The sequence below is a fragment of the Bacillus sp. FSL K6-0923 genome (assembly GCF_038630825.1).
GTDB lineage: Bacteria > Bacillota > Bacilli > Bacillales > Bacillaceae > Bacillus > Bacillus pumilus.
This window is the reverse complement of sequence record NZ_CP152044.1, coordinates 1-57,671: the sequence shown is the minus strand read 5'-3', so window position 1 is coordinate 57,671 and position 57,671 is coordinate 1. Positions and strand designations below refer to the sequence as shown.

The window sequence follows — 57,671 nt, the reverse complement described above, 5'->3', positions numbered from 1 at the left end:
ATGAGTTTGTTCTTTCATATCTCCATTTACAAAGTCTCCAGCTGCCGTTAATGGAATCTGTCCGGAGCTGTAAAACATGTTATTGACAATAATCCCTTGAGAGTAAGGTCCAATGGCTGCTGGTGCGTGTTTGGTTTGAACAACTTTTGTCATATCAATCTCTCCCATTCAACTACATGTTTTCAATTCTTAAGCTTTCGAATGAAAAAACTCGTGGAAATTGCCTTCATTGATCTCAATGATCTTCTGCTTCATATCAATGGTTGAAAGCTTTAAAAGCGATACATATTCATCAACGAGACGTTCATCTACGCCTTCATCTTCTAAAAGAACACCGATCCCTGCAACATTTGCATTAAATTCCTCAAGCAAATTCACCATGCCGTTAATGGTTCCGCCAGCTTTCATAAAGTCATCAATGATCAGGACATTGGATCCTTTATCTAAGCTCCGCTTTGCAAGTGACATGGTTTGAATTCGATTAGACGAACCTGACGCGTAGTTAATACTTACAGTTGATCCTTCAGTTACTTTATTATCTTTTCTAACGATCACAACCGGCACATTTAAATAACCCGCAACCGAATAGGCAATAGGAATACCTTTTGTTGCAACAGTCATGACGACATCAATCGCACGGTCTGCAAAGATGGTCGCAAATAGCTTACCGATTTTCGCAAGGATTGATGGATTACCTAAAACATCGGTTAAATATAAATAACCGCCAGGAAGTACACGTTCAGGAGTCGATAGAGCTTCTCCGATATCGTTTACCACGTCGTCTGCTTCTTTTAGGTGAATCTTTGGAATATATTTCACTCCGCCAGCAGCACCAGGTACAGTAAGCAACGTGCCTATTCCCTGCTGTTCGAAGGTCTGTTTGATAATCGTTAAGTCTTCACTAATGGAGGACTTCGCAGATTGATATCTTTCTGCAAAAAAAGTTAACGGTACTAGTACGTGCGGGTGGGCTAACAAATAATTTGTTAAGTCCACCAATCTGCCGCTTCGACGAAACTTCATGAACTTACCCCCAGAACCCGAATAATTTATGATAAATATAACTTAATATACGGATTTAATCAAGGGCATTTTGTTCGCCGATCATGCGGACAGCGTATACTTGATCACAAAATCCTCTCAGTCCGTTATATATTCTTTGTACCTTCGATTCATATTGAATCAAGCCAAATACTGTAGGGCCGCTTCCACTCATTAAAACAGCGTCAGCACCGAAACGCTTCATCTGCCTTTTGATCATATCTACTTCTGGATACATCTTTAATGTCACAGATTCTAGAACGTTTCCGAGTGAGCCGCACATCTCTTTATAATCTTTCGCTTCAATCGCTTCAATCATACGCTTTACATTCGGGTGGTCTACTTTGCTTGCGTCATATTGTCTATAGACTTCAGCTGTAGATACCCCAATCACCGGCTTCGCTAAAATCACCCAGCAATGCGGCGGTGTCGCAATATGCTTCAGCTTTTCCCCACGTCCTGTCGCTAGTGCTGTGCCTCCGTGTACACAAAAAGACACATCTGAGCCGATCTCCGCTCCAAGCTCAGCTAGTTCATCTAACGTGAGGTTCAACTTCCACAAGCGATTTAAGCCGCGAAGTGCTGCCGCTGCATCACTGCTGCCTCCAGCTAACCCTGCTGCGACTGGAATTGTTTTTGTGATGACAATGGATACCCCTTTTCGAATACCGAACCTTGTTTTAAGTAATTTAGCCGCCTGATAAGCCAAATTACGCTGATCATCTGGCACGAATCGATTATGAGATGATACACGGATTTCATCCTTGTCCAGCTCCGTCAACTCTAGTCGATCTGCAAGGTCTATTGTTGTCATCACCATCTCCACTTCGTGATATCCATCCGGTCTCTTTCCGTGAACATCAAGTGAGAGATTAATTTTTGCCGGTGCTTTTTCTAAAATACGCAAACATTTCACCTACTTCTCCATCTAAACATAAGTATCAATATTGTATCACATTTGATGGATCTGATGAATATAGGCTTTTACGCCGAGCACACTGACTTTTTCATCAAAAAAAGCCAGAGACACCCGAGGTATCCCTGACCGTTTTTCTATCGTTGATTCTCATCCTGAGCCATGTGCTGTTGAGCTAATTCAATGGCACGTTTGACCATATTACCTGCGTCACGCGCACGAATTTCTCCCCAGCCTCCATTTTTGACGGTATCATAAAATCCAAGATCCTTCGCCAGCTCGTATTTGAACTCATCTGACATAATGCCTCGGCGTCTACCCAAACGAAACAGCCCCTTTAGTCGAGAATTCGAATCAGTGCCACTGCTTGTGTGGCTTTCTTATTTTGTATCGAATCCTTTCTTTTACCCCTTTCAAAAAATGGACAGACTCCCATTCACATTCAGAAAAAAAGGCAAAACAAAAAGCAGTAAACAAAAAGTTTACTGCCCATTAATAGGCGACTGAGCTAGCGGTATCATCGAACGTTAATTCGACCGTCTCAGTCAGTATATCTGCATAACTATAAGAAACTCTTTCAAACGAATTCTCATCTTGATCTAATTGAATCACAAATACAGAAGGGTACGTTTCAGCTAAAATGCCCGAACGCTCAATTGTTTTACGGCGGCCCCCGTTAGCCTTTAACGTCAAACGTTTACCTAAGTTACCATCAAGCGATCTTTTGATGTCGGACAAAGTCTTCGCCATTGCATCCACCTCACTGAGATAATTATACAACAACGGCCCGTTTTTGTCAAATAAAAATTAAATTATATCAACGAACACGAGCCATTGTCAACAAAATAATTTTGACAAACTTCTACCTTTTCTTCTCCCTATTTTTCTCAATTTCCGGTGAATTATGTATCCTTTTGCAATTTCTTTTTGAACATAAAAAAAACCAGACTGAAATCAGTCGGGTTATGTCGATTCATGATCTCTTTTATATGGCATACCTACCCTTAGAACGCCCTTCGTCTCGATGCCTCCCAGTCCTTTTTCTCTTGTTAATGTATTTCGGAGCACATCCCACACGTTGATTCGATCTACAAATGGAGTGAAGCTGATCTTCGCAACGATATAGACGGGATCGAGCGCATGGATATTCACACGGGAAGGAGAGCTCGCAAAATTGGCACCTGCTTGGATCAATGATTCGAAATGAGATTGACAGGCACCAGCAAAGATCACAAGCTGATCTAAATGAGGGATCTTCCGTCTGGCTTTTTGAACCGTTTCAACGAAATGACGAGAATGACGATAGGCACCGATATCATGTACGCTGCCCTTTTGCTTGGAATACGCATCATGTCCTGTGATAACCAATATATCTGGTCGATATTGATCAATTAACGAGTCAATCATGCTTGGCATTTTCTTCTCATGGCAATGCACACCGTATACAGGTACACCAATTCGTTCATATACATCCAAGCATTTCTTTAAGTATGAAGCATCTCCATCTAAATGAAGGACCTTTCCAGGCATGTGAAAATACTGCTCCTGATGCTGATATTGTCCAGAAGTATAATACTCTTGTTTTTCCCGCAGCAGCTGATAGTCCTGTCTTAGTAAGTCGAGCGATTCATTGATTTTTCGTTCGTCATTTTTCTCTCTAGTCAGCTGTTCCTCTTTTTGAACCTTGACGAGATCTGACAACTTGGCATCAGCAATCAGCCTCACTTCATTCCCATGCAATATGGCGGTGGCTTCGTGCTGATCGGTCTCATCAATTCGAATGATTCGAAACAAAATATCCATTTGATAGGATGCCCTTGTCACCATATCTCCTATTTGAAATTGCATGCTTTTCACTCCACAATCAGGCTCATATCCTGTTGGTATCGTCTTGCGCTAAATATGTTCGTCTTTCATATGTGCTGTTCTTTCTAGCCTATGCCCGAACAAGCGAAGTGGTGAAAAACAAAAAAAGCCCTTAAGACAGGGCTTCTTGTAAAACATTCGACAAACGGGCAAATTCCTCAATGGATAATGACTCGCCGCGGCGCTTTCCATCAATGTCTGCTGTTTGAAGTGCTTCTTCAATAATTGCTTTATGTTGCTTTCCATCAGGTAAGTTGTTCATGAGATTATTCATCAATGTTTTTCGGCGCTGACCAAAGCTCGCACGAATCAACTGAAAGAAAAACTCATCATTTTCTACTGAGACGGCAGGCGTTTCACGAACGGTCAGCTTGATCACAGCCGAATCAACATTTGGCTGTGGAACGAAAACCGTTTTAGGCACAACCATCACTGTTTTCGCTTCCGTATAGTATTGAACTGCAATAGAAAGCGAATTGTATTCCTTTGATGAAGGGACAGCGGCCATACGATCTGCAACTTCTTTTTGAAGCATGACCACAATCCCTTTCAATGGAAGGTTTTCTTCAAGCAGTTTCATAATAATCGGTGTCGTCACGTAATATGGTAGGTTGGCGACAACCATCACTTCTTTACAGTCAGCAAAATTTTCCTCGATGACCTTTCCCACATCTGCCTTTAATACGTCTTGATGAATGATCGTAACATTATCATATGGAGAAAGTGTATCGTTTAAAATGGGCAATAAACGCTGATCGATTTCAAAAGCGGTGACCTTCTTTGCACGTTTAGCGAGCTGCTCGGTCAATGCACCGATACCAGGCCCGATCTCAATCACGCCGGTCTCATCCGTCACCTCTGCATGATCGACAATACGATCGAGTATATTTGTATCAATTAAAAAGTTCTGCCCTAAGCTCTTTTTAAAGGAGAAACCGTATTTCTTCAGTATTTCCTTCGTTCTGATGGGTGTCGCTATATCTTTATTCATCGGCTTCCTCCTGCATGACGGTCTTTAAGGCCGCAATAAAATCATGTTTGGTTATTTGGAACATGTGAAGGCGCTTATGCAGCTGCTTCGCATTGGTATATCCTATATTTAAAAGCACACCTAGTCGTTCACGGCGGCGTTTCGATGATTCGCCTCCGATAAGGCCTGCGTCAAATAAATCATCTAATGTAATGTCACTTTCCGTTACTTCCATTTCCTCATGGACATGGGCAAGGCATTCTCGAATACTGTCCAAGGAAGCATGCTCGACACCAATTCCTTTGTCCCGCTTCGCCTTCGCAAGATGTTTTGGCAAAAATGCGTGCTTACAGCCAGGAACCGCTTCTGCGATGGTTTTACGGATCTTCTCCCCAGGGAAATCAGGATCAGTTAAAATAATGACCCCTCTCGTCTCCTGAGCAAGACGTACTTGTTGAATAACTGTATCGCCAATGGCTGATCCGTTTGTTTCGATCGTATCTGCATCAACTGCCATCTTCACTCTCGCAGTGTCGTCACGACCTTCCACCACAATGATTTCTTTGATTTTCATGTATTCCTCCGCTTGCAAAAACAAAAAACATTTTTTGGTTAAAAAACGAAACCTTTCATGTTGTTTTTGCGTCTAATTAATTAGAAAACAGTGCTTCTATTATAACCAAAAAAACAGAGGGTGCGCAAAGCCCTCTGTTCATATAAATGATTTGATGTGTTTATTTGAGTACTCTAATTTTCACTCGTTTATTTCCCCATTGATAAGCTGCCGACTTATTCGGGACGAACACATCAATTTTATTCCCTTTTATAGCAGATCCAGTGTCTGATGCAACGGCATATCCATAGCCTTCCACATACACTTTAGAGCCTAGCGGAATGACACTCGGATCAACTGCTATGACCTTTGCACCTGGATTTGATTTTAAATTATAGCCTGTTGACGTTCTGCCCGTACATCCAGCACAGCCCGCTGTATAGGCTGTCGACGCCACATAAAATTCTTTTCCTGACGATTCATTGCTTCTTGAAACGGCAGGTGTCGCTTTAGGCTCTTTTTGGGACTCTTGTGTACCAACGGCCACTAAACGATCCTTGCTATCTTTTTCAGTCACTTCTTTAATTAATTCTTTAGACACCACTTTGCCGTTTTCTTTCACAATGGCATAGTGCTTCTTCAATTTACCTTCTTCACCTTTTTTAAGCACCTTCTCTTTTCCTTTTTCAAGAGAACGATCCTTTTTATGTTTGGTATCAAAAGCAATTTTCTCTTCCACTACATCGGTGACTTTTTCCACCCGAGTGATCTGAATATCTGCGCTTTTTTTAGTTATATGACTATGTAACGCAGGTTTGATCTTATCGTGCTTCTTGAGCTTCAGCTCTTGCTGCTTTAAAAAGTCAGCGACCGTAGTCGAAGTGGTCCACACTTTTTTCTCTTTTCCTCCATCATTTACGCTGACCTCGAAGGCCTGCTGAACCACAAGATCCATATCTTTTTTAATCTTGTCATTCTTTCCTGGAGTTACTTGATCGTGCTTCCCAATATCTATCTTCTCATTCTTCAATAATGCTCCAACCGTCTGATCTGTTGTCCATATCGTTTTCTCTTTCCCATCTAGGGTCAGATGAACCGGTATAGCCGCATCATACACAATGTTCATGTTGTCTTCAATCTTTGTATTTAGACTTGGAGAGATATGATCCTCCGCCTTGGTCTTTATTCCAAGGTCTGAAAGCAGCTGTGCTACTGTCTCTTCATGTGTACGAATTGTCTTCTCTTTACCATTGATTGAAATGGTAATAGACTGCTTAGTGAGCTCATGCGCACCGTAAGCCGTCCCAGTTCCAGCTAAAAGCAAGCAAACAACTAGTAATAAAACCTTGCCTTTTCCTAGCTTTACAGAAAACAGATTTTTCATTTTTTGTACGATGAAAAACGCCTCCTTCTCCTCGGAGAGATTATATAGAGTATCTCAAAACCTGTCAACCCTTCCACCCACTGTACAAAAATGCTCGATTGTACCCCTATTATGGGAGTTTAATGGAAGGAAGGGAAGAAAGACTTATCGACAACTTATCCTATGAAGAGGCGTAAACGTGTAGAACATTTTCGTTATGTTTCACAAATGGACAAGCTTAAACAAGGATTGACATCATATACTGTCAGTTTATACCGAAAACTTTTTTTGCATTTTTTGTGGTCAATTCAGCAAGCTCTTCAAAGCTTATTTCTCGTAACTCCGCAATCTGTTCTGCGATATATTTCACATAACTCGGCTCGTTACGTTTCCCTCTAAATGGCGCTGGCGTTAAGTATGGGCAGTCTGTTTCAATTAAAAGCCGGTCACTTGGTATGTCCTTAACAACTTCCTTCGGTTTTTTTGCATTTTTAAAAGTCACGGGTCCACCGAATGAAATATAAAAGTTCATATCCATACACGCTTTTGCGATTTCTAGGCTGCCAGTAAAGCAATGCATAATCCCACCAACTTCAGCCGCTCCCTCTTCCTTTAAGGTCGTCACGACATCTTCCGTTGCGTCACGATTATGAATAATGATCGGAAGATTCACTTCCTTCGCAAGAGCAATTTGACGTCTAAAGACTTCTTTTTGCACATCTTTAGGCGACTTGTCCCAATAGTAATCCAGACCCATTTCTCCAATTGCAACGACTTTTTCATGTTGAGATAATTCTTTGATCCACAGCAAATCCTCATCTGTCATATCAATGGCATCGACTGGGTGCCAGCCAACGGCTGCATAGATGAAATCATACTCTTCAATTAATTCCATTGCTCTCGTAATTGTCGGGCGATCAAACCCTACCACCACGATTTTTTCGACTTTTTCACTCTTTGCTCTTTCGATCACCTGCTCTAAGTCTTCATTATATTGTTCCGCATTTAAGTGGGCATGTGTATCAAATAACATCGTTGATTGCTCCTTTCGACAATTCTTCCAAAAAACAAAAGGTGTTCGACGAAATGTTACACGTGGAACACCTTTGTTGATTTATAAAATTTTTGTTCCATTTGCTAGAGATTGATCCACTTCAAGAACCTGCAATTTCCCGCCAGTTTCTCCAGTTAAAATCATTCCCTGGGAAATTTCCCCTCTGAGTTTAACTGGTGTGAGATTCGCTACACAGACGAGCTTCTTCCCTACTAATTCCTCAGGTTGATAATGCTTGGCTATCCCTGAAACAATTTGTCTCTTTTCAAATCCAAAATCAAGCTGCAACTTTAGGAGACGATCTGCTTTTTTCACTGGGGCTGCTTCCAGCACCTGTGCAACTCGAAGATCAACTTTTGAGAAATCATCAAATGCAATTTCTGCTCCCAGCTCAGGTAATTCTGTTTCTTCTATTTCTATTTTCTCTTCTTCTATCTTTGGTGCACTTCCCTGCATTTTCTCTTTAATATATGCTACTTCTTCTTCAACCTCTAAACGCGGGAACAAAGGCTCTCCTTTTTGTACCGTCGCTTGTTGAATCGCACCGAAAGATAGAATGCTATCCCAGCTTTTAAGCTTCTCTTCTTCAATGCCAAGCTGGAAGAAGATTTTCTCAGGTGTTTTCGTTAGGAAAGGCGTTAAGAGCACTGCTGTGATGCGCAATGATTCTGCTAAATGATACATAACAGAATGCAGCTCTTTTCGTTTTGTTTCGTCCTTTGCCAGCACCCATGGAGCTGTCTGATCAATGTATTTATTGGTTCTGCTGATTAATGTCCAAACATTTGAGAGAGCCACCGAGAATTCAAGGTTTTCCATCGCTTCTTCATAGGCTTTGACTGTTTGCTCAGCTACTGCTTTAAGCTCCTCATCAAACTCATTAACTGGACCCTTATAGCTGCTTAATGTCCCGTCAAAATATTTTTGTACCATCGCAACTGTACGGTTAAGCAAGTTACCTAAATCATTGGCAAGATCATAGTTTACACGTTCCACGAATCCTTCTGGTGTAAACACACCATCCGCACCAAATGGTACTTCACGAAGGAGGTAATAACGAAGGGCATCAAGACCGTAGCGATCAATTAATGTGACCGGATCTACTACGTTCCCTTTTGATTTAGACATCTTGCCATCTTTCATCAACAGCCAGCCGTGTGCGAAAATTTGTTTCGGCAGCGGCAGATCAAGTGCCATCAGCATAATTGGCCAATAAATCGTATGGAAACGAACAATTTCTTTCCCTACGAGATGCACGTTGGCAGGCCAATATTTTTTATATTTTTCATCCTGATCTGTTCCGTAACCAATCGCAGTTAAATAGTTGAACAACGCATCAATCCATACATAAATGACGTGCTTTGGATTGTTTGGAACTTTAATTCCCCAATCAAAGGTTGTTCTTGATACAGCCAGATCCTCTAAACCTGGTTTAATGAAGTTATTGATCATTTCATTCTTTCTTGATTCAGGCTGAATGAACGTTGGATTCTTTTCGTAATAGTCTAGTAAACGATCCGCATACTTACTCATACGGAAGAAATATGATTCCTCTTTAATTAATTCAACAGGATGTCCGCTGTCAGGGCTTTTCCCGCCAGTGACTTCTCCCTTTTCATTCCGCTCAACATCCACAAGCTGTGTTTCCGTATAGAATGTCTCATCCGGAATACTGTACCAGCCTTCATATTGATCTAAATAAATATCGCCTTGATCAAGCAGCTTTTGAAATACTTGCTCAATGATTTTCGTATGTCTTTTTTCTGTTGTACGGATGAAATCATCATTGGAAATGTCGAGTTTCTTCCATAGTGATTGAATGTCTGCTACGACCGGATCTAAATACTCGATCGGCGTGATGTTTTGTTCTTCAGCTTTTTGCTGAATTTTTTGTCCGTGCTCATCAGTACCCGTTAAATACATCACATCATAGCCTTGAAGACGTTTATAACGAGCCATAGCATCCCCTGCTACTGTCGTATAAGCATGTCCAATATGTAATTTTCCGCTCGGATAGTAAATAGGTGTTGTCAGATAGAACGTTTTTTTCTTTTCCGGCATGTTGGAACCTCCTGCGTGTGTAAATGTCAAAAACTCCCGCCCAATGGACGAGAGCGGTTATTATCATTACATGAAAATGTGTTAGATCCATTTATTAAATTTTGCACTTGTGCTTTCTCTATGATACCATCTTAGCCTTTAAGATCAAGCATATATACATAGAACAAGATGAAATGATCGAAAAAGATGAGTTTTTCGAAAAAAACGACAAACCTGTCGACATTTTGTCGAATATTGGCGTAAGAAATCTATTTCCAGATTTACAATTGTCTAATTTAGGGCAAAAGTCTTGTTAATCTGAACTCGTCATTTCTCATATTTTCATAGAAAAAAACCGCAAAATCCTTATAAACCAGTAGTTTCAAGGTCTTTTGACTTTAAGAGTCATTTTTTACAAACAATAGTAAACAAAATGATTGACGATTTATGGAAACCTTGTTATGCTATGAATGTAAGGAATTTGTCGAATAATGACGAAGATAATATTATATTAAGAATAAGAACTCTTTGGGAGGAGAATGAAGATGAAATCTACAGGTATTGTACGTAAAGTTGACGAATTAGGACGCGTGGTGATTCCAATCGAACTTCGCCGTACTCTAGGAATCGCTGAAAAAGACGCTTTGGAAATTTATGTTGATGATGAAAAAATTATCCTAAAAAAATATAAACCAAACATGACTTGCCAAGTTACAGGTGAAGTATCAGACGATAACCTTAAACTTGCTAATGGTAAATTAGTTCTTAGCCGTGAAGGTGCAGAGCAAATCATTAACGAAATCCAAAACCAACTTCAATCACAAAAATAAGTTTGATATAAAAAAGGTTCTTGCACCGTTTGCAAGAACCTTTCTTTATTGTTCAATATGATAAGCATCGTATATGGTGCGTTTTGGTACACCACGTTCGACGGCTGTACGCTTAATGGCTTCCTTCGACGTTAATCCTTGTTCTATGTAATGGATCACGTGTTCTTTTTCTGATAAGGGCTTCCACCAGGCTTCTTCATTTAGCTCTTCTTCATCTTGATCGTTCCCTTGTACGACAAGACAGAATTCACCTCGGATTTGATTCTCTGCCGCCCATGTCAGCACAGACTCTAAATCTCCACGAACAAACTCTTCAAATTTTTTCGTCAGTTCTCTCGTAATGGCAATTTTCCGGTTGCCCCACACTTCCTTCATCAAAGTCAGCGTTTCTTTTAACCGATGGGGCGCTTCATAGAAAATGATTGTTTCTTGACGCTTCTTCAAAGTTTCAAGCTGTTTTTTCTTTTCTTTTTTTTGTCGGTCGAGAAATCCATAAAAGAAAAATGGCTGCGGTGTAATCCCTGATGCAATGAGTGCTGTAAGTGCAGCATTTGCTCCAGGTAATGGAACGACATAACCGCCGATATTCGTAAAGTCTCGGACCACTTCAGCACCTGGATCAGAAATTGTCGGTAAACCAGCATCGCTCACGAGTGCGATGTTTTTTCCTTCTTTTAACCATTCGATCAACTTGTGACCGCTGCTGTCTTTGTTATGCTCATGATAACTCGTTAATGGCGTATCAATTTCATAAACATGGCAGAGTTTTTTCGTTTGTCTTGTATCCTCTGCGGCAATATAGTCTACATCTTTTAATGTTTGTATGGCTCGAAACGTCATATCTTCTAAATTGCCAATTGGGGTTGGGACGAGATATAGAATGCCCATATCTGATTGACCATCAAAGCTTTTCTGTGTTTTCATGTGCCGCCTCCTTTTCAATACGCATTTCTTCTATATAAAGATCTTTCTTTTTCCGTGTCCACGTTTTGAAACGATATTCTTGCTGCATGGCTTCTCTTTTGGTTGCAAAACATTCATGATAATACAGTTCAACAGGCCGTCTGGCTCTTGTATACTTTGCTCCCTTTCCACTATTGTGGGTCGTCAGTCTTTTTTGTAAATCATTTGTATAACCTGCATATAGACTGCCGTCTGCACATTTCAACACATAGAAATAATGATTATGCTTCTCCATACAGTATCGTCCTGATTTCCTCAGTATACTCTTGATCATCTCCATAAACAAAAAGAGGCGGGAGAATTTTCAGATCTGGTTTTCCATCTTTTATCCCCTCTACTAAGATGGTATTGGCTTCTTTCCCCTGTTTGGGATAAACAAATTGAATTCGTTTTGGCTCAATTCGGTACTTCTTCATCAATTCCACAATCTCAAGCAGTCGTCCCGGCCGATGAACCATCGCCAGCTTCCCTCCTTGCTTCAGCAGCGTGGAAGAAACACGAATGACATCTTCTAATGTACAATGGATTTCATGCCGAGCAATGGCCAAGTATTCATTCTCATTGATTTCTTCTTTAGAAGGCGTCTTAAAATATGGTGGATTACATGTGATGACATCTACTTTGTGATTGCCGTAGCGTGCTGGCATATCATTTAGATCACCATGAATCAGTTCTATCTGCTTTTCAAGTTGATTATACGCCACACTTCTTTTTGCCATATCAAACAACCGTTCTTGAATTTCGACCCCAGTAATGGAGGCCTTAGATCGAGTCGAAAGCAGCAATGGCACAATGCCATTTCCCGTGCAAAGATCAATGATCTCTCCTTTTTGGATGGGCACATACGCAAATTTTGCTAATAACACTGCGTCCAATGAAAAGGCGAAAACCGTTTTACTTTGAATAATTTTCATATCTTCGGCGAGCAAATAATCTAATCGTTCATCTTCTCTTAACGAAACCATGATGTATCCTTTCTTTTCCTGTGAAAAAGGCTTCCGATTCAGCGGAAGCCTTTTCTCATTTTTTATTTAAAAATGACAGACAGAACAAACAGTCCCCCTCTTTACGTATGCTCCCATAATGTACATTGCAAATATGGAAGCCCTCCTGATATAACCGAGCCAGGTTATCATGACCTTCTCCTATATCAGAATGACCTGGTTTCTGAGCAGAATCATTCTCTGTCTCAGACGATTTGTCCCGATCGGACTGATCCAGACGTTCACGCAAGTGCTGATTCTCCATCTGAAGCTGATGATTTTCTTCAATCACTTCACCGATATGATTTTTCAAATCACCTAACTGGCGATAAAGAGAACCGATTTGTTCTTCTAAATTGATCACCGTATCAAATAGTTCCTTTTTATCCAAGGTGGCACACCTCGTTACTCAGTTGTTTGTGCAGATACAACGCCTTCTTGTAATAATTCTTCCCAAGTATATTCTACCACTTTTTCTTGCCCGGTTAATTCAACTTGCAAAATTCGTTCTAAAATGTTGAGCCCTACTACCTTTGCAGAGCCACTAGATGTCTGAATCGTTTCACCGATATCCGGCAATTGTTCTTTCGCTGTTTCATACTCATCATTCTCATATTTCAAGCAGCACATCAAACGACCGCAAAGCCCTGAAATCTTTGTGGGATTTAGCGACAAGTTTTGATCTTTTGCCATCTTAATGGATACTGGTTCAAAATCTCCTAAGAATGTCGAACAGCAAAGCATTCTCCCGCAAGGTCCTATGCCACCCAGCATTTTTGCCTCGTCTCTTACACCAATCTGGCGAAGTTCAATTCTCGTTTTGAAGATCGATGCAAGATCCTTCACTAGCTCACGGAAATCTACTCTTCCATCCGCTGTGAAGTAGAAAATGACCTTATTTCGGTCAAATGTAAATTCAACATCAACCAGCTTCATTTCAAGACCGTGTTCACTTACCTTCTGAAGACATGTATCAAAGGCTGTCATCGCTGCTTCTTTGTTTTCCTCAACGATGAGCCGGTCTCGTTCGTCTGCTACACGAATTACCTTACGCAGAGGAAGAACGACATCGTGTTCATCTACTTTTTTATTAGCGATGACCACTTGTCCGTACTCAACCCCTCTGACCGTCTCTACAATGACACAACTATCATTTTCTATATGAAATCCATTAGGATCGAAATAATAGATTTTGCCCGCTTTTTTAAAGCGAACACCAATTACGTTGTACAAGCTTATCCCTCCTGCAACATCAACACCAATTGCTCCATCAGCCCTTGGGCATTCACGTTGGATTGAAGTCTTTTTTTCGCTTCTAATACAGCAAGGATCTGGTTCGTCACCATCTGCTGTGTGGAATGCAGCGCGTGCTGCTTCATTGTCTGGAATAAGTCTTGATAAATGACTTTATCTTCATTTCCTATTTGAATCGACAATACATCACGATATATAAATAAAAGCATATCCAGACCTGTTTCTTGAAGGTCTTTCTCTTTGAAAAAAGGCATCCATTGATCCTGTATATAAAAAAATGCATGTTCTTTTCGCTGGTGTAAGACTTCATACAATTTTATCACTTTCGCTCTAGACTCTGCAAACTGATCATTTCGACTTAATTCGAGTGCTTCTGCTAAATTGTTGGTTAAATTCGACAAAAGCCTTGCAAGATGCTGAGGTACGCCTTCTTGTAATAGCTGCTGCTCCAAGGATTGTGGCTGCAGCGGCTGAAAACTGAGCATCTGACATCTTGAAATAATCGTATCCAGCATTTTATGCGATTGCTCCGTGATTAAAATTGCCATCGTTTCCCGGTTAGGCTCCTCTAGGAACTTCAATAAACTGTTCGCGGCATTGACCGTCATTTTGTCCGCATGAAGAATGATATACATTTTTCGGTGAGATTCCACACCTGCTTTTGTAAATTCCTCTTGCAATGCCTGTACTTGCGCTTTCTTAATTGATTGACCATCAGGCTGCACGAGATGTAAATCGGGATGGTTTCCTGATTCAATCCTCTTGCAGTTTTGACAGGATTCACACGGTTTCACTCCTGATTTCAAGCAAAAAAAGCTCTTTGCCAAAAGCATCGCAGCATCCTGCTTACCGGTACCTTTTTTTCCTTCAAATAAGTAAGCATGCGCAAGTCGGTCTTTATCAATACTATTAAAAATCAGCCGCATGACGCGCGGCTGCAAATCATTCATGTCATCCCAGCTAATTGCCATGTTATCACTCTCTATGTGTAAAGGTTAATCAATAAACCTTTTATTTCTCCAATACGTTCAAGCAAATCAATAGATGGCTTCTCTTGGTCCATCATATCCTCTGTTAATTCAATCAGCTTTTCATCTAATGCTTTGACTAAAGCGAGTGTACGCGTGTTGCCATAAATGTCAAAGCTTCTTGATGTTTCTATATTTAATCCATTATCGACTGTCTCTTTCACAAAGCGCTTCACAAGACCTTTAAACCTAGCCAAGTCCTTTAAGTTTCGTGACTTTGTCAGCTTTTTACCGAACACTTCGATATCACTTAGCATAACCGTCAGCTGCTCTAAGCGCATTTTGCCGCTTTGCGTCTCCATCGATGCTTTAAAGGAGGCAGATGTTTGGCTTCCTTTAATGCCTTGGAGTTCACGCTTTTCTAAAAGCAGCCGCATATCTTGATTAATTTTCACAGCAACCCATCCTTAGAATTGATGAAATTGTTCAACTGGCAGAATAAAGACAGTAGCTCCACCAACTTCAACCTCAACAGGGTATGGTACATATGAATCTGCGTTACCACCCATTGGAGATACAGGTGCAATCATTTGATCACGTTTACGGCAATTTTCTTTTATAAGCTGTAACGCTTTATCCACTCGGACATCATCACAACCAATGATAAAAGTCGTGTTTCCAGACTTTAAAAACCCACCAGTTGAAGCTAATTTTGTCACGCCGAATTGATGTTCAGTCAATATTTTCAACAACTTGCTGCTATCTTGGTCCTGTACAACGGCAACAATTAATTTCATTTGATTGGCCTCCTTTGTTTTAGGCACAGGTGACATGCCGATGTCTTCCTCTATATTATAACAACGATTGGGAATGAGGTCATATTTGATTTTTCTTTAATGTGTCCTGAATCACTCGAAGTACTTCTTCATAAACATCCTGCATCGGCTGAGAAGCATCCACAACGCGGAATCGTTCTGGTGATTGCGCAATAAGCAGTTCATAGCCTTCTCTAACCAACTGGTGGAAATTCAGCGTCTCCATGTCTAATCGGTTCTTTTCTCTTCCTTGATTGGCGTGAATTCGCTTTAGCCCTTCCTCAGGTGTAATGGAAAAGTAAATCGTCATTTGCGGCATCGTGCCATCAATAGCAAAGTCGTTAATTGATCTGACTTGGTCAATGCCCAGTCCTCTCGCATAGCCTTGATAAGCAAGAGAGCTATCAACAAAACGATCACATAAGACAGTCTCTCCGCGCTGCAATGCCGGTTCTACCTTTTCAGCCAAATGCTGCCTTCTTGCTGCTGCATACAGCAATGCCTCTGTTTTCGCATCCATTTTTGTATTTTTTTCATTTAAAATAACTTCACGGATCTGCTCAGCAATGTCAATGCCGCCCGGCTCGCGTGTCGCCATCACTGCATATCCTTGACGTTCCATTTCTTCGTACACTTTTCGTATCACTGTCGTTTTTCCGGCGCCCTCTGGCCCTTCAAACGTAATAAACATACCGCTCATAGTGTCTCCTCTTCTATATAAACATATAATTTTCTCTGATGAATGACCTGACTTGCTTGAATATGAACCTCGTGACCAAGCAAACGGCTTAACGCCTCAATTTGTTCTATTTCAATGCGCTCTCCCTTAATCATCAAAGGAATACCAGGTGGATAGGGAATAATGGATTCTGCACTCACCCGGCCTGCTGCTTGTTCAAATGGGACAGCCTCTATGTCTTGATTTAGTATATCAGTCTCAATAGATACCGTTTCATTTTGGATATGTTTTTTCCCTTTGAGCAATGAATCACTTTGCTTAAGAGCCTGCTCGATCCGCTTGAAAGGAACGTTTTTCCTCTGTTCTAAGCTAAGTACAAGTAAAACTTGATGTTCGTCCGCAAGCTCTGGATGAACATCCACTGATTCAAGCACCTGTTTTAGTTCGTAACCAGTCAGTCCTTTTGTTGATCGAATGACGCATTTTAAAGGATCGGAATATAGCGAGTCAGGTTCTACCACTTCAAGATAGGTCAAACGGCTGAACTGATCTTTCAGCTCTGTCAGTTCTTTCATAATGACATCCAATGTCGCTTTTCCTTTGATCTCCTCAACATAAGCTCTTGCCACATCTAATGAGGCCATAATTGGATAAGAGGGCGAACTACTTTGAAGCATCGTCAGCAAGGTTTTCAATCGCTTCGCATCGATTCGATCCCCTTGAAGATGAAGATAGGAACCCATCGTCATTGCTGGAAGGGTTTTATGTGCTGATTGTACCACCACGTCCGCTCCATAGGAAAGAGCCGATGGAGGAAAGCCGCCGCCTAATACAAAATGAGCACCATGTGCCTCATCAACCAAAACAACCATACCTGCTTCATGACACATGTGAATTAGCTTTGATAAATCAGCTGCATGTCCGTAGTAATTCGGATAAGTCAAAACGATTACCCGGCAATGAGGATGTCTTGCTATGGCTTTTCTCACTGTATCATCCGTCACATGTGTTGGAACGTGCAAGTGTGCGTCTATCTCAGCGTCTATCAAAATAGGCGTTGCCCCTGCCAGCTCGATCGCATGGAAGACAGACTTATGGCAATTACGCTGGACAAAAATCTCGTCTCCCGTGCGGCATGCTGTCATCACCATCGCCAAATTTCCGACTGTTGTGCCATTCACAAGGAAGAAGCTTTGATCTGAACCATATAGCTTAGTCAATAAATGTTCTGCCTCTTGGATGACCCCTGTCGGATGATGAAGATCATCAAGACCTTCAAGCTCCGTCACATCCAGTTGAAGGATGGAAGCATAGTAAGACCGTGCCTCATCAAAAAAGACATCTCCATTGTGATGTCCTGGAACGTGAAAAGAATAAGGTTTCTTTTCCGCATGCTGTGCTAATGCTGTATATAAAGGTGTTCTCAAACAAATCGACCCTTTTCACTTTAACGATATCTTAATTCTATTATAACGTTCAAACAAGTGAACCGAAAGATGGTTTCTCATTCCTTTATTGGATTCGCCAACTGCTGCTCTGCCTCATACATACTGCTTTTCAATTGAGCTCGCTCTTGGCTTCCATGTTCTTTCACCTGTAACGTTTCCTGTAATGTTTCAGCTAATTGATGTTGAACCTTTTTCAACGTATCTATAGGGGCTAAAGATGCCTCTTCAAGAATCTGCCCCTGCTGTTTCGATACATTTTCATATGTTTTTTCGATTCGGTTCTTAAGAGCTGAATTGGCCCGCTGCTGAATATGCGTTAATGCAATCGACATTTGGTTGATCCATAGAGGAATAGATGCTGAAACAGTTGATTGAATGTGATTGGCCAATGTATGATTCGTATGCTGGATCATCCGAATTTGAGCATTACATTGCAATGCAATTTGCCGGCTTAACAGCAAATCATACTTTCGTTCCTTTAGTCTCTCCACATACTCTTCTTCATTGACTTCTTGACTCATCAATTGCTCCTCTATTGTCCGTTGCGTTTCTGCAAGAGGCTGCTGCTCTATCGTTGACATTTTCGCTTCAACCGCGGCAACCTGCATCGTCATCTCTTGAAAATAAGTTTGATTTTCTTCAAATAAACGCTCTAATAACATATGGTCCGAGATTAATACGCCTCTTGCATAACGAAGCCTTGCTGACAATCTCTCGATCTGTGATTTTGCATGTTGAAAACGTGATATGATCTCCTGAGTAGATCGCTTATCTCGTTGAAACCATTTCAAAAAAATGCCCTGTTTCTTTGGCACTAAATCCTCAGGCTCCACTACATGCAACTGCTGCAAAAAGGCCTCCAGCACGTCTCCTATTTGATCGATATCTTTTTTCTCAACATATTTCATCATCTGTTGTGATTGTTCCAATAGTCGTTCCTGCACACGTGTACCATAGAAAAGGAGCTTTTGCGGGTTGTCAGGGATCTGCTGAGCTCGCTGCACGGCTTCTTTTTTTTCTTCATCAGATAAGGTATCAAACACCCGAAACTGAAGATCTGTATTGGAGGTAGGCGGTGTTATGGCGTGATCTTCCGGTTTCATCGAGTGTTGACTCCTTTCATCTATTTCTTCATCATTTTATCAGCTACTTCAAGCTCAATATGAAGAGCTTCTATATCTCTTCCTAACACTTGCTGCAAATCATTCGTCAATTGCTTTTGCAGCTCTGTCAATGTCACTCGGGTTTGGCTCAATGTCATTTCCAGCTCATGACTACGATTAGGTTGATTATATAAGAGTGCATATTTCTCAGTTAGTTCAACGACAGAATCCAAGCTTTCAAAATAAAAACGCTGTGCATCATAAAATCGATTAGGCTCTTTTTTTGTTATTGTATAGATTCGTCGTGCAAGCCGAAAAACTTCATAATTATGTTTGATTGTTTGTACGTTTTTCACAGCAAATAAAGCTTTTTTTAAACGCACAAGCTTTTGCCCTGCTTCTTTTAAATGCTGTTTGATATATACATAATCACTACGAGACAGTCCGTGTTTCTTTAAAAACAATTGGAAAGCAGTCCATCTGCTCCCTACAAACATCACACCCCACCCAATCATCGCATACAGTATCGATAATCCAGCATGATGATGGAAAACCCCTATACTGACGGTTAAAATCACAAGCGAAAAAAAAGTAGAGAGGATGGCCCATATAAATGTATAAAAGATTGATTTCATGTTTATCGACTCCTATGAATAATCAGGCTCTCTGTTTATCTTATTATGAATTACGGATGATGTCCAAACTAAGTTCCAAAAAACAAGCCCAATCCTTCATAGCTCATAAAAAAAGACCATCTAGTGGTCTATGAATACAAAGGCGGCGTATGAAGATTTTTGAGCTTTCTCACATAATCGGAATAGCTAGGATCCGAGGTCGATGTAGAAATTAACTTTCGCTCACAGTCTCGGCACAAAAACTGATGATATAAATAAATTCCCTTTGTCTTGTTCTCTTCACAAATCAAACAAATCGCTTCTCGCTCTTTTTTGTCCATTGTGACACCTCCACTTATAGCTTCAGTATGCCCTAGCGCTTTCAATTGTATACAAAATTAAGAATGTTTTAGATGGTAGTTTAGTATATGTATCCATGTCAGATCGGGTGTTTGTTCCTTTTCTTAAAAAACAAAAAAGACCAGTTCCTAATGGAACTGATCCTTAGACAAGCTTGGCGGCGTCCTACTCTCACAGGGGGAGACCCCCAACTACCATCGGCGCTGAAGAGCTTAACTTCCGTGTTCGGTATGGGAACGGGTGTGACCTCTTCGCTATCGCCACCAAACCTGATGGAGAGAATGTTCTCTCAAAACTAGATAACAATGTTCAAACTTCACATTAGAATATAGGTTAAGTCCTCGATCTATTAGTATCTGTCAGCTCCACGTGTCACCACGCTTCCACCTCAGACCTATCAACCTGATCATCTTTCAGGGATCTTACTTCCTTGCGGAATGGGAAATCTCATCTTGAGGGGGGCTTCATGCTTAGATGCTTTCAGCACTTATCCCGTCCGCACATAGCTACCCAGCGATGCCCTTGGCAGAACAACTGGTACACCAGCGGTGCGTCCATCCCGGTCCTCTCGTACTAAGGACAGCTCCTCTCAAATTTCCTGCGCCCGCGACGGATAGGGACCGAACTGTCTCACGACGTTCTGAACCCAGCTCGCGTACCGCTTTAATGGGCGAACAGCCCAACCCTTGGGACCGACTACAGCCCCAGGATGCGATGAGCCGACATCGAGGTGCCAAACCTCCCCGTCGATGTGGACTCTTGGGGGAGATAAGCCTGTTATCCCCGGGGTAGCTTTTATCCGTTGAGCGATGGCCCTTCCATGCGGAACCACCGGATCACTAAGCCCGACTTTCGTCCCTGCTCGACTTGTAGGTCTCGCAGTCAAGCTCCCTTGTGCCTTTACACTCTGCGAATGATTTCCAACCATTCTGAGGGAACCTTTGGGCGCCTCCGTTACATTTTAGGAGGCGACCGCCCCAGTCAAACTGCCCACCTGACACTGTCTCCCTGCCCGATAAGGGCAGCGGGTTAGAAGGTCAATACAGCCAGGGTAGTATCCCACCGATGCCTCCACCGAAGCTAGCGCTCCGGTTTCCAAGGCTCCTACCTATCCTGTACAAGCTGTACCAACATTCAATATCAGGCTGCAGTAAAGCTCCACGGGGTCTTTCCGTCCTGTCGCGGGTAACCTGCATCTTCACAGGTACTATAATTTCACCGAGTCTCTCGTTGAGACAGTGCCCAGATCGTTGCGCCTTTCGTGCGGGTCGGAACTTACCCGACAAGGAATTTCGCTACCTTAGGACCGTTATAGTTACGGCCGCCGTTTACTGGGGCTTCAATTCGCACCTTCGCTTACGCTAAGCGCTCCTCTTAACCTTCCAGCACCGGGCAGGCGTCAGCCCCTATACTTCGCCTTACGGCTTCGCAGAGACCTGTGTTTTTGCTAAACAGTCGCCTGGGCCTATTCACTGCGGCTTCTCGGGGCTTTAACACCCTAAGAAGCACCCCTTCTCCCGAAGTTACGGGGTCATTTTGCCGAGTTCCTTAACGAGAGTTCTCTCGATCACCTTAGGATTCTCTCCTCGCCTACCTGTGTCGGTTTGCGGTACGGGCACCTCTCACCTCGCTAGAGGCTTTTCTTGGCAGTGTGGAATCAGGAACTTCGCTACTAAATTTCGCTCGCCATCACAGCTCAGCCTTCACGGGAAACGGATTTGCCTATTTCCCAGCCTAACTGCTTGGACGCGGATATCCAATACCGCGCTTACCCTATCCTCCTGCGTCCCCCCATTGCTCAAATGGTGAGGAGGTGGTACAGGAATATCAACCTGTTGTCCATCGCCTACGCCTTTCGGCCTCGGCTTAGGTCCCGACTAACCCTGAGCGGACGAGCCTTCCTCAGGAAACCTTAGGCATTCGGTGGACGGGATTCTCACCCGTCTTTCGCTACTCATACCGGCATTCTCACTTCTAAGCGCTCCACCAGTCCTTCCGGTCTGACTTCACAGCACTTAGAACGCTCTCCTACCACTGTTCGTAAGAACAGTCCGCAGCTTCGGTGATACGTTTAGCCCCGGTACATTTTCGGCGCAGAGTCACTCGACCAGTGAGCTATTACGCACTCTTTAAATGGTGGCTGCTTCTAAGCCAACATCCTGGTTGTCTAAGCAACTCCACATCCTTTTCCACTTAACGTATACTTTGGGACCTTAGCTGGCGGTCTGGGCTGTTTCCCTTTCGACTACGGATCTTATCACTCGCAGTCTGACTCCCAAGGATAAGTCATCGGCATTCGGAGTTTGACTGAATTCGGTAACCCGGTAGGGGCCCCTAGTCCAATCAGTGCTCTACCTCCGAGACTCTTACCTTGAGGCTAGCCCTAAAGCTATTTCGGAGAGAACCAGCTATCTCCAGGTTCGATTGGCATTTCACCCCTACCCACACCTCATCCCCGCACTTTTCAACGTGCGTGGGTTCGGGCCTCCATTCAGTGTTACCTGAACTTCACCCTGGACATGGGTAGATCACCTGGTTTCGGGTCTACGACCACGTACTCATGCGCCCTATTCAGACTCGCTTTCGCTGCGGCTCCGCATCTTCTGCTTAACCTTGCACGGGATCGTAACTCGCCGGTTCATTCTACAAAAGGCACGCCATCACCCTTTAACGGGCTCTGACTACTTGTAGGCACACGGTTTCAGGATCTATTTCACTCCCCTTCCGGGGTGCTTTTCACCTTTCCCTCACGGTACTGGTTCACTATCGGTCACTAGGGAGTATTTAGCCTTGGGAGATGGTCCTCCCGGATTCCGACGGAATTTCACGTGTTCCGCCGTACTCAGGATCCACTCTGGAGAGAACAACATTTCAGTTACAGGGCTGTTACCTTCTTTGGCGGGCCTTTCCAGACCTCTTCGCTTATATCGTTCCTTTGTAACTCCGTATAGAGTGTCCTACAACCCCAAGAGGCAAGCCTCTTGGTTTGGGCTGTTCCCGTTTCGCTCGCCGCTACTCAGGGAATCGCATTTGCTTTCTCTTCCTCCGGGTACTTAGATGTTTCAGTTCCCCGGGTATGCCTTCTCATACTCTATGTATTCAAGTATGGATACTACTCCATTACGAGCAGTGGGTTTCCCCATTCGGAAATCTCCGGATCAAAGCTTGCTTACAGCTCCCCGAAGCATATCGGTGTTCGTCCCGTCCTTCATCGGCTCCTAGTGCCAAGGCATCCACCGTGCGCCCTTTCTAACTTAACCATTTCTTACTTTAGAAAGAATCACTATGTGTGATGAACTTTGCATTGCATTCAATGTGAATGTATTACTTATTGTTATCTAGTTTTCAAAGAACACGTTGGTGGAGCCTAGCGGGATCGAACCGCTGACCTCCTGCGTGCAAGGCAGGCGCTCTCCCAGCTGAGCTAAGGCCCCGATTTAATAGAAGATGGTGGGCCTGAGTGGACTCGAACCACCGACCTCACGCTTATCAGGCGTGCGCTCTAACCAGCTGAGCTACAGGCCCATCTTTCATATCGAAGATATGATGTTGTAGGATCTTTTGTAAGTTCCTTCAAAACTAAACAAGACGAAAACGCACACTGCTCCATATATCCTTAGAAAGGAGGTGATCCAGCCGCACCTTCCGATACGGCTACCTTGTTACGACTTCACCCCAATCATCTGCCCCACCTTCGGCGGCTGGCTCCATAAAGGTTACCTCACCGACTTCGGGTGTTGCAAACTCTCGTGGTGTGACGGGCGGTGTGTACAAGGCCCGGGAACGTATTCACCGCGGCATGCTGATCCGCGATTACTAGCGATTCCAGCTTCACGCAGTCGAGTTGCAGACTGCGATCCGAACTGAGAACAGATTTATGGGATTGGCTAAACCTTGCGGTCTCGCAGCCCTTTGTTCTGTCCATTGTAGCACGTGTGTAGCCCAGGTCATAAGGGGCATGATGATTTGACGTCATCCCCACCTTCCTCCGGTTTGTCACCGGCAGTCACCTTAGAGTGCCCAACTAAATGCTGGCAACTAAGATCAAGGGTTGCGCTCGTTGCGGGACTTAACCCAACATCTCACGACACGAGCTGACGACAACCATGCACCACCTGTCACTCTGTCCCCGAAGGGAAAGCCCTATCTCTAGGGTTGTCAGAGGATGTCAAGACCTGGTAAGGTTCTTCGCGTTGCTTCGAATTAAACCACATGCTCCACCGCTTGTGCGGGCCCCCGTCAATTCCTTTGAGTTTCAGTCTTGCGACCGTACTCCCCAGGCGGAGTGCTTAATGCGTTAGCTGCAGCACTAAGGGGCGGAAACCCCCTAACACTTAGCACTCATCGTTTACGGCGTGGACTACCAGGGTATCTAATCCTGTTCGCTCCCCACGCTTTCGCTCCTCAGCGTCAGTTACAGACCAGAGAGTCGCCTTCGCCACTGGTGTTCCTCCACATCTCTACGCATTTCACCGCTACACGTGGAATTCCACTCTCCTCTTCTGCACTCAAGTTTCCCAGTTTCCAATGACCCTCCCCGGTTGAGCCGGGGGCTTTCACATCAGACTTAAGAAACCGCCTGCGAGCCCTTTACGCCCAATAATTCCGGACAACGCTTGCCACCTACGTATTACCGCGGCTGCTGGCACGTAGTTAGCCGTGGCTTTCTGGTTAGGTACCGTCAAGGTGCGAGCAGTTACTCTCGCACTTGTTCTTCCCTAACAACAGAGCTTTACGATCCGAAAACCTTCATCACTCACGCGGCGTTGCTCCGTCAGACTTTCGTCCATTGCGGAAGATTCCCTACTGCTGCCTCCCGTAGGAGTCTGGGCCGTGTCTCAGTCCCAGTGTGGCCGATCACCCTCTCAGGTCGGCTACGCATCGTCGCCTTGGTGAGCCATTACCCCACCAACTAGCTAATGCGCCGCGGGTCCATCTGTAAGTGACAGCCGAAACCGTCTTTCATCCTTGAACCATGCGGTTCAAGGAACTATCCGGTATTAGCTCCGGTTTCCCGGAGTTATCCCAGTCTTACAGGCAGGTTACCCACGTGTTACTCACCCGTCCGCCGCTAACATCCGGGAGCAAGCTCCCTTCTGTTCGCTCGACTTGCATGTATTAGGCACGCCGCCAGCGTTCGTCCTGAGCCAGGATCAAACTCTCCGAAAAAGTACAAAACCGAAGTTTTGTTTTTCGTCAGCGTTTGACTGACTACCTATGATATTTCATAGGATTTTTTTATAAAAACTCGAATTAACAGGTACGTTTTGTCTTGTTTAGTTTTCAAAGAACTTGTTTACCGCTTCAGAAGCGACTAGAACATCATACCACATTTAAATTGTTAATGTCAACAACTTTTTTGTTATCATGTTTTTTCGTTTCTTCGTCATCAGCGACGTATATTAATTTACCACCATACAGGATCAAAGTCAACAATATTTTTCATTAAATAATAAATTTTTCTATTACGACTAACGCTGCTACGCCTGGGATGCCCAATAAACCACTGATTCCACTTGTTACAGGGTTAATAGAAACATGTAATCCTAGACTCTCACCAAATAGATTGAGGCAAAATAAAAAAAGAGCACCTGCCACAAACTTAACTCCGATCAGCCCTAACCATTTGAAGGGGTTCGCTTGAACACCTGACATAAACAACAATAGCACAGCTAGCAAAATTGATCCGATCACAATAACAGGTTCCATAATCCTCTCATCTCCTCTTCATAAGAATAGTACAAGCATATGAGAGGACTATATAAAATAGACCTGCTATCTCCAGTTGTTTAAACGTAAATTCCTCTTTTTCGCTTCTCTTAGATAGAAAAAGTACTTCGCTTGAGCAAGCTTTAATTCGAATAGAATGTCCGGTGAAGGCTCAACGCTATTTGCGACAAGCTTTTTTTGTCTGTTCCATTCTTCCTTTTGCTTAAAAAGCTGTTGAATTAATTTCTCATCGAATTCTTTTCGAATTGATTTTCTGCGAAGAAAACCCATGTACCGTACTTCTCCTTCCTACATCTCACGTCTGCCCTCTAGAGCTTTAGACAGTGTGACTTCATCCGCATACTCTAAATCTCCACCTACTGGTAGTCCGTGAGCAATACGAGAGAGTTTAATTCCTGATGGTTTCAACAATCTAGAGATATACATGGCTGTAGCCTCTCCTTCAATGTTTGGATTGGTTGCAAGTATTACCTCTGTCACTTGATCGTCTTGCAATCTTTTTAACAGGTCAGGAATTTTAATATCCTCTGGGCCAATGCCATCCATCGGCGAAATGGCACCATGAAGCACATGATATAAGCCGTTGTATTCTTTCATCTTTTCCATTGCGATCACATCTTTTGGATCTTGCACTACACAGATAACAGATTGATCTCTTCTTGTATCTTCACAAATATAGCAAGGATCTTGATCTGTGATATGGCCGCATACCGAGCAATAAGTTAAATTACGCTTTGCGTTAACAAGCGCCTTCGCGAAATCTAGTACGACATCTTCCTGCATACTAAGAACAAAAAAAGCCAGACGGACCGCAGTTTTTGGTCCGATTCCTGGCAATTTCATAAAGCTGTCAATCAGCTTTGATATTGGTTCAGGATATTGCATCTTCAGTTATTCCTCCTAGAATAAACCTGGCATGTTCATTCCTTTTGTGAATTGACCCATTGTTTCATTTGTTAACTCATCCACTTTTTTCAATGCGTCGTTTGTTGCTGCAAGTACAAGATCTTGAAGCATATCGATATCTTCTGGATCAACAACTTCTTCATTGATTGCTACATCGACAACTTCTTTTTGTCCATTTACTTTTACAGTGACCATACCGCCACCTGCTGTACCTTCAAGGACTTTTTCTGCAAGCTCTTCTTGAGCCTTAGCCATATCCTTTTGCATTTTTTGCATTTGTTTCATCATTTTTTGCATATTTCCCATTCCACCGCGCATATGAACACCACTCTCTTTCATTTTTATTAATCTTTAATTTCAATTAAATCGGTTCCTACTAACTTCTTAGCTTCTGCAATCAACGGATCTTCTTCAGCAGAAGTCCCCTGACCATCTGCCTGTTCATCCGGCTGATGATCTCTTAAAAATTCTTCTCTTATTTTACCCCATTGAGCGTCAGGAACGCCAACTAATTCCACTCTTTTACCTAACATAGACTCTAATAGCTGCTCAAGGTTGGTTCGAACACCACTTTTATCTTCAGCAACCATTTTACAATGTATTTCAAACTTGAATTTTAAAACAAAGGCATGAGTAGCAGCAGCAACTGGTTCACTGTCCGTTAATAGTGCAGCGTGAGACACCTTATTCTGCTGTTTCAAGTGGGCAAGGAGTTCTCCCCATTTGCCTTTAATTTTTTCTAACTCTGGACGTTTTGCTTCTTTTAGAATCTCGTGAATTCGGCCGACAGGTGCACGGTATCCATTTTTGTTACTCGTTTGTGGTCGAGGTGCTTCCTTTTTTTCTTGAGGATGATGAGAATGAGACATTGGCACACCCTCAGCTCTTATCCTAGATAGCTCCTGTTCCAACCTGTCTATTTTATCCGTTAGTGTCGTTAAATCAGCGTTAGCATGAGCTTGCGGTATTCCAGCCGTTGACTGACATAGCTTAACAACAGCTACCTCAAAGAAAATCCTCGGATGATTCGTCCATTTCATTTCTTGGTGACTTTTATTCAGCACTTCAATTGTTTCATATAGAAATTGAGGTGTCACACGATCCGAAAGCGTCACGAAATTTTCATCGACCTTTACCTTTTCAAGGACTCCTTCCAAATCTGGTGCTGTTTTATAAAGCAGCATATCTCTAAAATAAAAAATCATGTCCTCAATTAATTTAGCAGCATCTTTCCCCTGCTGAAGTAATTCATTTAAGGTATCTAACGCCACGGCAATATTTTGATCAAAAATTGCTTCGGCTAGCTGACTAATGAATTGCTGAGAAACAGCTCCTGTAATGAGCAGCGCATCATCAATTGTCAGTTGCTCACCACTAAATGAAATGGCTTGATCTAAGAGGCTTAGTGCATCACGCATACCACCATCAGCTGCACTAGCGATAATCTCGAGCGAGCCCTCTTGTACATTTAGGCTTTCTGCATCTACAATTTTCTGCATTCTTCCAACAATATCTTTTGTCGTAATTCGTTTAAAATCAAATCTCTGACAACGAGATATGATGGTGAGAGGAATCTTATGAGGCTCTGTGGTAGCCAAAATAAAGATACAATGAGCGGGCGGCTCCTCTAACGTTTTAAGAAGGGCATTAAACGCCCCGATAGAGAGCATATGTACTTCATCTATAATATAAACCTTATATGTAACCGCCGAAGGTGCAAACTTCACTTTATCACGTATATCACGGATTTCATCTACGCCGTTGTTTGAGGCAGCATCTATTTCGATCACATCTGAAATCGAGCCGTTTGTAATCCCTTTACAGGCATCACATTCATTACAAGGTTCACTCACAGGTGACTTTTCACAGTTCACTGCCTTCGCAAAGATTTTAGCAGCACTTGTTTTACCTGTTCCTCTAGGACCTGAAAATAAGTAAGCATGAGAAAACTTCTTCTGCAAAAGGGCATTTTGCAACGTTTTTGTGATGTGTTCTTGTCCAACAACATCCTCAAAAACTTGAGGTCTGAACACTCGATACAAAGCTTGATAACTCACAAATACGCCCTCCTCCATTTATCATCTTTTTTATTATACATGATGCACCGATCAATTCAAAAGCACACCTTTATTTTCTAATAAACGAAAATGATGATTTCAACTATAGATTTTCTACTTTCTGTGAATCAAAAACCTGTTTTCTAGATTTTCGAATTGATCTGCCACGCCACTAAGAACACTAGTTCTCATTGTGATTAATAAAAAACAAAAAGACTCAAAAAAGATTTTTTGACTATTTGTATAAAAAAAGCAGCTGAACTATTCTTTAAACAGCAACAAAAAACTCACCTAGATTACCTAGATGAGTTACATTTAATATTGATTTACCGTGCACCTTCTGTCGATTCGCTACCCCAAGCGTTACTTAAACAGTTAGCTCGGCCCAGGCAACCCTGCGGCACATGAGAGGTTTCACTTAATGCTGCTTCCTTCCGGACCTGACATGGTTCATGAATTCCCATTGCGCAGGACCCAGACGTCAACACCACTTATTTAAGGCAGACCTTGAAGTAAACGAACCTTGAGAAGGGATTCGGCCTCGCTAGAGCGGATTGCGAGTACAGGGCACCGCTACCTCCCCGCTTAGCACGGCAAAATGAATATTAAATTGTTAGTGACGCAGACATAAGTATACCTTCTTATAGTCGAAATTGCAAACGACATCCATTCATTTACTTTTAGCTTGTTTCTTTCGCTGACGGAGATTTCGGAAGAACTGACTTAACAGCTCACCACACTCATTTTCAAGTACACCACCAATGACTTCAGACTGATGATTGAACCGTTCATCATCCAGTAAATTCATTAAAGTACCTGCACATCCACCTTTTGGATCGTATGCACCGAAAACGACCTTTTTCACTCTAGAAAGGACAATCGCTCCCGCACACATAGGGCATGGTTCAAGCGTCACATAAAGTACAGCATCTTCTAAACGCCAGCTTCCAGTCGTTTTACACGCTTCATCAATAGCAAGTAATTCTGCATGTGCAATTGAACGCTGCTCTGTTTCCCTTAAATTATGAGCACGGCTCACAATTTGGTCATCTAAAACGATGATGGCACCGATTGGTACTTCTCCTATTTGTTCTGCTTTTAAGGCTTCAGAAATAGCTTCTTGCATAAACTGTTCATCTCTCGTCATAGCACGGCTCTCTTTTCATGTTTTTTAAAAGGATATTGAGGTTAACATATTAGCACAATCTTTTAAAGGGGGTCTTACTTTGCAAAAGCACCAAAAGGCACTGCTTATTATCGACATGATTAATAATTTTGATTTTGAAATGGGACATGTGCTCGCTGATAAAACAGAGCAAATGACCAATAAGATTTTAGCTCTTAAAGATCATGCTTTCAAGGAAAATTGGCCGATCATCTATATCAACGACCACTATGGTCTCTGGAAGGCTGATATTCAAGCTGTGATGGAAACATGCAAGAACGAAAGAAGCGCCCTTATTTTAGAGAGAATGGCACCATCTAAAGATGATTACTTCTTAATTAAACCGAAGCATTCTGCCTTCTATGGAACTGCATTAGAGACACTCTTAAATGAATTAGGTGTACACGACATCATTTTGACCGGAATTGCAGGAAACATTTGCGTTCTGTTCACTGCAAATGACGCATACATGCGAGAATACAACTTAATTGTACCTAAAGATTGTATCGCATCAAATGACAATAGAGACAACGAATATGCTTTAACGATGATGGAGAACGTTCTACTAGCAAAAATCACCACTGCTAAAGAGATCACGAATGAAAATCAAACATGATTTATCCATAACCCTCATAAATTGTTAGCAATAACAAAGGGGGCGTTGACTATTCAAATTTATGTTGTCAAAAGAGGAGATACTTTAAACGAAATTGCCATGCGTTTTAAAACAACAGTCAATGAAATCATCCGTACCAACGATATTGAAACACCAAATCAACTCGTCATTGGACAAACAATTGTCATTCCAATTAGAGGACAATTTTATGAGGTCAAACAAAATGACACACTTTATCAAATTGGAAGACGATTTCAAATTTCAGTGGAAGAGTTGGCACGTGTGAATAGAATACGGCCTGAAGCGATACTTCCTATTCGCTTCTTGCTCTATATTCCTCAAAGACCTAAAAGGAACATTAATTCGAATGCTTACATTGAACCACGAGGAAATCAAGTCAGTGAAAACTTAAAACAAGCAGCTAGAGAGGCCTCTCCATATTTAACGCATTTAGGCGCCTTTAGTTTTCAAGCGCAAAGAGATGGAACACTGAAAGAACCACCGTTAGATCAGCTACCTCAAATAGCCGCTCAGAGCAGAACCGTTTTATCCATGGTGGTGACTAACCTAGAGAATGATAAATTCAGTGATGAACTTGGGCAAATTCTTTTGAATAACCAATCTGTCAAAGCCACATTTTTAAATGAAATCGTTCGTGTTGCAAAAAAGTATCAATTAAAAGAAATCCATTTTGATTTTGAATATTTACGTCCCGCTGATAAAGATGCCTACATTCAATTTTTAAGTGAGGCAACAACCCGCTTCCATCAAGAAGGATGGACAATATCTGTTGCACTTGCCCCTAAAACCAGTAGTCAGCAAAAGGGGAAATGGTATGAAGCTCATGACTATGAAGCCATTGGGAAGATCGTCGATCATGTTGTATTAATGACCTACGAATGGGGATACAGCGGCGGCCCTGCGCAAGCAGTCTCTCCCATTGGACCTGTCCGCCAAGTCATTGAATATGCACTGACCGTTATTCCAGCTAATAAAATTGTTATGGGCCAGAACTTATACGGCTATGATTGGACGCTTCCTTACGTTCAAGGCGGTCCGATTGCTAAAGCTGTCAGTCCCCAACAAGCGATTGCAATTGCTAGAAATAATAATGCCTCCATTCTATATGACGAAACAGCACAAGCACCTTATTTTCGTTATACAGATGCCAATAATAAAGAGCATGAGGTATGGTTCGAAGATGCTAGATCAATTCAAGCAAAGTTCAACCTCATCAAAGAGTTAAACTTGAACGGAATTGCTTATTGGAAATTAGGTCTATCCTTTCCTCAAAATTGGCTCTTATTATCAGATCAATTTAATATTGAAAAAAGAACGACATCGTAATCCGTTCGCTCTATCTCTCAGGTGGGGTATGGTACAATATACATTGGTTTGACAACTTTATAGATAGAGGAGAACGCCTATGTATCCTGCCCCTTTTATTGCAGTGGAAGGCCCGATTGGAGCCGGAAAAACAACTTTGGCTACAATGCTTGCGAAGGAATTTCAATTTCCTTTAGTAAAAGAGATTGTAGAAGAAAATCCATTCTTAGATAAATTTTATGAAGATATGGAACAATGGAGCTTTCAGCTTGAGATGTTCTTTTTATGCAATCGGTTCAAACAATTAGAATCTATTCAAGAAACCTATGTGAATCAACAGCAGCCGATTGTCACTGATTATCATGTCTATAAAAATATGATATTTGCAGAAAGAACATTATCAAAAAAGCACATGGACAAATACAGAAAGATCTATCACCTGCTAACAGATGATCTTCCTAAACCAAATGCCATCATCTATATAAAAGCGAGCCTTCCTACCTTACTTGAAAGAATACAGATGAGAGGACGCTCTTTTGAAGAAGACATTGACCCGGCTTATTTAAAAACACTCATTGAAGATTATGAGCTGGCCATTGAACATTTAAAACAGACTGACCCAGGGCTTCCTATCATTACAATTGAAGGAGATCATACAGACTTCGTTTCCTCACAGCAAGATTACCAGCAAATTGTACAGAACATAAAGGAGCAAGTGCTATGAACAATATCGAAATACCAAAGGATGCAGTGATCACAATCGCCGGGACTGTTGGTGTCGGAAAATCAACTATGACTAAAACAATAGCGGACAAGCTCGGCTTTCAAACCTCTCTTGAAAAAGTAGATGATAACCCATACTTAGAGCCCTTTTATTCAGATTTCCAAAGATGGAGCTTCCATTTACAAGTTTATTTCCTCGCTGAGCGTTTTAAGGAGCAAAAGCGGATTTTTGAATCTGGTGGAGGATATGTGCAAGATCGTTCAATTTATGAGGACACGGGCATTTTCGCAAAAATGCATGCGGACAAAGGTACGATGTCTGAAGTAGATTATGAAACGTATACGAGTCTATTCGATGCGATGGTGATGACACCTTACTTCCCTCACCCTGATGTTCTTATCTATTTACACGGGGATTTAGATCATATTTTACATCGTATTGAGGAACGCGGCAGAGAGATGGAAACTCAAACGGATCGAGCCTATTGGGAGGAAATGTACACGCGATACACGGAATGGATCGAACAATTCGATTTATGTCCAGTGATTAAAATTAACATTGAAGATTACGACTTACTTCATGATGAAAGCTCACTTGAGCCCATTCTTCATGAAATAGCTTCTGTTATTCAAAAAAATCGCTCTAAAACAAAATAAAAAAAACCGCTGCATTTCGCGAATGCAGCGGTTTGACAATTCCAATTTTTATGCTTGCGTTTCAATTCAACTAAGGTAAAAAATCAATATGGCGGAGGAAGAGGGATTCGAACCCCCGCGGGCTTTGACACCCCTGTCGGTTTTCAAGACCGATCCCTTCAGCCGGACTTGGGTATTCCTCCGTATCGACAAGAATTAATATACCATATCGATTTATTTCAAGTCAACACCTTTTCGAAAAAAATTTCAATAAGTTATTTTGGCATGAGAATCTGCCCATAAAAAAGCAGCCATCGACGGCTGCTCTTGATCTATTTTGTATCCTGTCTAATCTCTTCAATAAAATGATTCATCTCTTCTTTAAACTCATTTAATGATTCGATAATTTTCGTAAAGTCTGTCACTTGTTTGGCTTGTTCATTTGTTGAGCTGCTGATTTGTGAGATGTTTTCAGACAAAGTGCCAATGCTGTCTTGGATCTCTTTTAAGAAGGTATTAATGGTTTCAGCCGCTTCCTTTGAGCCATCTGATAATTTACGAACTTCATCAGCTACGACAGCAAATCCTTTTCCATTCTCACCTGCTCTTGCTGCTTCAATTGCAGCATTTAGGCCTAGCAAGTTGGTTTGTCTAGCAATCCCGCCAATGGTTTTGACGACTTCTTCAATATTTGCGGATTTCTCTTCCGCTCTTCCTGCCTGTTCGCTTATTTCTAAACTTGTGGCTGCCAGCTCTTGTGAATGCGCAGCAATTTGCTCGATTCCACTTTGAAGTTCTTTCGCTACATCATTGATATGCTCCATATAACCACTTAGTTTCTTTTCACGATGATGTGAAAATGCCACTAAAAAAGAGCCAATTACTTTTCTATTTTCATCAAAGATCGGGTAACCTTTTACTGCAATTTCATAACCATATAAAGACTCTGGTAAATGACCGTCATATTCTTGTCCTCTTAATGTCGTCGCCACGTTTTGGTCTTCTGGGTTCAATGGGTCTCCAACCTTCATGCCAAAATCTATTGTGTTAGACGGATAGTAACAAAGCACCTTCTCTGTATCAGTGATGCCGAAAAGGATACTTTCATCTAGAACTTTCCTAACTAATTGAGCCATTTCAACATAATAGTCAAGCCTATTCAAGGTTATTCCTTCTTTCCTAGAAGCTTTTAGTATTTCTATCGGCTAAATTTAGGAAAACTGTAGGACTTTTGGGAAAAAGAAATAAGATGCCATAGCGGCATCTTATTTAATTACTTCTTTATTTCCCATATAAGGACGCAGTACTTCAGGAATAATCACAGTACCGTCCTCTTGTTGATAGTTTTCTAAAATGGCCGCCACGGTTCTTCCTACTGCTAAACCAGATCCATTTAATGTGTGCACATGTTCTGGCTTTGCTTTAGGCTCTGGACGGAATCGAATGTTTGCACGTCTTGCTTGGAACGCTTCGAAGTTACTGCAAGAAGAAATTTCACGATACGTATCTTGGCTCGGAATCCATACTTCGATGTCGTATTTTTTCGCAGCCGTGAAGCCTAAATCTCCGGTACACATGCTCATGACACGGTATGGCAGATTTAATAGCTGAAGGACTTTTTCTGCTTGGTTTGTTAGTTTCTCTAATTCTTCATAAGAATCTTCAGGTCTTACAAATTTCACAAGCTCTACCTTATTAAATTGATGCTGACGGATAAGTCCGCGTGTATCTCTGCCGGCAGATCCAGCCTCTGATCTAAAGCAAGCACTGAATGCTGCATAATTGATTGGCAGCTGTTCCCCTTCAAGAATTTCATCACGGTGCATGTTGGTAATAGGTACTTCAGCTGTTGGAATGAGGAAATAATCTTCTTCACGGATTTTAAAGGCATCCTCTTCGAATTTTGGAAGCTGTCCAGTCCCTGTCATGCTTGCTCTATTGACCATGTAAGGTGGAAGCACTTCAGTAAAACCAAACTCATCTACGTGCAAATCGAGCATAAAGTTGTATAGTGCGCGCTCTAAGCGTGCGCCTAGCCCTTTATAAAAAACGAAACGGCTTCCTGTGACTTTTCCTGCACGTTCAAAATCGAGAATGTTTAGTTCATCCGCTACGTCCCAATGTGGCTTTGGCTCAAATGAGAATGCAGGCTGTTTGCCCCATTTTCTCACTTCCACGTTGTCATCTTCTGTTTCCCCAACGGGTACAGTGTCATGAGGGATATTCGGAATAGAGAATAAGATGTGTTGCAAGCTTTCTTCTACTGTTCTTAGCTCATCATCCAGCTTCTTAATCTCATCTCCTACCTCACGCATTTCTTGAATAATGTGATCGGCGTCTTTCTTTTCTCTTTTTAGAACAGCCACTTGCTGTGATACTTCATTTCTTCGGCTCTTTAATTCTTCTGTTTTTCCGATTAGTTCTCTTCTTTTTTGATCCAGCTCACCAAACTTATCAAAATCTGCTAAATCTTCGCCTCGGTGTGCTAATTTTTCTTTGATTTGATCAAAGTCCGTGCGCAGTTGTTTAATATCCAGCATGTGTAACACTCCTTTTTTTATCGAAAAATAAAAAGAGCCCTCATCCCATGAAAGGGACGAGAGCTCTCGCGTTGCCACCCTGATTGAAAACATGCAGAAGCATGCTTTCCTCTTTCCTCTGTAACGGTATCACCGTAAATGCTTACTTTTTCGTGTTTCAGCATTTCGCTCAAGGATGGATTCAGACTGCATCTTTCACCGATTCGCACCAACCATCGGCTCTCTGAGAAAGAGGGGCTTCTTACTATTTCCCGTCAACGCTTTTTCGATCTTTGATTGTGATTTTAATGTACTATAAGTTTTATCTCTTTTCAACCGTTTTATACAGCGAGCTTCGTTTTATAGGACTTCACCATTTCAACAAACAGCTGTGTTAATCGGTGGTCGTCTGTCAGCTCTGGATGAAAAGAACAGCCTAAGATATTGTTTTCCTTCGCCATCACAATCCTGCCATCATATTCGGCCATGATGTCTACACTCTCATCTGCGCTGATAATATGAGGCGCACGGATGAACACTCCCGTAAACGGCGCATCCAGTCCTTTTACTTCTAAATCTGCTTCAAAGCTGTCTACCTGTCTGCCAAATGAATTCCGTGCAACAGATACATGTAACAGTCCAAGATGGGCATCGTCTCGATCTTCTATATGCGTTGCCAGCATAATCAAACCGGCACATGTTCCGAAAATCGGTTTCCCTTCTGCAGCGAACGATTTGATCGGTTCAATGAATTGGTACGTATCCATAAGTCTTCTCATCGTCGTACTTTCTCCACCAGGAATAATAAGACCGTCAACAGATGCTAGCTCTTCTGCTCGTTTGATGATCTTCCCTTCTGCGCCACAGGCTTCAATCGATTGAATATGCTCTCTCACGGCTCCTTGAAGCCCTAGTACACCAATTGTTAGCATGTTCGTTTGCCGCTCCCTTAATTACCAGCCACGCTCTTGCATACGCTCTTCTGGCAATAGATTTGAGATTTCAATTCCTTTCATGGCTGTTCCAAGCTCTTTTGAAAGTTCTGCAATGAGACGGTAATCTGTGAAGTGAGTCGTTGCTTCAACAATGGCTTTTGCAAATTTCGCTGGATTGTCTGATTTAAAAATACCAGATCCAACAAATACACCGTCTGCTCCAAGCTGCATCATTAACGCAGCATCGGCTGGTGTCGCAACGCCTCCCGCTGCAAAGTTAACAACTGGGAGCTTGCCGTCTTTTTTGATTTGAAGCAATAATTCGTACGGTGCTCCTAGGTTCTTCGCTTCTGTCATCAATTCATCTTCACTCATTGCTGCTACTTTACGAATTTGAGCATTGACCTTTCTCATATGACGGACAGCTTCTACAATGTTGCCTGTCCCAGGCTCTCCTTTTGTACGAAGCATAGAAGCGCCTTCTGCAATACGACGGGTTGCTTCACCTAAATCACGGCAACCACAAACGAAAGGTACTGTGTATTCATTTTTATTTAAATGGAACTCCTCATCTGCGGGCGTCAGCACTTCACTCTCATCAATATAATCAACACCAAGTGCTTCAAGAACACGAGCCTCGACGATATGGCCGATACGTGCTTTTGCCATGACTGGAATCGTTACTGCATTTTGTACTTCTTCTACGATTCTTGGGTCTGCCATACGGGCAACACCGCCGGCTGCACGGATATCAGCTGGTACGCGTTCTAGTGCCATAACTGCCACCGCACCTGCTTCTTCTGCAATCTTTGCCTGTTCAGCATTGACGACATCCATAATGACGCCACCCTTTTGCATTTCTGCCATTCCACGTTTCACTCGTTCAGTTCCCTTATTGCTCACAATAGTTTCCTCCCATTTGTCAATTCGATTGATTTACCCCTTTATCATACAAGCGAGACAGTATAACAATAAAGAGAATAGTATAACAATTCAATTAGCCAAAAAAAAAGCTTAAACCCTTGTATATAAACGATTACCTACTAAAAATATGTCATTCTTTCTTTGAAGTGTCATTTACATGCTATAATACAACTATAACAATTCAAATTCATGTATAACAATTTTGCACTCAATGGAGGTTTCTCATGCATATTGATATCCATCGACATTCTGATACATCGCTTTCAAATCAGATTTACTTTTCAATCATTGATCATATCCAATCGGGTTTGCTTCAACAGGGAGATAAGCTGCCAACTGTGCGTGATTTGGCAAAGCAGCTGAATGTGAGTCTTGTCACGGCAGCAAAGGCATACACTCGGCTGAAGGACGACGGATATTTAACGACTGTGCAAGGAAAAGGAACGTTTGTGGATGAGCTGCAAAAGCAGTCAGATGTTCCGGTTCCGTCATCTACCTCTTTTGACTGGCAGTTATCCATTCCGGATTATTTACCACGATCTCAATTTGCTCAGTATCACTATGTCGAAGAAGCGATCAACCTTTCTTCCTCTATGATCGATCCAGGGCTTTTGCCAAACCGGTATTTAGAAAAGGAAATGCAGCATGTCCTAGCCAGACATCCTCAAATCATGTCTAAGTATGGGGAAATTCAAGGGGATCTTCAGCTTCGGCAAGTCATTCAGTCTTTTTTAGAAAAGTTGGATGTGCCTTCTACTCCTGAGAATATCCTTGTAACTAGTGGTTCTCAGCAAGGGCTTGATTTGGTCGCACGTGCGTTTATCGGTCCTGATGATGTAGTTGTCATGGAAGCACCAACCTATCCAGGCGCCATTGATGTCTTTATGGGTAGAGGGGCAAGAATTATTACAGTCCCTGTTGATCATGAAGGAATGAACATGAAGCAGCTTCAAAGCATTTGTGATAAGTATAAACCAAAGCTCATCTACACGATTCCTACTTTTCACAGTCCGACAGGCGCAAGTATGTCAATGAAACGCAGAAAACAACTTCTCTTACTGGCTCAAAGTATTGATTGTCTCATTGTAGAGGATGATCCTTATCGTGAGCTATATTTCGAAAAGAAGCCGCCTGCACCTATTAAAAGTCTGGATCATGATGGACATGTCATTTATTTACGCGGTTTAAGTAAAACACTTGCTCCAGGATGCAGAATTGGGATTATTACTGCTTCAGGCTCGATATTTAATCGTTTATTAGCTGCAAAGGCCAATAATGATTTAGGCAGCCCTCTTCTCACACAAAAAGCCATTCTGCCATTTCTGACTTCAAAGAAAATGATTGATCATACAAAAAAGCTGCGAACCGCCTTGAAGGTGAGACGTGATTTAATGATAGATGTGTTAACGAAGCATGCACCAAAAGATGTGACGTGGCAAAACCCTCAGGGTGGGCTCAATTTATGGCTTAGCTTTCCTTCCTGGGTTGATACACGTGCACTGCTGCATGAGGCACGCAAACAGCAAATCACCTTTCTGCCTGGCTCTGTGTGCTATCCTGGGGAGCCGAAGCAAAACTATATCCGCCTCAGCTTTTCTTATGTGAATGAAAAAGCGCTATCTGAAGGCGTGGAAAAATTATGTGGTATTTTTCAGCAAGCCGTGTCCACTCCTCAAAATCACAAACAATCGCTTTTCTTTTAACGATAAAAAACTGCTCTCATACATAGAGAGCAGTTTTTTATTAGAACCAACCTTTTACTGTGTCAACGATTCCGCCCCAAATGCCAGCGAAGAATCCACCTACACTACGCATTGCAAGGATGAACCAGTTTGCTTTTTCATCGCCTGTTTTCGTTATTAGCTCAACACCTGATTGATCTTTATTCAAATAGCCGTAGTCCTTCTCATCACCTGAATAAGAAGTCGTCAGCATGCCAACCTTCGTTCCTTTTTTCATAGGAGCTTCTAGTTTCGTTTTCTCGATATTTACTTTTGCTTTGAAGCTCTTTTCGTCGCCATTTTTTACTGGCACAGAGAAAGCTTCTTTCGTAACGACAGGTACTTCTTTGTCTTTGCCTTTGTCGACTTCGATGTTTTCATGTCCTTTGATCTGTTGACCTTTTTTGTACATTTCTTTCATTGTGAAGTTTTTAAACGCATAATCGAACAGTTTTTTCGCCACGTCGAAACGTGCTGTATGAAGATTACCTTTTGCATTCAAGATCACTGCGATGACACGCATGTCACCTTGTTTAGCGGTACCTGTGAAGCTAGAACCAGCTGAATCTGTAGAACCTGTCTTTAAGCCGTCTACACCTTCATATTCCTTCACAAGTCCTTTAAGCATGAAGTTCCAGTTAGGCATGTCCATTTCATCGTCTGTGCCTTCTCTGAACTTTGTTTTCGCAATACTTGATGTTTCAAGGATTTCTGGATGGTCTTTGATGAGATGCTGTGCAAGCAATGCCATATCTTTCGCAGATACTTCACTTTCTTCATCAGGACCTGTACCCTTTGGCTGTTTGCCATGTAAGTCTTTATTTTCTAGTCCAGTTGCATTCACGAATTTGTAATTTGTTAAACCTAGTTCTTTCGCTTTTGCATTCATTTTTTCAACGAACTTCGATTCTGATCCAGCAATCACTTCTGCTAAGCCAATTGCTGCTGCATTTGCCGAATAAATAGCCGTTGCTTGATAAAGTTCTTTCACTGTATACGAGCCATCTTTTCTCAAAGGAACGTTTGATAAACTGCGGTCCTGAGAAATTTCGTATACATAATCATCTGGCGTATACGTTTGATCCCATTTCACTTTGCCTTCAGCAATCGCCTCTAGTAATAGATACTCTGTCATCATCTTTGCCATACTTGCAATAGGCAGTCTTTGTTCTGCGTTCTTACTATAAAGGATCTTACCTGTAGAAGCTTCAATTAGGATCGCTGCTTTCGCATTCACATTGAATGGATCTTCAGCTGCTTTTGCTTTGGACATTGGTGTAAATGCTGTCACAATCAATGCCAGAGCAAGGATAGAGACCATAAGCTGTTTCAATATCTTGCTGTTCAATCGTCATACCTCCGTTATCATCTTTTTCGACATATTTCATATATATTTAATCCACAAGGGCTTATTTCAACACAACAGTATAAATTTTATCACAATAAAGACAAAAAAAATAGACAGAGTCATAGACCCTGTCAAATGTAATTTGATTGTCACAATTTATCAAGAAATTGTGTAGTTTGGTGATTCTTTTGTAATTTGTACATCATGTGGATGACTCTCACGAAGCCCTGCACCAGTCATTCGAATGAACTGTGCATCTTCTCTAAGAGAGCGTAAGTCCTGTGTTCCACAATAGCCCATACCAGAGCGGATACCGCCAACGAGTTGATACACTGTATCAACAACTGGTCCTTTGTATGGTGTACGGCCTTCAATACCTTCTGGAACGAATTTTTTATTATCTTCTTGGAAGTAACGATCTTTACTTCCTTTTTCCATTGCAGCGACTGAGCCCATACCGCGATATACTTTGAAGCGTCTACCTTGGAAAATTTCTGTGTCTCCTGGGCTTTCAGATGTACCAGCTAGAAGGCTTCCAAGCATTACAGCATGTCCACCAGATGCTAGAGCTTTTACGATATCACCTGAATATTTAATTCCACCATCTGCAATAATAGCTTTACCGTGTTTTCTTGCTTCTGTTGCACAATCATAGATCGCTGTGATTTGTGGTACACCAACGCCTGCAACAACACGTGTTGTACAAATAGATCCTGGTCCGATACCGACTTTCACAATATCTGCTCCTGCTTCAAACAATGCTTTAGTTGCTTCGGCTGTTGCAACATTACCAGCAATGATATTAAGAGAAGGATATGTTTCACGGATTTTCGATACAGTGTTTAGAACACCTTGTGAATGACCATGTGCCGTATCAATGACAACGACATCCACATTGGCTTCGACTAATTTTCTTACACGAGTCATTGTATCGCCAGTGACACCAACAGCGGCACCAACAATTAAACGGCCATGTGCATCTTTAGAGGAGTTAGGGAATTCGATCACTTTTTCAATATCTTTGATGGTGATGAGACCTTTTAACGTTCCTTCGTCATCTAAAAGAGGTAATTTTTCAATTTTATATTGCTGTAGAATTTTTTCAGCTTCTTCTAGCGTCGTACCTACAGAAGCTGTCACAAGTTCCTCTTTTGTCATCACATCGCTAATCTTCATTGAATAATCCGAAATAAATCGAAGGTCACGGTTCGTAATAATACCGACAAGCTTTTGATCTTCTATGTTATTTACGATTGGTACACCTGAAATACGGTACTTACCCATTAGGTGCTCTGCATCAAATACTTGATGCTCAGGTGTTAAGAAGAATGGATTTGTAATAACGCCGCGCTCTGAACGTTTTACTTTATCCACTTGCTCTGCTTGTTGCTCAATAGACATGTTCTTATGAATGATACCAAGACCACCTTGACGTGCCATTGCAATCGCCATTTGTGATTCAGTCACCGTGTCCATTCCTGCACTGATAATTGGAATGTTTAGTTTTAATGTGCTTGTTAACTCAACTGATAAATCGACATCTCGCGGAAGTACTTCAGACTTAGCTGGAACAAGCAAAACATCGTCAAACGTCAAACCTTCTTTTGAAAATTTACTTTCCCACATTAGTAAATCCCCCTCTTTTCGGCAAAATATTATATGTAGATTATCAACTAGCAAACAGCATGTCAAGGAAGCAACAAACAGTTGCAATTTTTAGAAAATATAAAGAGAGTTGAGGAAGAAGATGAAAAGTTCAGGATGGAAGGATTTAAAACGTTTTTACTCACTCGAAACTTCCCAAAAGTTTCTATATCAACAATATGAGAAACAGAGCATTCAAGATGCAAACCAGCAAGCCTATAAAAACTGTGAACGGTTTATTTATTTTTTAAAGCATGGTCATACGTTCTATGAACAGGCAGCTATCGCTCCACTCGAACTGAAGCCCATTTTATTGTTTTATGGAATGGCTCAGTTGCTAAAGGCATGTTTACTGACAGTTGACCCTCACTATCCTTCTCAAACCTCTGTTTTAGCCCATGGTGTAACATCGAGAAAGAGAAAGAAGCAGCATTACCGTTTTAGTGAAGATGAGGTGAAAATTCAGCGAAATGGACTATGCATGCATGTGTTAAAGCATCTATTTCATTTAAATGGACTTGAAGATGAGCGATTTACGATGATTCATCTCCTTTCAAAGATACCGGAAATGAGTCATATTCTAGAGTTTCAAAAACAGCCCTCTACATTAGTTAAGGTGGAAAAGGCCAATGGGATGATGATTCAAGATCATATTCCATTGCTTTATAACATGTCTGCTGAACGCTTTATTGAATATTTTGAGTTTCATACAAGTTGGAAACTCAGACAGAGAGAAGCGAAAAAGCTGACATTTGATGTATCACTAGAAGAAAATCCAGCGCTCGCCACTCATCTTCATTATGATTTAGAAATGGATCAATGGTATATTCCGTCAACGCGTGATTCCTTTTTAGGGATTCCTGAGGTCATCAGCCATTACTTATTAATGTATAACCTTAGTATGATTGCCCGCTACGAAACTGAATGGTGGTACGAGCTACTCTCTCAATACATTAGTGATGATTACGTCATGATTGAGCGCTACATGGAGATTGCCGAAGAGAAGTTCCCAGCTTATATCATGATGCTATTAGAAGAAAAAACAAAAAAGACCAGTTCCTAATGGAACTGATCCTTAGACAAGCTTGGCGGCGTCCTACTCTCACAGGGGGAGACCCCCAACTACCATCGGCGCTGAAGAGCTTAACTTCCGTGTTCGGTATGGGAACGGGTGTGACCTCTTCGCTATCGCCACCAAACCTGATGGAGAGAATGTTCTCTCAAAACTAGATAACAATGTTCAAACTTCACAATAGAATATAGGTTAAGTCCTCGATCTATTAGTATCTGTCAGCTCCACGTGTCACCACGCTTCCACCTCAGACCTATCAACCTGATCATCTTTCAGGGATCTTACTTCCTTGCGGAATGGGAAATCTCATCTTGAGGGGGGCTTCATGCTTAGATGCTTTCAGCACTTATCCCGTCCGCACATAGCTACCCAGCGATGCCCTTGGCAGAACAACTGGTACACCAGCGGTGCGTCCATCCCGGTCCTCTCGTACTAAGGACAGCTCCTCTCAAATTTCCTGCGCCCGCGACGGATAGGGACCGAACTGTCTCACGACGTTCTGAACCCAGCTCGCGTACCGCTTTAATGGGCGAACAGCCCAACCCTTGGGACCGACTACAGCCCCAGGATGCGATGAGCCGACATCGAGGTGCCAAACCTCCCCGTCGATGTGGACTCTTGGGGGAGATAAGCCTGTTATCCCCGGGGTAGCTTTTATCCGTTGAGCGATGGCCCTTCCATGCGGAACCACCGGATCACTAAGCCCGACTTTCGTCCCTGCTCGACTTGTAGGTCTCGCAGTCAAGCTCCCTTGTGCCTTTACACTCTGCGAATGATTTCCAACCATTCTGAGGGAACCTTTGGGCGCCTCCGTTACATTTTAGGAGGCGACCGCCCCAGTCAAACTGCCCACCTGACACTGTCTCCCTGCCCGATAAGGGCAGCGGGTTAGAAGGTCAATACAGCCAGGGTAGTATCCCACCGATGCCTCCACCGAAGCTAGCGCTCCGGTTTCCAAGGCTCCTACCTATCCTGTACAAGCTGTACCAACATTCAATATCAGGCTGCAGTAAAGCTCCACGGGGTCTTTCCGTCCTGTCGCGGGTAACCTGCATCTTCACAGGTACTATAATTTCACCGAGTCTCTCGTTGAGACAGTGCCCAGATCGTTGCGCCTTTCGTGCGGGTCGGAACTTACCCGACAAGGAATTTCGCTACCTTAGGACCGTTATAGTTACGGCCGCCGTTTACTGGGGCTTCAATTCGCACCTTCGCTTACGCTAAGCGCTCCTCTTAACCTTCCAGCACCGGGCAGGCGTCAGCCCCTATACTTCGCCTTACGGCTTCGCAGAGACCTGTGTTTTTGCTAAACAGTCGCCTGGGCCTATTCACTGCGGCTTCTCGGGGCTTTAACACCCTAAGAAGCACCCCTTCTCCCGAAGTTACGGGGTCATTTTGCCGAGTTCCTTAACGAGAGTTCTCTCGATCACCTTAGGATTCTCTCCTCGCCTACCTGTGTCGGTTTGCGGTACGGGCACCTCTCACCTCGCTAGAGGCTTTTCTTGGCAGTGTGGAATCAGGAACTTCGCTACTAAATTTCGCTCGCCATCACAGCTCAGCCTTCACGGGAAACGGATTTGCCTATTTCCCAGCCTAACTGCTTGGACGCGGATATCCAATACCGCGCTTACCCTATCCTCCTGCGTCCCCCCATTGCTCAAATGGTGAGGAGGTGGTACAGGAATATCAACCTGTTGTCCATCGCCTACGCCTTTCGGCCTCGGCTTAGGTCCCGACTAACCCTGAGCGGACGAGCCTTCCTCAGGAAACCTTAGGCATTCGGTGGACGGGATTCTCACCCGTCTTTCGCTACTCATACCGGCATTCTCACTTCTAAGCGCTCCACCAGTCCTTCCGGTCTGACTTCACAGCACTTAGAACGCTCTCCTACCACTGTTCGTAAGAACAGTCCGCAGCTTCGGTGATACGTTTAGCCCCGGTACATTTTCGGCGCAGAGTCACTCGACCAGTGAGCTATTACGCACTCTTTAAATGGTGGCTGCTTCTAAGCCAACATCCTGGTTGTCTAAGCAACTCCACATCCTTTTCCACTTAACGTATACTTTGGGACCTTAGCTGGCGGTCTGGGCTGTTTCCCTTTCGACTACGGATCTTATCACTCGCAGTCTGACTCCCAAGGATAAGTCATCGGCATTCGGAGTTTGACTGAATTCGGTAACCCGGTAGGGGCCCCTAGTCCAATCAGTGCTCTACCTCCGAGACTCTTACCTTGAGGCTAGCCCTAAAGCTATTTCGGAGAGAACCAGCTATCTCCAGGTTCGATTGGCATTTCACCCCTACCCACACCTCATCCCCGCACTTTTCAACGTGCGTGGGTTCGGGCCTCCATTCAGTGTTACCTGAACTTCACCCTGGACATGGGTAGATCACCTGGTTTCGGGTCTACGACCACGTACTCATGCGCCCTATTCAGACTCGCTTTCGCTGCGGCTCCGCATCTTCTGCTTAACCTTGCACGGGATCGTAACTCGCCGGTTCATTCTACAAAAGGCACGCCATCACCCTTTAACGGGCTCTGACTACTTGTAGGCACACGGTTTCAGGATCTATTTCACTCCCCTTCCGGGGTGCTTTTCACCTTTCCCTCACGGTACTGGTTCACTATCGGTCACTAGGGAGTATTTAGCCTTGGGAGATGGTCCTCCCGGATTCCGACGGAATTTCACGTGTTCCGCCGTACTCAGGATCCACTCTGGAGAGAACAACATTTCAGTTACAGGGCTGTTACCTTCTTTGGCGGGCCTTTCCAGACCTCTTCGCTTATATCGTTCCTTTGTAACTCCGTATAGAGTGTCCTACAACCCCAAGAGGCAAGCCTCTTGGTTTGGGCTGTTCCCGTTTCGCTCGCCGCTACTCAGGGAATCGCATTTGCTTTCTCTTCCTCCGGGTACTTAGATGTTTCAGTTCCCCGGGTATGCCTTCTCATACTCTATGTATTCAAGTATGGATACTACTCCATTACGAGCAGTGGGTTTCCCCATTCGGAAATCTCCGGATCAAAGCTTGCTTACAGCTCCCCGAAGCATATCGGTGTTCGTCCCGTCCTTCATCGGCTCCTAGTGCCAAGGCATCCACCGTGCGCCCTTTCTAACTTAACCATTTCTTACTTTAGAAAGAATCACTATGTGTGATGAACTTTGCATTGCATTCAATGTGAATGTATTACTTATTGTTATCTAGTTTTCAAAGAACACGTTGGTGGAGCCTAGCGGGATCGAACCGCTGACCTCCTGCGTGCAAGGCAGGCGCTCTCCCAGCTGAGCTAAGGCCCCGATTTAATAGAAGATGGTGGGCCTGAGTGGACTCGAACCACCGACCTCACGCTTATCAGGCGTGCGCTCTAACCAGCTGAGCTACAGGCCCATCTTTCATATCGAAGATATGATGTTGTAGGATCTTTTGCAAGTTCCTTCAAAACTAAACAAGACGAAAACGCACACTGCTCCATATATCCTTAGAAAGGAGGTGATCCAGCCGCACCTTCCGATACGGCTACCTTGTTACGACTTCACCCCAATCATCTGCCCCACCTTCGGCGGCTGGCTCCATAAAGGTTACCTCACCGACTTCGGGTGTTGCAAACTCTCGTGGTGTGACGGGCGGTGTGTACAAGGCCCGGGAACGTATTCACCGCGGCATGCTGATCCGCGATTACTAGCGATTCCAGCTTCACGCAGTCGAGTTGCAGACTGCGATCCGAACTGAGAACAGATTTATGGGATTGGCTAAACCTTGCGGTCTCGCAGCCCTTTGTTCTGTCCATTGTAGCACGTGTGTAGCCCAGGTCATAAGGGGCATGATGATTTGACGTCATCCCCACCTTCCTCCGGTTTGTCACCGGCAGTCACCTTAGAGTGCCCAACTAAATGCTGGCAACTAAGATCAAGGGTTGCGCTCGTTGCGGGACTTAACCCAACATCTCACGACACGAGCTGACGACAACCATGCACCACCTGTCACTCTGTCCCCGAAGGGAAAGCCCTATCTCTAGGGTTGTCAGAGGATGTCAAGACCTGGTAAGGTTCTTCGCGTTGCTTCGAATTAAACCACATGCTCCACCGCTTGTGCGGGCCCCCGTCAATTCCTTTGAGTTTCAGTCTTGCGACCGTACTCCCCAGGCGGAGTGCTTAATGCGTTAGCTGCAGCACTAAGGGGCGGAAACCCCCTAACACTTAGCACTCATCGTTTACGGCGTGGACTACCAGGGTATCTAATCCTGTTCGCTCCCCACGCTTTCGCTCCTCAGCGTCAGTTACAGACCAGAGAGTCGCCTTCGCCACTGGTGTTCCTCCACATCTCTACGCATTTCACCGCTACACGTGGAATTCCACTCTCCTCTTCTGCACTCAAGTTTCCCAGTTTCCAATGACCCTCCCCGGTTGAGCCGGGGGCTTTCACATCAGACTTAAGAAACCGCCTGCGAGCCCTTTACGCCCAATAATTCCGGACAACGCTTGCCACCTACGTATTACCGCGGCTGCTGGCACGTAGTTAGCCGTGGCTTTCTGGTTAGGTACCGTCAAGGTGCGAGCAGTTACTCTCGCACTTGTTCTTCCCTAACAACAGAGCTTTACGATCCGAAAACCTTCATCACTCACGCGGCGTTGCTCCGTCAGACTTTCGTCCATTGCGGAAGATTCCCTACTGCTGCCTCCCGTAGGAGTCTGGGCCGTGTCTCAGTCCCAGTGTGGCCGATCACCCTCTCAGGTCGGCTACGCATCGTCGCCTTGGTGAGCCATTACCCCACCAACTAGCTAATGCGCCGCGGGTCCATCTGTAAGTGACAGCCGAAACCGTCTTTCATCCTTGAACCATGCGGTTCAAGGAACTATCCGGTATTAGCTCCGGTTTCCCGGAGTTATCCCAGTCTTACAGGCAGGTTACCCACGTGTTACTCACCCGTCCGCCGCTAACATCCGGGAGCAAGCTCCCTTCTGTTCGCTCGACTTGCATGTATTAGGCACGCCGCCAGCGTTCGTCCTGAGCCAGGATCAAACTCTCCGAAAAAGTACAAAACCGAAGTTTTGTTTTTCGTCAGCGTTTGACTGACTACCTATGATATTACATAGGATTTTTTTATAAAAACTCGAATTAACAGGTACGTTTTGTCTTGTTTAGTTTTCAAAGAACTTGTGTGTCACTCTCTTAAAGCGACCACTTAAATATATCATATATCTCTATCAACAGTCAACATTTTTCTTAAAAAACATTTTGTTTTTCTAAGAAGTTTTTACTGGGGAATGAGATAAAAAATAGAGCCTCTTTTTGCTCTTTTGAAAGATTAACACATATCTATGAAAAAAGCATTATAAATTTCAAAAAAAGTGGTGTTTTTTCAAAAAAATAAAGCCGGTGTAGAACCGGCTTTATTTTTACTCAGATTGCTCTTGATTTGACTCTATATTTTCTACGTTCTCTTCATCATCTTCATCGTCTTCTTGTGATTGTTCAACTAATGCCACTGTTGCGACATGTTCCTCATCACCGAGACGGATTAGGCGAACACCTTGAGTGACTCGACCTGTTGTCGAAATGTCAGAAACGGCCATACGAATGATTACACCGCTTCCTGTAATAATCATCAAGTCTTCTTCGGCTTCAGCATTAGTTGCTTTCACTGTGACAAGTGGGCCGTTATTGTCAGTGATTTTGCACGTTTTAAGACCTTTACCGCCACGACTTTGAACACGGTATTCTTTTTCAGGGGTTAGTTTGCCATATCCTTTTTCAGTTACAATCAATACGTTTGCATCTGGCTCAAGGATTTCCATACCTACGACAATGTCATCTTCGGAAAGTGTGATCCCTTTCACTCCAGCTGCCGTACGTCCCATTTCTCGAACATCAGTCTCGTCAAAACGGATCAGCATTCCCTTTTTCGTTCCAATGATGATTTGTTTTTCTCCATTGGTTAAACGAACAGCCATCAGTTCATCCTCGTCACGAAGGCTAAGTGCAATAAGACCGTTGTTTCGAATGTTAGCGAACTGAGACAATGTCGTCCGTTTTGATACACCGTGTCTTGTTGTAAAGAAGAGATACGAATTTTCATCAAATTCGCTTACAGGAATAATGGCGTTAATCCATTCTCCCTTTTCTACTTCAAGAAGGTTAATGATCGGAATCCCTTTCGCTGTCCGTCCGAATTCAGGAATCTCGTACCCTTTCGCACGATAAACCTTCCCTTTATTAGAGAAGAAAAGAATCGTATCGTGGGTCGATGTTGAAATCAACTGTTCAACGAAATCATCTTCGTTGGTTCCCATTCCTTGGACACCTTTACCGCCTCTTTTTTGACTGCGGTATGTAGACGCTGGGAGACGCTTGATATAACCATTATGCGTCAGCGTAATCACGATGTTCTCGACAGGAATCAAATCTTCGTCTTCAATTGTTTCAATACCCGCTGTCACAATTTCAGTACGACGCGTATCATTGAAGCGTTCTTTAATTTCTGTTAATTCTTCTCTAATGATTTCAAGTACTTTCTCATTGTCTGCTAAAATGGCTTTTAATTCAGCAATCAAATCAACAAGTCCTTTATATTCATCTTCTATCTTTTCTCGTTCTAGACCAGTCAAACGCTGAAGTCGCATATCAAGAATGGCCTGTGCTTGTTTTTCAGACAAGCTATAGTTTTCCATCAAACCATTTCTTGCGATTTCCGCAGTTTGAGAGCCTCTAATTAAAGCAATGACTTCATCTAAGTGATCAAGTGCAATTCTCAGACCTTCTAAAATGTGTGCTCTTGCTTCTGCTTTACGCAGCTCATACGCTGTTCTTCTGCGAATGATCACTTTTTGATGCTCTAGATAATACTCAAGACATTGTTTGAGGGACAAGACTTTCGGCTGTCCATCAACAAGTGCTAATAAGTTGATACCAAATGACGTTTGAAGTGTCGTTTGTTTATAAAGATTGTTTAATAGAACATGGACGTTTGCATCTCTACGCAGTTCAATGACAATACGCATACCATTACGGTCTGATTCATCACGCAAATCTGTAATGCCATCAATCTTTTTATCACGTACAAGATCAGCAATTTTTTCAATTAAACGGGCTTTGTTGACTTGGTAAGGAATCTCATTGATAACAATGCGCTGTTTACCACTAGATGTTTCCTCAATATTCGATTTTGCTCTTAATGTAATAGAGCCGCGCCCTGTTTCATACGCCTTTCGAATACCACTTCGACCAATGATTTGACCTGCTGTTGGGAAATCTGGACCTGGAATGATATCCATAAGCTCCTGTGTGGTCATTTCCGGGTTTTGACTGATAGCCAATACCCCATCAATCACTTCACCTAGTTGGTGCGGTGGAATATTAGTCGCCATGCCTACAGCAATTCCTGTCGCTCCGTTGACCAACAAGTTCGGGAATCTTGCAGGCATCACCATTGGCTCTCTTTCACTGCCGTCATAGTTATCCTGATAATCAATGGTATCCTTAGTGATATCACGGAGGATTTCCATAGAAATCTTCGATAAACGTGCCTCGGTGTAACGCATCGCCGCTGCTCCGTCTCCATCGACTGAACCAAAGTTTCCATGACCATCTACTAACATATAACGATAGTTGAAGTCTTGCGCCATACGAACCATCGCTTCGTATACAGCACTGTCACCATGAGGGTGATACTTACCGATAACTTCCCCGACAATACGTGCAGATTTCTTAAATGGTTTATCACTTGTCATACCTAGGTCATTCATCGCATACAAAATTCTTCGATGCACGGGCTTTAATCCGTCACGCACATCTGGTAATGCACGCGACACAATCACACTCATTGCATAATCTAAAAAAGACGTACGCATTTCCTGACTAATATTCACTTCGCGTACATTTGGTGTATGTTGTTCACTCACTATAAGAACCTCCCTTTACGTATCACATGAAATAAATTATGTGGGAGTAAAATATGTATTTATCTTCACAAGACTATTCTCCATTATATCAATAATCTCGTCTTTATACACATTTATTTACTAGAAAATCAACGAAAACACGGAAAAACAGGACATTGGTTACACGCCCCTATTTCTTGAAAAACAACCTTATTCCAAACAAGAAATAAGGTTGTTCTCAGTAGGGATCTAAATATCGAGGTTTTTCACGTATTGCGCATTTTCTTCGATAAAGTTTCTTCTCGGCTCTACTTTATCTCCCATGAGCATTTCAAATGTCTCATCAGCATCGATTGCATCCTCAAGTGTCACTTGAAGAAGTGTTCTCGCATCCGGATCCATTGTTGTTTCCCAAAGCTGAGAAGCATTCATTTCTCCAAGACCTTTATAACGCTGAAGTCCAGGTTTTGGTGTTTGAGAAAGTGATTTCAACAGCTCATCTAGCTGTTTATCGTTATACACGTACTCAACACGTTTTCCTTGCTGCACTTTATATAAAGGCGGCTGTGCAATATACACATAACCGTTTTCAATGATTTCACGCATGTAGCGATAGAAGAATGTTAAAAGCAGCGTTCGAATGTGCGCTCCATCCACATCGGCATCGGTCATAATCACAACTTTGTGATAGCGAGCTTTCTCTAAATTGAAGTCTTCTCCGATTCCAGTTCCTAACGCTGTAATCATTGAACGAACCTCGTTGTTCGATAGAATTTTATCTAGTCGCGCTTTTTCAACGTTTAGGATCTTCCCTCTTAACGGTAAGATTGCTTGGAAGTGACGATCACGACCTTGCTTAGCAGATCCACCCGCAGAATCTCCCTCTACGATATAGAGTTCAGAGATGGAAGGGTCTTTAGAAGAACAGTCCGCTAGTTTCCCCGGTAAGCTGGAGACTTCCAGTGCACTTTTACGTCTTGTCAGCTCACGTGCCTTTTTGGCAGCCATTCTTGCACGAGCTGCCATCACGCCTTTTTCCACAATTTTCTTTGCAGAATCAGGGTTCTCTAAGAGGAATTTCTCAAGTGCTTCAGAGAAAAGGGAGTCGGTAATGGTTCTTGCTTCTGAGTTCCCAAGCTTTGTCTTCGTTTGTCCTTCGAATTGAGGATCTGGATGTTTGATAGAGATAATGGCTGTTAAGCCTTCTCGCACATCTTCACCGCTCAAATTCGAGTCTCCATCTTTGAATACGCCATTTTTACGAGCATAATCATTGATGACACGCGTCAGACCTGTTTTAAAGCCCGCTTCGTGTGTTCCGCCTTCATACGTGTTGATATTGTTGGCGAAGGAATAGATGTTGCTTGTATAGGAATCGTTATATTGTAATGCCACTTCAACCGTGATTCCGTCTTTTTCACCTTCGATGTAAACAGGTTCTTCATGAACGACTTCTTTTGAGCGATTTAAATGTTCTACATAGCTCTTAATACCGCCTTCGTAGCAGTATTCATTTCGTCGTTCTTTACCTTCGCGTAAGTCTTCAATAATGATGTTTACACCTTTTGTTAAGAAAGCTAACTCACGTACACGGTTAGCAAGTGTGTCGTAATCAAATTCAATGGTTTCAGTAAAAATTTCTGGATCTGGCACAAAATGAGTGGTTGTCCCTGTAACATCTGTTTCACCAATGATCTCTAAATCTCCAGCTGGAACACCGCGTTTGAATTGTTGATAATGAATTTTCCCATCACGATATACGGTCACGTCTAAGGTCGTAGATAACGCATTAACAACAGATGCCCCTACGCCATGCAGACCGCCAGATACTTTATAACCGCTGCCGTCAAATTTACCGCCAGCGTGAAGAACAGTCATAATAACCTCTACAGCAGGACGTCCCATTTTCTCATGAATCCCAACAGGAATTCCGCGGCCATTATCTTTCACTGTAATGCTATTATCCTTTTCAATTTGCACCGTAATATCTGTGCAATACCCAGCTAAAGCCTCATCAATACTGTTGTCGACAATTTCCCATACAAGATGGTGAAGTCCTTTTGCACTGGTTGACCCAATGTACATTCCTGGACGTTTTCTAACAGCTTCTAGTCCTTCAAGCACCTGTATCTGATTTTCATCATAACTATTATGTTGCTGTTCCATTGCCACGTACATTCACCTACACTTTTCTTAAACGATATATTTATATGAATTGAGCTTTTAGACTTCAATTTCAATCACAAATGAAGCACGTTTTTTGAGCGTGCTTGAGGAAAGAGGAGAGTAATAAACAGATTTAGTTGTGACGACGATGGATTTGGGTGTCCCTTGTGATAACGAAATGATTTGTCCTTCTTGTTTTTGAAGAAACTCTTCTACAACAGAAGACGACCTCATTTTGTAATCAACAATTGCGACAATCTCTCGTGTAGAAACAACACAATCATCACCTAAATGAATATACAAGACCCACACCTCATTTATCAGTCAATTACTTTTCCACTGGCTACTCTGAAAATTTCCGCTTCTTTCAAGGTGGCGTGATCGATGCCTTCAACACTTGTTGTGGTGACGAAGGTCTGTACACGTCCCTGAATGGTATGGAGCAAATGAGACTGTCTGTAATCATCAAGTTCAGATAAAACATCATCGAGTAGAAGAATGGGATATTCTCCAATTTCTTCGTGTATCAAGTCGATTTCTGCCAGCTTTAGTGAAAGAGCTGTTGTTCTTTGCTGCCCCTGAGAGCCATATGTCTGAACATCCCGACCATTCACAAAGAAAAGAAGGTCATCTCTGTGAGGTCCCCACAACGTCACTCCTCGGTCTATTTCTCTGTCTCTTAGTTTCTGAAACGATTCTTCATAGCTATTCTTTATTTTCGACAAGTCTGACGCTTCTGATACCTCTATCGCCGTTTGGTATTGGAGCGTGAGTGTTTCTAGCTCTCTAGATATGCCAAAATGCAACGGCTGCGCCCATTTTTCGAGCTGTTTCGTAAAAGTCAGTCGTCTTTTGACAACCTTCGCAGCTGCATCAATCAACTGCTCTGTTAAAACCTCCAGCATCGCTTGATCCGTTTGCCTTCTTGTCTGCAGTTGTTTCAAGTAATGATTCCGCTGAGAGAGAATTTTTTGATAGAGCGATAAATCATGCAAGTAGACAGCAGAAACTTGTCCAATCTCCATATCGAGGAATCTTCTGCGGATTTGCGGGCTGCCCTTTACAAGACTTAAGTCCTCTGGTGCAAACATGATGGTGTTTAGCGCACCAACATAATGACTGAGCTTCTGTTGTTCAATGTGATTGACCTTGCCCTTTTTCCCTTTTTTGGAGATCACGAGCTGCATTGGGAGTGGACCATTTTTTTTAATGACTCTACCTTCTATTTTAGCATAGTCTTGGTCCCATCGGATAAGTTCTTTATCATTTGACGTACGATGCGACTTTGCCATCGACAATACATAGATTGCTTCCATCAAGTTCGTTTTACCTTGGGCATTCTCACCGATCATGACATTCACCTTGTTGTCGAATTGAAGCTCGGTGTGTTCATAGTTTCGGTATGAAGTTAACGCCAGACTTTGAATGTACATGTATTGTCACCCGTTTCTAATTCACAACTTGAAATGTGCCATAACCTTCTATCTCGACAACATCTCCTGGGTATAGTTTGCGTCCCCGTCTATTATCTGGCTCTTGATTAATGAACACCTCATGTTCACTTAAAAACCATTTCGCCATTCCGCCAGATTGGATGACTTCGGCTAATTTCAAAAATTGCCCTAATGTAATCATTTCTTTCTCAATGGTTATAGGATTAGGCATTGTATCGACCTCTTTCAATATCACTAATATCTAATTGTACTAAAAAACAAGACAAGAAGGAAAGGGGGAAAGCGAACTGGGATGAAAGAAAGCATGGTAAACGAGAAGAAAAGCTGCTGTGCACTCACACAGCAGCTATTTTAGATTGAATTAATATGTTCTGACTGGAAGAATCAACTGCAAGATTGAATCATCATTTGGTGTGCGCAACAGGAACGGTCTCATGGCACCAGTGAAACTTACATGAATTTCTGTTCCCTCTAATACTTTTAACGCATCTAGCATATATTTTGGACTAAAGGAGATTTTGAGGTCCTCCCCTTTAATATCATCTGCTTGAACCGTTTCGACTACTTTACCAATTTCAGGTGAATTAGAAGAAATCTCAAGGCTTTGTTCAGGATCAGCTGACAGCTTTACAACATTATTACGTCCCTCTCTTGCCAAAAGTGATGCACGATCAATAGCTTGAAGGAATTCCTTCGTGTTGACCACAACATCTGTTTTACTTTCCTGCGGGATCAGGCGAGCTGTATCTGGATAATTACCATCCAGCAATCTTGAGAAGAACAACACGTTTTGTGCTTTAAAGAGAACTTGCGTTTCTGTAATCACGATGCTCACAAGATCTTGTCCGTCATCAAGGATTCTACTTAGTTCTGTTAAGCTCTTCCCTGGAATGACGACATTGTATGAGCTTTCCTCGTCAATATCCAGCTTCGCTTTTCTTAAAGCAAGACGGTGGCTATCCGTCGCTGTGCATATTAATTCACCTTTTTCCACCTTCCAGTTTACACCTGTCAAGATAGGTCGTGTTTCTGAGGTGGACACTGCAAAAACGGTTTGACGAATTAAGTTTTTAAGTAGATCTGTCGGAATTTGAAATGCATGATGCTCTTCGATTTGCGGAAGATGTGGATATTCCTCAGCATCTAGACCGTTTAAGTTAAATTCCGCTGAACCAGAACGGATGATGGTGAGGTGATTTTGTTCTACTTCAATTTCGACAGTAGCCATTGGCAGTTTCTTCACAATTTCACTAAAGAAGCGGGCCTGAAGCACAATACTCCCTGGACGATCAATCGTGATTACTTCTAAATCTCCATCTCTTTGAGGAATAAAGGATTCAATTGAGATATCAGAGTCGCTTCCTGTGAGAGAAACCCCCTCATCAGATGCAACAATTTTGATCCCTGTCAAAATAGGGATCGTTGTTCTAGAGGATACGGCCTTTAATACATCTTGGACACTTTCGACAAGACGATCTTTTTGAATCGTGAATTTCATAGTGGTCCTCCTAAATTTTCTTAATGACATGTATATATATTTTATTAATAAAAATCGTAGAAGTAATAGTAGGGCTTGTGAATATGTGGATAAGTCGGTAAAAAGAAAGGAAAGACAGCCTATCCACATGTGGACAGACTGTGTATGACTATGTTCTAGTTATTCACATTTTCCCGTACTTATTATATCAGCCAGGTTATTTTAATTGTTCTTTGATTTCTTTCACATGCTGCTGAAGCTGTTCATCCTCAACCATTAATTTCGAAATCTTCTCATGAGCATGAATGACAGTCGTATGATCACGACCTCCAAATTCTTCTCCTATTTTAGGCAGAGAGGAATCGGTCATTTCTCTAGAGAGATACATGGCAATTTGTCTTGGATAAGCAACTGACTTTGTACGTTTCTTCGCTTTGAAATCCTCTAAACGAATATTAAATTGCTGCCCTACAATTCTTTGAATATCTTTAATTGTAATGACCCTTGGCTTCGATGAAGGAATGATGTCCTTTAGCGCCTCAGCTGCTAGATCCGCATTGATGTCTTTATTAATTAAAGAAGAGTAAGCAACGACACGAATCAACGCACCCTCCAGTTCACGAATGTTGCTGTCGATTTGATTGGCAATATAAAGCATGACTTCATTCGGAATGTCTAAGCCCTCTGCTTTTGCCTTTTTTCGTAAAATCGCAATACGCGTTTCTAAATCTGGCGGGGTAATGTCTGTGATTAGGCCCCATTCAAATCGAGAGCGTAATCTGTCTTCAAGTGTCGGAATTTCTTTCGGCGGCCGGTCACTAGAAATGACGATTTGCTTACTTTCTTCGTGAAGTGTGTTGAATGTATGGAAAAACTCTTCTTGTGTTTGTTCTTTTCCTGCTAAAAATTGAATATCATCTATCAAAAGCACATCGACATTCCGATAGCGATTACGGAAATCGACAGCTTTGTTGTCTCGAATTGAGTTGATAAATTCATTTGTAAATTTTTCAGATGATAGATAGACCACTTTGGCTGATGGATTATGGTCGATGACATAATGACCAATCGCATGCATCAAGTGAGTCTTTCCTAAACCAACGCCCCCATAAATAAAGAGCGGATTATATGCTTTTGCTGGTGCTTCCGCAACAGCAAGTGAAGCGGCATGCGCAAATCGGTTGCCTGAACCAATAACAAAAGTATCAAATGTATATTTTGGATTCAGCATATTTTGTGGAATATCGACGGGATCTTCTTTAGATATTTTTTTAATTGGAGACTTTGGCATAGCTTCCACTTCATCTTGATTTTGAGGAATAATAAATTTAATGCTGAGCTCTTCACCTGTCAGTTCGTAGATGGTATCAGCAATTAAGTGGAGATATCTTGATTCGAGCCAGTCTCTAGCAAATTCATTAGGTGCCGTAATTGTGAGCGTATCACCTTGAAGAGAATGGGCTTTTGTCGATTTCATCCATGTCTCAAAACTAGGTTTGCTCAACTTTGTCTCTATTTTTTGAAGTGCTTTATTCCACAGATCCAAAATATTTTCCAT

At 42.6% G+C, this 57,671-nt stretch carries 50 protein-coding genes, 5 tRNA genes, 6 rRNA genes, 1 other RNA gene and 1 other annotated feature (1 of these 63 running past the window's edge); of the genes, 7 read left to right on the top strand and 55 right to left on the bottom strand.

The window, feature by feature from the left end; genetic code table 11:
* The 11 genes from ridA to metG all read right to left on the bottom strand — a co-directional run.
* Positions 1–153, bottom strand: partial view of a 2-iminobutanoate/2-iminopropanoate deaminase gene (gene ridA / locus MHI16_RS00310; RefSeq protein ID WP_058015838.1) — the 5' portion only. 225 nt of this gene lie to the left of the window's left edge; only the first 153 of its 378 coding nucleotides appear in the window; its start codon is at positions 151–153; its stop codon lies beyond the left edge, outside the window.
* A gap of 36 nt (positions 154–189) precedes the next feature.
* A complete protein-coding gene (gene purR / locus MHI16_RS00305) occupies positions 190–1,023 on the bottom strand; it encodes a pur operon repressor (RefSeq protein WP_003217919.1) in 834 nt (277 codons plus the stop codon).
* Between the two features lie 55 nt (positions 1,024–1,078).
* Complete coding sequence (ispE, locus tag MHI16_RS00300; RefSeq protein WP_058015837.1) at positions 1,079–1,948, bottom strand: 4-(cytidine 5'-diphospho)-2-C-methyl-D-erythritol kinase; 870 nt, start codon at positions 1,946–1,948, stop codon at positions 1,079–1,081.
* A 146-nt stretch (positions 1,949–2,094) separates the two neighbouring features.
* Entirely contained in the window at positions 2,095–2,280 is a 186-nt protein-coding gene (locus MHI16_RS00295; protein ID WP_012008653.1) for a small, acid-soluble spore protein, alpha/beta type, read from the bottom strand.
* Positions 2,281–2,449: 169 nt separating this feature from the next.
* On the bottom strand, positions 2,450–2,707 hold the full coding sequence (locus MHI16_RS00290) for a Veg family protein (protein WP_003217979.1): 258 nt from the start codon (positions 2,705–2,707) through the stop codon (positions 2,450–2,452).
* A gap of 213 nt (positions 2,708–2,920) precedes the next feature.
* The gene (gene yabG / locus MHI16_RS00285; protein ID WP_058015836.1) at positions 2,921–3,805 is read right to left on the bottom strand and encodes a sporulation peptidase YabG; all 885 of its coding nucleotides are present in this window, start codon (positions 3,803–3,805) and stop codon (positions 2,921–2,923) included.
* Positions 3,806–3,935: 130 nt separating this feature from the next.
* Positions 3,936–4,814: a 16S rRNA (adenine(1518)-N(6)/adenine(1519)-N(6))-dimethyltransferase RsmA gene (gene rsmA / locus MHI16_RS00280; protein ID WP_058015835.1), complete on the bottom strand. Its 879-nt coding sequence runs from the start codon at positions 4,812–4,814 to the stop codon at positions 3,936–3,938.
* On the bottom strand, positions 4,807–5,367 hold the full coding sequence (rnmV, locus tag MHI16_RS00275; RefSeq protein WP_012008650.1) for a ribonuclease M5: 561 nt from the start codon (positions 5,365–5,367) through the stop codon (positions 4,807–4,809). Before rnmV ends, rsmA begins: the two co-directional genes overlap by 8 nt.
* A 160-nt stretch (positions 5,368–5,527) precedes the next feature.
* Positions 5,528–6,730 (bottom strand): G5 and 3D domain-containing protein, encoded by a 1,203-nt coding sequence (locus MHI16_RS00270; protein WP_058015834.1) that lies wholly within the window; start codon positions 6,728–6,730, stop codon positions 5,528–5,530.
* Between the two features lie 244 nt (positions 6,731–6,974).
* Positions 6,975–7,742: a TatD family hydrolase gene (locus tag MHI16_RS00265; RefSeq protein ID WP_268467826.1), complete on the bottom strand. Its 768-nt coding sequence runs from the start codon at positions 7,740–7,742 to the stop codon at positions 6,975–6,977.
* An 81-nt stretch (positions 7,743–7,823) separates the two neighbouring features.
* Positions 7,824–9,824, bottom strand: a complete 2,001-nt coding sequence (metG, locus tag MHI16_RS00260) for a methionine--tRNA ligase (protein WP_058015832.1) — start codon at positions 9,822–9,824, stop codon at positions 7,824–7,826.
* A 518-nt stretch (positions 9,825–10,342) separates the two neighbouring features.
* Between metG and MHI16_RS00255 the strand changes: the two genes are divergently transcribed.
* A complete protein-coding gene (locus tag MHI16_RS00255) occupies positions 10,343–10,633 on the top strand; it encodes an AbrB/MazE/SpoVT family DNA-binding domain-containing protein (RefSeq protein ID WP_087975202.1) in 291 nt (96 codons plus the stop codon).
* A gap of 45 nt (positions 10,634–10,678) precedes the next feature.
* Here the strand turns inward: MHI16_RS00255 and rsmI are convergent, their stop codons facing one another.
* The 25 genes from rsmI to tadA form a co-directional block, all read right to left on the bottom strand.
* Positions 10,679–11,557, bottom strand: coding sequence for a 16S rRNA (cytidine(1402)-2'-O)-methyltransferase (gene rsmI, locus MHI16_RS00250; protein ID WP_268467823.1), 879 nt, complete (start codon positions 11,555–11,557; stop codon positions 10,679–10,681).
* A complete protein-coding gene (locus tag MHI16_RS00245; RefSeq protein WP_003217970.1) occupies positions 11,535–11,831 on the bottom strand; it encodes a GIY-YIG nuclease family protein in 297 nt (98 codons plus the stop codon). Before MHI16_RS00245 ends, rsmI begins: the two co-directional genes overlap by 23 nt.
* On the bottom strand, positions 11,818–12,561 hold the full coding sequence (locus MHI16_RS00240; protein WP_044140390.1) for a tRNA1(Val) (adenine(37)-N6)-methyltransferase: 744 nt from the start codon (positions 12,559–12,561) through the stop codon (positions 11,818–11,820). Before MHI16_RS00240 ends, MHI16_RS00245 begins: the two co-directional genes overlap by 14 nt.
* Before the next feature lie 55 nt (positions 12,562–12,616).
* Entirely contained in the window at positions 12,617–12,970 is a 354-nt protein-coding gene (yabA, locus tag MHI16_RS00235) for a DNA replication initiation control protein YabA (protein ID WP_003217957.1), read from the bottom strand.
* Between the two features lie 14 nt (positions 12,971–12,984).
* Positions 12,985–13,812, bottom strand: a complete 828-nt coding sequence (locus tag MHI16_RS00230; protein ID WP_003217932.1) for a stage 0 sporulation family protein — start codon at positions 13,810–13,812, stop codon at positions 12,985–12,987.
* Positions 13,813–13,814: 2 nt separating this feature from the next.
* Entirely contained in the window at positions 13,815–14,804 is a 990-nt protein-coding gene (holB, locus tag MHI16_RS00225; RefSeq protein WP_058015828.1) for a DNA polymerase III subunit delta', read from the bottom strand.
* An 11-nt stretch (positions 14,805–14,815) separates the two neighbouring features.
* Positions 14,816–15,256: a DUF327 family protein gene (locus MHI16_RS00220; protein WP_058015827.1), complete on the bottom strand. Its 441-nt coding sequence runs from the start codon at positions 15,254–15,256 to the stop codon at positions 14,816–14,818.
* A gap of 12 nt (positions 15,257–15,268) precedes the next feature.
* Positions 15,269–15,598 carry a cyclic-di-AMP receptor gene (locus tag MHI16_RS00215; RefSeq protein ID WP_012008640.1) on the bottom strand — a complete coding sequence of 110 codons (330 nt, stop codon included), beginning with the start codon at positions 15,596–15,598 and terminating at the stop codon, positions 15,269–15,271.
* A gap of 79 nt (positions 15,599–15,677) precedes the next feature.
* Positions 15,678–16,316, bottom strand: a complete 639-nt coding sequence (tmk, locus tag MHI16_RS00210) for a dTMP kinase (protein ID WP_058015826.1) — start codon at positions 16,314–16,316, stop codon at positions 15,678–15,680.
* Complete coding sequence (locus MHI16_RS00205; protein ID WP_061406480.1) at positions 16,313–17,722, bottom strand: aminotransferase class I/II-fold pyridoxal phosphate-dependent enzyme; 1,410 nt, start codon at positions 17,720–17,722, stop codon at positions 16,313–16,315. Before MHI16_RS00205 ends, tmk begins: the two co-directional genes overlap by 4 nt.
* Positions 17,723–17,799: 77 nt before the next feature.
* Positions 17,800–18,846 (bottom strand): toxic anion resistance protein, encoded by a 1,047-nt coding sequence (locus tag MHI16_RS00200; RefSeq protein ID WP_061406477.1) that lies wholly within the window; start codon positions 18,844–18,846, stop codon positions 17,800–17,802.
* Between the two features lie 20 nt (positions 18,847–18,866).
* Entirely contained in the window at positions 18,867–19,481 is a 615-nt protein-coding gene (locus MHI16_RS00195; protein WP_003217944.1) for a 5-bromo-4-chloroindolyl phosphate hydrolysis family protein, read from the bottom strand.
* A 128-nt stretch (positions 19,482–19,609) separates the two neighbouring features.
* Positions 19,610–19,801, bottom strand: a complete 192-nt coding sequence (locus MHI16_RS00190; protein ID WP_058015823.1) for a sigma factor G inhibitor Gin — start codon at positions 19,799–19,801, stop codon at positions 19,610–19,612.
* 171 nt (positions 19,802–19,972) lie between these two features.
* Positions 19,973–20,088 (bottom strand): 5S ribosomal RNA (gene rrf, locus MHI16_RS00185).
* 61 nt (positions 20,089–20,149) lie between these two features.
* Positions 20,150–23,080: ribosomal RNA gene (locus MHI16_RS00180) — 23S ribosomal RNA — on the bottom strand.
* 98 nt (positions 23,081–23,178) lie between these two features.
* A tRNA-Ala gene (locus tag MHI16_RS00175) sits at positions 23,179–23,254 on the bottom strand.
* A 14-nt stretch (positions 23,255–23,268) separates the two neighbouring features.
* Positions 23,269–23,345 (bottom strand) — tRNA-Ile (locus MHI16_RS00170).
* A 95-nt stretch (positions 23,346–23,440) separates the two neighbouring features.
* Positions 23,441–24,989, bottom strand: a 16S ribosomal RNA gene (locus tag MHI16_RS00165).
* Together the 16S, 23S and 5S rRNA genes with 2 tRNA genes alongside form the textbook arrangement of a ribosomal RNA operon.
* Positions 24,990–25,265: 276 nt before the next feature.
* Positions 25,266–25,529 (bottom strand): pro-sigmaK processing inhibitor BofA family protein, encoded by a 264-nt coding sequence (locus tag MHI16_RS00160; RefSeq protein WP_008342006.1) that lies wholly within the window; start codon positions 25,527–25,529, stop codon positions 25,266–25,268.
* A gap of 66 nt (positions 25,530–25,595) precedes the next feature.
* The gene (locus tag MHI16_RS00155) at positions 25,596–25,820 is read right to left on the bottom strand and encodes a YaaL family protein (protein ID WP_003218088.1); all 225 of its coding nucleotides are present in this window, start codon (positions 25,818–25,820) and stop codon (positions 25,596–25,598) included.
* An 18-nt stretch (positions 25,821–25,838) separates the two neighbouring features.
* Positions 25,839–26,435: a recombination protein RecR gene (gene recR, locus MHI16_RS00150; protein ID WP_003218094.1), complete on the bottom strand. Its 597-nt coding sequence runs from the start codon at positions 26,433–26,435 to the stop codon at positions 25,839–25,841.
* A gap of 15 nt (positions 26,436–26,450) precedes the next feature.
* A complete protein-coding gene (locus MHI16_RS00145; RefSeq protein WP_008342011.1) occupies positions 26,451–26,774 on the bottom strand; it encodes a YbaB/EbfC family nucleoid-associated protein in 324 nt (107 codons plus the stop codon).
* A gap of 26 nt (positions 26,775–26,800) precedes the next feature.
* Entirely contained in the window at positions 26,801–28,513 is a 1,713-nt protein-coding gene (gene dnaX / locus MHI16_RS00140; protein WP_003218100.1) for a DNA polymerase III subunit gamma/tau, read from the bottom strand.
* Positions 28,514–28,842: 329 nt separating this feature from the next.
* An RNA gene (ffs, locus tag MHI16_RS00135) (signal recognition particle sRNA large type) lies at positions 28,843–29,107 on the bottom strand.
* A gap of 76 nt (positions 29,108–29,183) precedes the next feature.
* Entirely contained in the window at positions 29,184–29,660 is a 477-nt protein-coding gene (gene tadA / locus MHI16_RS00130; RefSeq protein ID WP_058015899.1) for a tRNA adenosine(34) deaminase TadA, read from the bottom strand.
* A gap of 79 nt (positions 29,661–29,739) precedes the next feature.
* Between tadA and MHI16_RS00125 the strand changes: the two genes are divergently transcribed.
* The 4 genes from MHI16_RS00125 (at position 29,740) to MHI16_RS00110 (ending at position 33,000) form a co-directional block, all read left to right on the top strand.
* Positions 29,740–30,294: an isochorismatase family cysteine hydrolase gene (locus MHI16_RS00125; RefSeq protein WP_081042373.1), complete on the top strand. Its 555-nt coding sequence runs from the start codon at positions 29,740–29,742 to the stop codon at positions 30,292–30,294.
* A gap of 45 nt (positions 30,295–30,339) precedes the next feature.
* Positions 30,340–31,641 (top strand): glycoside hydrolase family 18 protein, encoded by a 1,302-nt coding sequence (locus MHI16_RS00120; protein ID WP_058015900.1) that lies wholly within the window; start codon positions 30,340–30,342, stop codon positions 31,639–31,641.
* A gap of 79 nt (positions 31,642–31,720) precedes the next feature.
* On the top strand, positions 31,721–32,344 hold the full coding sequence (locus MHI16_RS00115; RefSeq protein WP_058015901.1) for a deoxynucleoside kinase: 624 nt from the start codon (positions 31,721–31,723) through the stop codon (positions 32,342–32,344).
* Positions 32,341–33,000, top strand: coding sequence for a deoxynucleoside kinase (locus tag MHI16_RS00110; protein ID WP_058015902.1), 660 nt, complete (start codon positions 32,341–32,343; stop codon positions 32,998–33,000). The genes MHI16_RS00115 and MHI16_RS00110 overlap by 4 nt, the downstream gene beginning before the upstream one ends.
* A gap of 89 nt (positions 33,001–33,089) precedes the next feature.
* Here the strand turns inward: MHI16_RS00110 and MHI16_RS00105 are convergent.
* From MHI16_RS00105 to pdxS, 5 genes are all read right to left on the bottom strand, one after another.
* A tRNA-Ser gene (locus MHI16_RS00105) sits at positions 33,090–33,182 on the bottom strand.
* A gap of 129 nt (positions 33,183–33,311) precedes the next feature.
* Entirely contained in the window at positions 33,312–34,142 is an 831-nt protein-coding gene (locus MHI16_RS00100; RefSeq protein ID WP_058015903.1) for a methyl-accepting chemotaxis protein, read from the bottom strand.
* Positions 34,143–34,244: 102 nt separating this feature from the next.
* The gene (gene serS, locus MHI16_RS00095) at positions 34,245–35,519 is read right to left on the bottom strand and encodes a serine--tRNA ligase (RefSeq protein ID WP_058015904.1); all 1,275 of its coding nucleotides are present in this window, start codon (positions 35,517–35,519) and stop codon (positions 34,245–34,247) included.
* Positions 35,520–35,568: 49 nt separating this feature from the next.
* Positions 35,569–35,786 (bottom strand) — a binding site (T-box leader).
* Positions 35,787–35,839: 53 nt separating this feature from the next.
* Positions 35,840–36,430: a pyridoxal 5'-phosphate synthase glutaminase subunit PdxT gene (gene pdxT, locus MHI16_RS00090; protein ID WP_058015905.1), complete on the bottom strand. Its 591-nt coding sequence runs from the start codon at positions 36,428–36,430 to the stop codon at positions 35,840–35,842.
* A gap of 21 nt (positions 36,431–36,451) precedes the next feature.
* The gene (pdxS, locus tag MHI16_RS00085) at positions 36,452–37,336 is read right to left on the bottom strand and encodes a pyridoxal 5'-phosphate synthase lyase subunit PdxS (protein WP_034666107.1); all 885 of its coding nucleotides are present in this window, start codon (positions 37,334–37,336) and stop codon (positions 36,452–36,454) included.
* 245 nt (positions 37,337–37,581) lie between these two features.
* Here pdxS and MHI16_RS00080 point away from each other — a divergent pair, with 245 nt between their 5' ends.
* The gene (locus MHI16_RS00080) at positions 37,582–39,060 is read left to right on the top strand and encodes a PLP-dependent aminotransferase family protein (protein ID WP_058015906.1); all 1,479 of its coding nucleotides are present in this window, start codon (positions 37,582–37,584) and stop codon (positions 39,058–39,060) included.
* Between the two features lie 40 nt (positions 39,061–39,100).
* On the opposite strand, the gene MHI16_RS00075 is transcribed toward MHI16_RS00080, so the two are convergent.
* Entirely contained in the window at positions 39,101–40,426 is a 1,326-nt protein-coding gene (locus MHI16_RS00075; RefSeq protein ID WP_058015907.1) for a D-alanyl-D-alanine carboxypeptidase family protein, read from the bottom strand.
* Positions 40,427–40,585: 159 nt separating this feature from the next.
* Entirely contained in the window at positions 40,586–42,052 is a 1,467-nt protein-coding gene (gene guaB, locus MHI16_RS00070) for an IMP dehydrogenase (RefSeq protein ID WP_003218109.1), read from the bottom strand.
* Between the two features lie 121 nt (positions 42,053–42,173).
* On the opposite strand from guaB, the gene MHI16_RS00065 reads away from it, so the two are divergent.
* Positions 42,174–43,133, top strand: a complete 960-nt coding sequence (locus tag MHI16_RS00065; RefSeq protein WP_061406456.1) for a YaaC family protein — start codon at positions 42,174–42,176, stop codon at positions 43,131–43,133.
* A 20-nt stretch (positions 43,134–43,153) separates the two neighbouring features.
* Here MHI16_RS00065 and rrf (MHI16_RS00060) read toward each other — a convergent pair.
* The 12 genes from rrf (MHI16_RS00060) to dnaA form a co-directional block, all read right to left on the bottom strand.
* Positions 43,154–43,269 (bottom strand): 5S ribosomal RNA (gene rrf, locus MHI16_RS00060).
* A 61-nt stretch (positions 43,270–43,330) separates the two neighbouring features.
* Positions 43,331–46,261 (bottom strand): 23S ribosomal RNA (locus MHI16_RS00055).
* Between the two features lie 98 nt (positions 46,262–46,359).
* Positions 46,360–46,435, bottom strand: a tRNA-Ala gene (locus tag MHI16_RS00050).
* Positions 46,436–46,449: 14 nt separating this feature from the next.
* Positions 46,450–46,526, bottom strand: a tRNA-Ile gene (locus MHI16_RS00045).
* Positions 46,527–46,621: 95 nt separating this feature from the next.
* Positions 46,622–48,170: ribosomal RNA gene (locus tag MHI16_RS00040) — 16S ribosomal RNA — on the bottom strand.
* 365 nt (positions 48,171–48,535) lie between these two features.
* Positions 48,536–51,037 carry a DNA gyrase subunit A gene (gene gyrA, locus MHI16_RS00035; RefSeq protein WP_058013176.1) on the bottom strand — a complete coding sequence of 834 codons (2,502 nt, stop codon included), beginning with the start codon at positions 51,035–51,037 and terminating at the stop codon, positions 48,536–48,538.
* A gap of 228 nt (positions 51,038–51,265) precedes the next feature.
* Positions 51,266–53,182 (bottom strand): DNA topoisomerase (ATP-hydrolyzing) subunit B, encoded by a 1,917-nt coding sequence (gene gyrB, locus MHI16_RS00030; RefSeq protein WP_058013868.1) that lies wholly within the window; start codon positions 53,180–53,182, stop codon positions 51,266–51,268.
* A gap of 57 nt (positions 53,183–53,239) precedes the next feature.
* Positions 53,240–53,485 carry an extracellular matrix/biofilm biosynthesis regulator RemA family protein gene (locus MHI16_RS00025; RefSeq protein ID WP_041815080.1) on the bottom strand — a complete coding sequence of 82 codons (246 nt, stop codon included), beginning with the start codon at positions 53,483–53,485 and terminating at the stop codon, positions 53,240–53,242.
* Between the two features lie 17 nt (positions 53,486–53,502).
* A complete protein-coding gene (recF, locus tag MHI16_RS00020; RefSeq protein ID WP_058013177.1) occupies positions 53,503–54,615 on the bottom strand; it encodes a DNA replication/repair protein RecF in 1,113 nt (370 codons plus the stop codon).
* Positions 54,616–54,631: 16 nt separating this feature from the next.
* Entirely contained in the window at positions 54,632–54,847 is a 216-nt protein-coding gene (yaaA, locus tag MHI16_RS00015) for a S4 domain-containing protein YaaA (RefSeq protein WP_041815077.1), read from the bottom strand.
* A 150-nt stretch (positions 54,848–54,997) separates the two neighbouring features.
* Positions 54,998–56,134 carry a DNA polymerase III subunit beta gene (gene dnaN, locus MHI16_RS00010; protein ID WP_041815072.1) on the bottom strand — a complete coding sequence of 379 codons (1,137 nt, stop codon included), beginning with the start codon at positions 56,132–56,134 and terminating at the stop codon, positions 54,998–55,000.
* 196 nt (positions 56,135–56,330) lie between these two features.
* Entirely contained in the window at positions 56,331–57,671 is a 1,341-nt protein-coding gene (gene dnaA, locus MHI16_RS00005; RefSeq protein ID WP_058013178.1) for a chromosomal replication initiator protein DnaA, read from the bottom strand.

What these genes read in the sequence shown, in the direction of transcription:
- purR (WP_003217919.1), bottom strand. Translation starts at nt 1,023, where the DNA reads ATGAAGTTTCGTCGAAGCGGCAGATTGGTGGACTTAACAAATTATTTG.
- MHI16_RS00290 (WP_003217979.1), bottom strand. Translation starts at nt 2,707, where the DNA reads ATGGCGAAGACTTTGTCCGACATCAAAAGATCGCTTGATGGTAACTTA.
- yabG (WP_058015836.1), bottom strand. Translation starts at nt 3,805, where the DNA reads ATGCAATTTCAAATAGGAGATATGGTGACAAGGGCATCCTATCAAATG.
- rsmA (WP_058015835.1), bottom strand. Translation starts at nt 4,814, where the DNA reads ATGAATAAAGATATAGCGACACCCATCAGAACGAAGGAAATACTGAAG.
- rnmV (WP_012008650.1), bottom strand. Translation starts at nt 5,367, where the DNA reads ATGAAAATCAAAGAAATCATTGTGGTGGAAGGTCGTGACGACACTGCG.
- MHI16_RS00270 (WP_058015834.1), bottom strand. Translation starts at nt 6,730, where the DNA reads ATGAAAAATCTGTTTTCTGTAAAGCTAGGAAAAGGCAAGGTTTTATTA.
- MHI16_RS00265 (WP_268467826.1), bottom strand. Translation starts at nt 7,742, where the DNA reads ATGTTATTTGATACACATGCCCACTTAAATGCGGAACAATATAATGAA.
- metG (WP_058015832.1), bottom strand. Translation starts at nt 9,824, where the DNA reads ATGCCGGAAAAGAAAAAAACGTTCTATCTGACAACACCTATTTACTAT.
- MHI16_RS00255 (WP_087975202.1), top strand. Translation starts at nt 10,343, where the DNA reads ATGAAGATGAAATCTACAGGTATTGTACGTAAAGTTGACGAATTAGGA.
- rsmI (WP_268467823.1), bottom strand. Translation starts at nt 11,557, where the DNA reads ATGAAAACACAGAAAAGCTTTGATGGTCAATCAGATATGGGCATTCTA.
- MHI16_RS00245 (WP_003217970.1), bottom strand. Translation starts at nt 11,831, where the DNA reads ATGGAGAAGCATAATCATTATTTCTATGTGTTGAAATGTGCAGACGGC.
- MHI16_RS00240 (WP_044140390.1), bottom strand. Translation starts at nt 12,561, where the DNA reads ATGGTTTCGTTAAGAGAAGATGAACGATTAGATTATTTGCTCGCCGAA.
- holB (WP_058015828.1), bottom strand. Translation starts at nt 14,804, where the DNA reads ATGGCAATTAGCTGGGATGACATGAATGATTTGCAGCCGCGCGTCATG.
- MHI16_RS00215 (WP_012008640.1), bottom strand. Translation starts at nt 15,598, where the DNA reads ATGAAATTAATTGTTGCCGTTGTACAGGACCAAGATAGCAGCAAGTTG.
- tmk (WP_058015826.1), bottom strand. Translation starts at nt 16,316, where the DNA reads ATGAGCGGTATGTTTATTACGTTTGAAGGGCCAGAGGGCGCCGGAAAA.
- MHI16_RS00200 (WP_061406477.1), bottom strand. Translation starts at nt 18,846, where the DNA reads ATGAAACCGGAAGATCACGCCATAACACCGCCTACCTCCAATACAGAT.
- MHI16_RS00195 (WP_003217944.1), bottom strand. Translation starts at nt 19,481, where the DNA reads ATGAAATCAATCTTTTATACATTTATATGGGCCATCCTCTCTACTTTT.
- MHI16_RS00190 (WP_058015823.1), bottom strand. Translation starts at nt 19,801, where the DNA reads ATGGACAAAAAAGAGCGAGAAGCGATTTGTTTGATTTGTGAAGAGAAC.
- MHI16_RS00160 (WP_008342006.1), bottom strand. Translation starts at nt 25,529, where the DNA reads ATGGAACCTGTTATTGTGATCGGATCAATTTTGCTAGCTGTGCTATTG.
- MHI16_RS00155 (WP_003218088.1), bottom strand. Translation starts at nt 25,820, where the DNA reads ATGGGTTTTCTTCGCAGAAAATCAATTCGAAAAGAATTCGATGAGAAA.
- recR (WP_003218094.1), bottom strand. Translation starts at nt 26,435, where the DNA reads ATGCAATATCCTGAACCAATATCAAAGCTGATTGACAGCTTTATGAAA.
- MHI16_RS00145 (WP_008342011.1), bottom strand. Translation starts at nt 26,774, where the DNA reads ATGCGCGGTGGAATGGGAAATATGCAAAAAATGATGAAACAAATGCAA.
- tadA (WP_058015899.1), bottom strand. Translation starts at nt 29,660, where the DNA reads ATGACGAGAGATGAACAGTTTATGCAAGAAGCTATTTCTGAAGCCTTA.
- MHI16_RS00115 (WP_058015901.1), top strand. Translation starts at nt 31,721, where the DNA reads ATGTATCCTGCCCCTTTTATTGCAGTGGAAGGCCCGATTGGAGCCGGA.
- MHI16_RS00110 (WP_058015902.1), top strand. Translation starts at nt 32,341, where the DNA reads ATGAACAATATCGAAATACCAAAGGATGCAGTGATCACAATCGCCGGG.
- serS (WP_058015904.1), bottom strand. Translation starts at nt 35,519, where the DNA reads ATGCTGGATATTAAACAACTGCGCACGGACTTTGATCAAATCAAAGAA.
- pdxT (WP_058015905.1), bottom strand. Translation starts at nt 36,430, where the DNA reads ATGCTAACAATTGGTGTACTAGGGCTTCAAGGAGCCGTGAGAGAGCAT.
- MHI16_RS00080 (WP_058015906.1), top strand. Translation starts at nt 37,582, where the DNA reads ATGCATATTGATATCCATCGACATTCTGATACATCGCTTTCAAATCAG.
- guaB (WP_003218109.1), bottom strand. Translation starts at nt 42,052, where the DNA reads ATGTGGGAAAGTAAATTTTCAAAAGAAGGTTTGACGTTTGACGATGTT.
- MHI16_RS00065 (WP_061406456.1), top strand. Translation starts at nt 42,174, where the DNA reads ATGAAAAGTTCAGGATGGAAGGATTTAAAACGTTTTTACTCACTCGAA.
- gyrB (WP_058013868.1), bottom strand. Translation starts at nt 53,182, where the DNA reads ATGGAACAGCAACATAATAGTTATGATGAAAATCAGATACAGGTGCTT.
- recF (WP_058013177.1), bottom strand. Translation starts at nt 54,615, where the DNA reads ATGTACATTCAAAGTCTGGCGTTAACTTCATACCGAAACTATGAACAC.
- yaaA (WP_041815077.1), bottom strand. Translation starts at nt 54,847, where the DNA reads ATGCCTAATCCTATAACCATTGAGAAAGAAATGATTACATTAGGGCAA.
- dnaN (WP_041815072.1), bottom strand. Translation starts at nt 56,134, where the DNA reads ATGAAATTCACGATTCAAAAAGATCGTCTTGTCGAAAGTGTCCAAGAT.
- dnaA (WP_058013178.1), bottom strand. Translation starts at nt 57,671, where the DNA reads ATGGAAAATATTTTGGATCTGTGGAATAAAGCACTTCAAAAAATAGAG.